This is a genomic window from Enterococcus sp. AMC1251 (genome assembly GCF_058216535.1).
This window is the reverse complement of sequence record NZ_CM177098.1, coordinates 2,536,133-2,593,803: the sequence shown is the minus strand read 5'-3', so window position 1 is coordinate 2,593,803 and position 57,671 is coordinate 2,536,133. Positions and strand designations below refer to the sequence as shown.

The 57,671-nt window shown below is 33.8% G+C and carries 56 protein-coding genes, 3 pseudogenes and 1 other annotated feature (2 of these 60 running past the window's edge); of the genes and pseudogenes, 51 read left to right on the top strand and 8 right to left on the bottom strand.

Annotated elements, in window-relative coordinates; translation table 11 throughout:
• The 3 genes from AC4BBR_RS12245 to aspS all read left to right on the top strand — a co-directional run.
• Window positions 1-103, top strand: the 3' portion of a protein-coding gene (locus AC4BBR_RS12245) for a PTS sugar transporter subunit IIC (protein ID WP_490459806.1). The gene continues 1,202 nt to the left of window position 1, outside the view; only the last 103 of its 1,305 coding nucleotides appear in the window; the start codon falls outside the window, past its left edge; it ends in the stop codon at window positions 101-103.
• Window positions 104-169: 66 nt separating this feature from the next.
• Window positions 170-376: a binding site (T-box leader), on the top strand.
• Window positions 377-635: 259 nt separating this feature from the next.
• On the top strand, window positions 636-1,934 hold the full coding sequence (gene hisS, locus AC4BBR_RS12240) for a histidine--tRNA ligase (protein ID WP_490459805.1): 1,299 nt from the start codon (window positions 636-638) through the stop codon (window positions 1,932-1,934).
• Window positions 1,935-1,967: 33 nt separating this feature from the next.
• Window positions 1,968-3,737 (top strand): aspartate--tRNA ligase, encoded by a 1,770-nt coding sequence (aspS, locus tag AC4BBR_RS12235; protein WP_490459804.1) that lies wholly within the window; start codon window positions 1,968-1,970, stop codon window positions 3,735-3,737.
• 292 nt (window positions 3,738-4,029) lie between these two features.
• Here the strand turns inward: aspS and AC4BBR_RS12230 are convergent.
• Window positions 4,030-4,493, bottom strand: a pseudogene (locus tag AC4BBR_RS12230) (transposase); the annotation flags it as partial.
• A 378-nt stretch (window positions 4,494-4,871) separates the two neighbouring features.
• Between AC4BBR_RS12230 and AC4BBR_RS12225 the strand changes: the two are divergent.
• From AC4BBR_RS12225 to AC4BBR_RS12160, 14 genes are all read left to right on the top strand, one after another.
• On the top strand, window positions 4,872-5,657 hold the full coding sequence (locus AC4BBR_RS12225; RefSeq protein WP_490459803.1) for an ankyrin repeat domain-containing protein: 786 nt from the start codon (window positions 4,872-4,874) through the stop codon (window positions 5,655-5,657).
• Between the two features lie 219 nt (window positions 5,658-5,876).
• Window positions 5,877-6,752 carry a YitT family protein gene (locus tag AC4BBR_RS12220; RefSeq protein ID WP_490459802.1) on the top strand — a complete coding sequence of 292 codons (876 nt, stop codon included), beginning with the start codon at window positions 5,877-5,879 and terminating at the stop codon, window positions 6,750-6,752.
• Between the two features lie 286 nt (window positions 6,753-7,038).
• On the top strand, window positions 7,039-8,076 hold the full coding sequence (locus AC4BBR_RS12215; RefSeq protein WP_490459801.1) for a sugar-binding transcriptional regulator: 1,038 nt from the start codon (window positions 7,039-7,041) through the stop codon (window positions 8,074-8,076).
• Between the two features lie 39 nt (window positions 8,077-8,115).
• The gene (gap, locus tag AC4BBR_RS12210) at window positions 8,116-9,117 is read left to right on the top strand and encodes a type I glyceraldehyde-3-phosphate dehydrogenase (RefSeq protein WP_069646063.1); all 1,002 of its coding nucleotides are present in this window, start codon (window positions 8,116-8,118) and stop codon (window positions 9,115-9,117) included.
• A 137-nt stretch (window positions 9,118-9,254) separates the two neighbouring features.
• Window positions 9,255-10,445: a phosphoglycerate kinase gene (locus AC4BBR_RS12205; protein WP_490459800.1), complete on the top strand. Its 1,191-nt coding sequence runs from the start codon at window positions 9,255-9,257 to the stop codon at window positions 10,443-10,445.
• Between the two features lie 162 nt (window positions 10,446-10,607).
• On the top strand, window positions 10,608-11,363 hold the full coding sequence (tpiA, locus tag AC4BBR_RS12200; RefSeq protein WP_490459799.1) for a triose-phosphate isomerase: 756 nt from the start codon (window positions 10,608-10,610) through the stop codon (window positions 11,361-11,363).
• A 158-nt stretch (window positions 11,364-11,521) separates the two neighbouring features.
• Entirely contained in the window at window positions 11,522-12,820 is a 1,299-nt protein-coding gene (gene eno, locus AC4BBR_RS12195) for a phosphopyruvate hydratase (protein WP_490459798.1), read from the top strand.
• Window positions 12,821-13,462: 642 nt separating this feature from the next.
• Complete coding sequence (locus AC4BBR_RS12190) at window positions 13,463-14,848, top strand: aldehyde dehydrogenase family protein (RefSeq protein WP_490459797.1); 1,386 nt, start codon at window positions 13,463-13,465, stop codon at window positions 14,846-14,848.
• A gap of 218 nt (window positions 14,849-15,066) precedes the next feature.
• On the top strand, window positions 15,067-15,774 hold the full coding sequence (locus AC4BBR_RS12185; protein WP_490459796.1) for a DUF975 family protein: 708 nt from the start codon (window positions 15,067-15,069) through the stop codon (window positions 15,772-15,774).
• 155 nt (window positions 15,775-15,929) lie between these two features.
• A complete protein-coding gene (locus AC4BBR_RS12180; protein WP_490459128.1) occupies window positions 15,930-16,889 on the top strand; it encodes an IS30 family transposase in 960 nt (319 codons plus the stop codon).
• 141 nt (window positions 16,890-17,030) lie between these two features.
• The gene (locus tag AC4BBR_RS12175) at window positions 17,031-17,987 is read left to right on the top strand and encodes a DUF4822 domain-containing protein (RefSeq protein ID WP_490459795.1); all 957 of its coding nucleotides are present in this window, start codon (window positions 17,031-17,033) and stop codon (window positions 17,985-17,987) included.
• Window positions 17,988-18,068: 81 nt separating this feature from the next.
• Window positions 18,069-19,532: a sensor histidine kinase gene (locus tag AC4BBR_RS12170; RefSeq protein WP_490459794.1), complete on the top strand. Its 1,464-nt coding sequence runs from the start codon at window positions 18,069-18,071 to the stop codon at window positions 19,530-19,532.
• A gap of 13 nt (window positions 19,533-19,545) precedes the next feature.
• Complete coding sequence (locus AC4BBR_RS12165; RefSeq protein WP_490459793.1) at window positions 19,546-20,247, top strand: response regulator transcription factor; 702 nt, start codon at window positions 19,546-19,548, stop codon at window positions 20,245-20,247.
• A 22-nt stretch (window positions 20,248-20,269) separates the two neighbouring features.
• Window positions 20,270-21,319: a hypothetical protein gene (locus tag AC4BBR_RS12160; RefSeq protein ID WP_490459792.1), complete on the top strand. Its 1,050-nt coding sequence runs from the start codon at window positions 20,270-20,272 to the stop codon at window positions 21,317-21,319.
• Between the two features lie 417 nt (window positions 21,320-21,736).
• On the opposite strand, the gene AC4BBR_RS12155 is transcribed toward AC4BBR_RS12160, so the two are convergent.
• Entirely contained in the window at window positions 21,737-21,970 is a 234-nt protein-coding gene (locus AC4BBR_RS12155; protein ID WP_490459791.1) for a hypothetical protein, read from the bottom strand.
• A gap of 612 nt (window positions 21,971-22,582) precedes the next feature.
• On the opposite strand from AC4BBR_RS12155, the gene AC4BBR_RS12150 reads away from it, so the two are divergent.
• The 10 genes from AC4BBR_RS12150 to AC4BBR_RS12105 all read left to right on the top strand — a co-directional run bounded on the left by AC4BBR_RS12150 (window position 22,583) and on the right by AC4BBR_RS12105 (window position 31,716).
• Window positions 22,583-22,819, top strand: a complete 237-nt coding sequence (locus AC4BBR_RS12150) for a hypothetical protein (RefSeq protein ID WP_490459790.1) — start codon at window positions 22,583-22,585, stop codon at window positions 22,817-22,819.
• 684 nt (window positions 22,820-23,503) lie between these two features.
• Window positions 23,504-24,703, top strand: coding sequence for an MFS transporter (locus tag AC4BBR_RS12145; RefSeq protein ID WP_490459789.1), 1,200 nt, complete (start codon window positions 23,504-23,506; stop codon window positions 24,701-24,703).
• Window positions 24,704-25,019: 316 nt separating this feature from the next.
• The gene (locus tag AC4BBR_RS12140) at window positions 25,020-25,346 is read left to right on the top strand and encodes a DUF2200 domain-containing protein (RefSeq protein WP_490462120.1); all 327 of its coding nucleotides are present in this window, start codon (window positions 25,020-25,022) and stop codon (window positions 25,344-25,346) included.
• Window positions 25,347-25,770: 424 nt separating this feature from the next.
• Window positions 25,771-26,010 (top strand): helix-turn-helix transcriptional regulator, encoded by a 240-nt coding sequence (locus tag AC4BBR_RS12135; RefSeq protein ID WP_490459788.1) that lies wholly within the window; start codon window positions 25,771-25,773, stop codon window positions 26,008-26,010.
• A gap of 1,291 nt (window positions 26,011-27,301) precedes the next feature.
• Window positions 27,302-27,592, top strand: coding sequence for a TIGR04197 family type VII secretion effector (locus tag AC4BBR_RS12130; RefSeq protein ID WP_490459787.1), 291 nt, complete (start codon window positions 27,302-27,304; stop codon window positions 27,590-27,592).
• Entirely contained in the window at window positions 27,589-27,975 is a 387-nt protein-coding gene (locus tag AC4BBR_RS12125; protein WP_490459786.1) for a hypothetical protein, read from the top strand. Before AC4BBR_RS12130 ends, AC4BBR_RS12125 begins: the two co-directional genes overlap by 4 nt.
• Entirely contained in the window at window positions 27,965-29,257 is a 1,293-nt protein-coding gene (locus tag AC4BBR_RS12120; protein WP_490459785.1) for a T7SS effector LXG polymorphic toxin, read from the top strand. The genes AC4BBR_RS12125 and AC4BBR_RS12120 overlap by 11 nt, the downstream gene beginning before the upstream one ends.
• Window positions 29,258-29,272: 15 nt before the next feature.
• On the top strand, window positions 29,273-29,671 hold the full coding sequence (locus AC4BBR_RS12115) for a hypothetical protein (protein ID WP_490459784.1): 399 nt from the start codon (window positions 29,273-29,275) through the stop codon (window positions 29,669-29,671).
• A gap of 450 nt (window positions 29,672-30,121) precedes the next feature.
• On the top strand, window positions 30,122-31,315 hold the full coding sequence (locus tag AC4BBR_RS12110) for a hypothetical protein (RefSeq protein WP_490459783.1): 1,194 nt from the start codon (window positions 30,122-30,124) through the stop codon (window positions 31,313-31,315).
• 23 nt (window positions 31,316-31,338) lie between these two features.
• Window positions 31,339-31,716 carry a hypothetical protein gene (locus tag AC4BBR_RS12105; protein ID WP_490459782.1) on the top strand — a complete coding sequence of 126 codons (378 nt, stop codon included), beginning with the start codon at window positions 31,339-31,341 and terminating at the stop codon, window positions 31,714-31,716.
• Between the two features lie 72 nt (window positions 31,717-31,788).
• On the opposite strand, the pseudogene AC4BBR_RS12100 reads toward AC4BBR_RS12105, so the two are convergent.
• Window positions 31,789-32,175, bottom strand: a pseudogene (locus AC4BBR_RS12100) (transposase); the annotation flags it as partial.
• Window positions 32,176-32,577: 402 nt separating this feature from the next.
• On the opposite strand from AC4BBR_RS12100, the gene AC4BBR_RS12095 reads away from it, so the two are divergent.
• The 10 genes and pseudogenes from AC4BBR_RS12095 to AC4BBR_RS12050 all read left to right on the top strand — a co-directional run bounded on the left by AC4BBR_RS12095 (window position 32,578) and on the right by AC4BBR_RS12050 (window position 42,493).
• The gene (locus tag AC4BBR_RS12095) at window positions 32,578-32,868 is read left to right on the top strand and encodes a hypothetical protein (RefSeq protein ID WP_490459781.1); all 291 of its coding nucleotides are present in this window, start codon (window positions 32,578-32,580) and stop codon (window positions 32,866-32,868) included.
• Window positions 32,869-33,143: 275 nt separating this feature from the next.
• The gene (locus tag AC4BBR_RS12090; protein ID WP_490459780.1) at window positions 33,144-33,521 is read left to right on the top strand and encodes a hypothetical protein; all 378 of its coding nucleotides are present in this window, start codon (window positions 33,144-33,146) and stop codon (window positions 33,519-33,521) included.
• A gap of 153 nt (window positions 33,522-33,674) precedes the next feature.
• Window positions 33,675-34,088 (top strand): hypothetical protein, encoded by a 414-nt coding sequence (locus AC4BBR_RS12085; RefSeq protein ID WP_490459779.1) that lies wholly within the window; start codon window positions 33,675-33,677, stop codon window positions 34,086-34,088.
• 469 nt (window positions 34,089-34,557) lie between these two features.
• Window positions 34,558-36,072 (top strand): HEAT repeat domain-containing protein, encoded by a 1,515-nt coding sequence (locus tag AC4BBR_RS12080; RefSeq protein WP_490459778.1) that lies wholly within the window; start codon window positions 34,558-34,560, stop codon window positions 36,070-36,072.
• 11 nt (window positions 36,073-36,083) lie between these two features.
• A complete protein-coding gene (locus AC4BBR_RS12075) occupies window positions 36,084-36,437 on the top strand; it encodes a hypothetical protein (RefSeq protein WP_490459777.1) in 354 nt (117 codons plus the stop codon).
• A 172-nt stretch (window positions 36,438-36,609) separates the two neighbouring features.
• Window positions 36,610-38,343 (top strand): DNA/RNA helicase domain-containing protein, encoded by a 1,734-nt coding sequence (locus AC4BBR_RS12070; protein ID WP_490459776.1) that lies wholly within the window; start codon window positions 36,610-36,612, stop codon window positions 38,341-38,343.
• Entirely contained in the window at window positions 38,331-38,660 is a 330-nt protein-coding gene (locus AC4BBR_RS12065) for a nucleotide pyrophosphohydrolase (protein ID WP_490459775.1), read from the top strand. Before AC4BBR_RS12070 ends, AC4BBR_RS12065 begins: the two co-directional genes overlap by 13 nt.
• Before the next feature lie 37 nt (window positions 38,661-38,697).
• Window positions 38,698-40,083, top strand: coding sequence for an AAA family ATPase (locus AC4BBR_RS12060; protein WP_490459774.1), 1,386 nt, complete (start codon window positions 38,698-38,700; stop codon window positions 40,081-40,083).
• Window positions 40,083-40,970: a DUF4435 domain-containing protein gene (locus AC4BBR_RS12055; RefSeq protein WP_490459773.1), complete on the top strand. Its 888-nt coding sequence runs from the start codon at window positions 40,083-40,085 to the stop codon at window positions 40,968-40,970. Before AC4BBR_RS12060 ends, AC4BBR_RS12055 begins: the two co-directional genes overlap by 1 nt.
• Before the next feature lie 280 nt (window positions 40,971-41,250).
• Window positions 41,251-42,493: pseudogene (locus AC4BBR_RS12050) on the top strand (IS256 family transposase).
• A 223-nt stretch (window positions 42,494-42,716) separates the two neighbouring features.
• Here the strand turns inward: AC4BBR_RS12050 and AC4BBR_RS12045 are convergent.
• Complete coding sequence (locus tag AC4BBR_RS12045; RefSeq protein ID WP_490459772.1) at window positions 42,717-43,010, bottom strand: hypothetical protein; 294 nt, start codon at window positions 43,008-43,010, stop codon at window positions 42,717-42,719.
• A gap of 1,421 nt (window positions 43,011-44,431) precedes the next feature.
• Between AC4BBR_RS12045 and AC4BBR_RS12040 the strand changes: the two genes are divergently transcribed.
• From AC4BBR_RS12040 to AC4BBR_RS12015, 6 genes are all read left to right on the top strand, one after another.
• Entirely contained in the window at window positions 44,432-44,563 is a 132-nt protein-coding gene (locus tag AC4BBR_RS12040; RefSeq protein ID WP_083241837.1) for a putative holin-like toxin, read from the top strand.
• A 283-nt stretch (window positions 44,564-44,846) separates the two neighbouring features.
• On the top strand, window positions 44,847-45,200 hold the full coding sequence (locus tag AC4BBR_RS12035) for an MmcQ/YjbR family DNA-binding protein (RefSeq protein WP_490459771.1): 354 nt from the start codon (window positions 44,847-44,849) through the stop codon (window positions 45,198-45,200).
• A gap of 169 nt (window positions 45,201-45,369) precedes the next feature.
• Window positions 45,370-45,792, top strand: coding sequence for an SRPBCC family protein (locus AC4BBR_RS12030; RefSeq protein ID WP_490459770.1), 423 nt, complete (start codon window positions 45,370-45,372; stop codon window positions 45,790-45,792).
• A gap of 174 nt (window positions 45,793-45,966) precedes the next feature.
• On the top strand, window positions 45,967-46,449 hold the full coding sequence (locus AC4BBR_RS12025) for a hypothetical protein (protein ID WP_490459769.1): 483 nt from the start codon (window positions 45,967-45,969) through the stop codon (window positions 46,447-46,449).
• Window positions 46,450-46,490: 41 nt separating this feature from the next.
• A complete protein-coding gene (locus tag AC4BBR_RS12020; RefSeq protein ID WP_490459768.1) occupies window positions 46,491-46,910 on the top strand; it encodes a hypothetical protein in 420 nt (139 codons plus the stop codon).
• Window positions 46,911-46,975: 65 nt separating this feature from the next.
• Window positions 46,976-47,491 (top strand): GNAT family N-acetyltransferase, encoded by a 516-nt coding sequence (locus AC4BBR_RS12015; RefSeq protein ID WP_490459767.1) that lies wholly within the window; start codon window positions 46,976-46,978, stop codon window positions 47,489-47,491.
• Between the two features lie 176 nt (window positions 47,492-47,667).
• On the opposite strand, the gene AC4BBR_RS12010 is transcribed toward AC4BBR_RS12015, so the two are convergent.
• Genes AC4BBR_RS12010 through AC4BBR_RS12000 form a run of 3 tightly spaced genes read right to left on the bottom strand, consistent with a single transcriptional unit; the run spans window position 47,668 to window position 51,117 of the window.
• On the bottom strand, window positions 47,668-49,005 hold the full coding sequence (locus AC4BBR_RS12010) for a hypothetical protein (protein ID WP_490459766.1): 1,338 nt from the start codon (window positions 49,003-49,005) through the stop codon (window positions 47,668-47,670).
• 50 nt (window positions 49,006-49,055) lie between these two features.
• Window positions 49,056-50,366: a GHKL domain-containing protein gene (locus AC4BBR_RS12005; RefSeq protein WP_490459765.1), complete on the bottom strand. Its 1,311-nt coding sequence runs from the start codon at window positions 50,364-50,366 to the stop codon at window positions 49,056-49,058.
• The gene (locus AC4BBR_RS12000; RefSeq protein ID WP_490459764.1) at window positions 50,359-51,117 is read right to left on the bottom strand and encodes a LytR/AlgR family response regulator transcription factor; all 759 of its coding nucleotides are present in this window, start codon (window positions 51,115-51,117) and stop codon (window positions 50,359-50,361) included. The genes AC4BBR_RS12005 and AC4BBR_RS12000 overlap by 8 nt, the downstream gene beginning before the upstream one ends.
• Before the next feature lie 192 nt (window positions 51,118-51,309).
• Here AC4BBR_RS12000 and AC4BBR_RS11995 point away from each other — a divergent pair, with 192 nt between their 5' ends.
• The 5 genes from AC4BBR_RS11995 to AC4BBR_RS11975 all read left to right on the top strand — a co-directional run bounded on the left by AC4BBR_RS11995 (window position 51,310) and on the right by AC4BBR_RS11975 (window position 54,731).
• Window positions 51,310-51,999 (top strand): winged helix-turn-helix domain-containing protein, encoded by a 690-nt coding sequence (locus AC4BBR_RS11995; protein WP_490459763.1) that lies wholly within the window; start codon window positions 51,310-51,312, stop codon window positions 51,997-51,999.
• A 53-nt stretch (window positions 52,000-52,052) separates the two neighbouring features.
• Complete coding sequence (locus AC4BBR_RS11990; protein ID WP_490459762.1) at window positions 52,053-52,703, top strand: hypothetical protein; 651 nt, start codon at window positions 52,053-52,055, stop codon at window positions 52,701-52,703.
• Window positions 52,704-52,737: 34 nt separating this feature from the next.
• Entirely contained in the window at window positions 52,738-53,811 is a 1,074-nt protein-coding gene (locus AC4BBR_RS11985; protein WP_490459761.1) for a WxLIP family cell surface protein, read from the top strand.
• A 63-nt stretch (window positions 53,812-53,874) separates the two neighbouring features.
• Window positions 53,875-54,132 (top strand): hypothetical protein, encoded by a 258-nt coding sequence (locus tag AC4BBR_RS11980; RefSeq protein ID WP_490459760.1) that lies wholly within the window; start codon window positions 53,875-53,877, stop codon window positions 54,130-54,132.
• 311 nt (window positions 54,133-54,443) lie between these two features.
• A complete protein-coding gene (locus AC4BBR_RS11975; protein ID WP_490459759.1) occupies window positions 54,444-54,731 on the top strand; it encodes a hypothetical protein in 288 nt (95 codons plus the stop codon).
• Here the strand turns inward: AC4BBR_RS11975 and AC4BBR_RS11970 are convergent.
• Window positions 54,723-55,682, bottom strand: a complete 960-nt coding sequence (locus AC4BBR_RS11970; protein ID WP_490459128.1) for an IS30 family transposase — start codon at window positions 55,680-55,682, stop codon at window positions 54,723-54,725. The genes AC4BBR_RS11975 and AC4BBR_RS11970 overlap by 9 nt on opposite strands.
• Window positions 55,683-55,748: 66 nt before the next feature.
• Here AC4BBR_RS11970 and AC4BBR_RS11965 point away from each other — a divergent pair, with 66 nt between their 5' ends.
• From AC4BBR_RS11965 to AC4BBR_RS11955, 3 genes are all read left to right on the top strand, one after another.
• Window positions 55,749-56,237, top strand: coding sequence for a WxL domain-containing protein (locus AC4BBR_RS11965; RefSeq protein ID WP_490459758.1), 489 nt, complete (start codon window positions 55,749-55,751; stop codon window positions 56,235-56,237).
• 167 nt (window positions 56,238-56,404) lie between these two features.
• Complete coding sequence (locus AC4BBR_RS11960) at window positions 56,405-57,469, top strand: WxLIP family cell surface protein (RefSeq protein ID WP_490459757.1); 1,065 nt, start codon at window positions 56,405-56,407, stop codon at window positions 57,467-57,469.
• Window positions 57,470-57,637: 168 nt separating this feature from the next.
• Window positions 57,638-57,671: the 5' portion of a lectin-like domain-containing protein gene (locus AC4BBR_RS11955; RefSeq protein ID WP_490459756.1), read on the top strand. It continues 2,513 nt past the right edge of the window; 34 of the gene's 2,547 nt are visible here — the first part of the coding sequence; the start codon lies at window positions 57,638-57,640; its stop codon lies beyond the right edge, outside the window.

Sequence of the window (57,671 nt, the reverse complement as noted above, 5' to 3'; positions counted from 1 at the left end):
AGCAGGAGATTTTCGAGCTGCAATTTTACAGGTTGTAATTATTTTTGTAGGAACATTGATTTATATGCCTTTCGTTCTTTTTTCAAATAAAGTAAAAGAGTAACTTAGCAAGATCTACAGAAATTTTCCTTGACTTTACTGGAAATCTTTAGTAATTTATATGTAATATTGAAAGTCAATGAAAGAACGAGTAGATTTCAAACTGATCGTATAAGAGAAAGTTGCCAAGGCTGAAAGCAACTTCATTAGAGAAATCGAAAGACATTCTGGAGATGAACGGAGAAAAGCCGTTCCGTTGCGAGCGTTAATCGTTAGAGGAAAGAGCAATCTTTCAGACTTAGGTGGTACCGCGCGTGTCTATTCACTCGCCCTTGTAATTACACAAGGGCGATTTTTTGTTGTGAATCACTGCGACTGGCTACGCCAGGGTAGATGATGAACAATACTTGGCGACCAAAGGGAGAGAAGTTACAGTACTAGGAATCACCAAACGGCATAGTCCGAACAAAAAGCAATGGTCAATAAATAAAAAGTACGACTTAATCTCACAAACAGCTACGGAGCTGTTCTAATCTCAATCAATCTTTACCAATGATCCCTTACAAATACCTAACAATAAATAGGAGATGAAAACAATGAGTTATCAAAGACCAAAAGGAACGAATGACTTGTTACCAGGAACTTCTGAAAAGTGGCAATTTATTGAAGAAACAGCTCGTTTGATTTTTCGCGATTATCAATATGAAGAAATCCGCACGCCGATTTTTGAACATTATGAAGTAATTTCCCGCAGTGTAGGAGATACAACAGATATTGTTTCAAAAGAAATGTATGACTTTTATGACAAAGGAAATCGTCATGTTACCTTGCGTCCAGAAGGAACAGCGCCAATCGTTCGTTCTTTTGTTGAAAATAAACTGTTTGGACCTGAATTTGCGAAACCGTATAAAACCTATTATATGGGACCGATGTTCCGTTATGAACGTCCTCAAGCAGGTCGTTTAAGACAATTCCACCAAATTGGAGCAGAAGCATTTGGTAGCGTGAATCCTGCCGTGGATGTTGAAAGTATGGCGATGGCCTTAGACTTTTTCAAACAATTAGGAATCACTCAAATTCGACTAGTCATCAACTCTTTAGGCGATAAAGCAACCAGAGCCGCTTATCGTCAAGCATTGATCGATTATTTAGAACCAAAAATGGATGAATTAAGCGAAGATTCAAAACGTCGTTTACATGAAAATCCTTTACGTGTATTAGATAGTAAAGATAAAAAAGACCAAGCAATCGTCGCGGAAGCACCATCGATTTTGAATTATCTAAGCGAGTCGTCAAAAGAACACTTTGAAACAGTTAAAACAATGTTGAATGAATTGAATATTCCGTTTGAAGTAGACAGTAATATGGTTCGCGGATTAGACTATTATACAAATACAATTTTTGAAGTGATGAGTGAAGCACCAGGTATGGGTGCGCAATCAACGATTTGTGCTGGCGGACGTTATGATGGATTAGTTGAAGAATTAGGAGGTCCAGCGACACCAGGGTTTGGTTTTGCGATAGGGATTGAACGTGTTTTGATCACGATGAAAGCAGAAGGAATAGCCGTTCCAGTAATCAATGAAATCGATGCTTATGTTGTCGGAATCGGTGAACAAACAAATATCGAAACGCTAAAACTAGTGCAAGCCATTCGTAACTTTGGTTTTTCTGCAGATCGTGATTTTATGGATCGTAAAGCAAAAGCACAATTTAAAACAGCTGCTAAATTAAATGCTAAGCTTGCGCTGACTTTAGGTGAAACTGAATTAACAGAAGGCGTTGTAAATGTAAAATCAATGGCCAACCGTAATGAAAAAGTATTTCCACTAACCGATATTTATGAAAGATTTGATGAAGTCTATGATGAAATGATGACAGTGATGTTTGATTAATAACTAGTAAAAAATGAAGAGGAGCAAAGAACAATGACAAAAAGAACAGTATACTGCGGGAAAGTTTCAGCAGATTTAGTAGGACAGGTAATTACATTAAAAGGTTGGGTACAAAAGCGCCGTGATTTAGGCGGAGTTATCTTCATTGATTTACGTGACCGCGAAGGAATCGCGCAAGTTGTTTTCAATCCGGCTCATTCAAAAGATGCATGGGAAATTGCGGATAAATGCCGTAGCGAATACGTAATTGAAATCACAGGAGAATTAACGTACCGTGACAAGGAAGCAATCAATCCTAAAATGAAAACCGGTGAATTTGAAGTGATGGCAACAGATATCACGATTTTAAATACAGCAAAAACACCACCATTTTTGATTGAAGATGAAAACAATGTCGGAGATGAAATCCGTATGAAATACCGTTATTTAGACTTACGTCGTCCACAAATGACAGCTAACTTAAAATTACGTCACGAAGTAACAAAATCAATTCGTCATTATTTAGATGATACTGATTTTATCGATATCGAAACACCTTATTTTGGGAAATCAACACCGGAAGGCGCGCGTGATTATTTAGTTCCTTCACGTGTACATGCAGGACATTTCTATGCATTACCGCAATCACCGCAAATTTTTAAACAGTTATTGATGAATGCTGGATTTGATCGTTACTATCAAATCGTTCGTTGTTTCCGTGACGAAGATTTACGTGGGGATCGTCAGCCTGAGTTTACTCAAGTCGATATTGAAACAACTTTCTTATCACCGGAAGAAATTCAAACAATGACTGAAGAGATGCTAGCGAAAGTGATGCGTGAAACAAAAGGGATCGAAGTTACATTACCATTCCCACGTATTAGCTACGATGAAGCAATGGCACGTTACGGAAGTGACAAACCAGATACTCGTTTCGATATGGAATTGATTGATATCGCTGATGTGGTAAAAGATGTTGATTTCAAAGTTTTCCAAATGGCGCTTGAAAATGGCGGACATGTTAAAGCACTAAATGCTAAAGGGGCAGCAGATAAATATTCAAGAAAAGATATGGATAACTTAGGTACTTACGTAAGCCAATTTGGCGCCAAAGGACTTGCTTGGTTAAAAGTGGAAGAAGACGGGCTAAAAGGACCAATCGCAAAATTCTTAACGGACGTTTCTGAAGAGTTGATTAAAGCAACAAATGCTGAGGTCGGTGATATTTTGATGTTTGGTGCGGACAAACCAGAAATAGTTGCAGCTGCATTAGGCGCAGTTCGTTCTCGTTTAGGAAAAGAATTAGGGTTGATCGATGAGTCTAAATTTAACTTCTTGTGGGTTATTGACTGGCCGTTGTTTGAATATGATGAAGAAGCGGGTCGTTACGTTTCTGCCCACCATCCATTCACACAACCAAAAGAATCTGATATTGAATTACTTTCAACAAATCCAGCGAAAGTTTACGCTGAAGCGTATGATATCGTCTTAAATGGTTATGAATTAGGTGGGGGTTCATTACGTATCCATAAACGTGAGTTACAAGAAAAAATGTTTGAAACATTAGGTTTCACCAAAGAATCAGCGCAAGAACAATTTGGTTTCTTATTAGACGCGTTAGACTATGGATTCCCTCCACACGGCGGCATCGCTTTAGGGTTAGATCGTTTAGTAATGTTATTGGCGGGAGAAAATAATATTCGTGAAGTAATTGCCTTCCCTAAAAACGGGAAAGCAGCGGATCCAATGACGAGTGCACCAAGTGTGGTTTCACCATTACAATTATTTGAATTGAACATTGATGTAACAGCGATTGATGAATAATAAGTGATTAGAAAAGAGGCCGAGATAAAAGCGTTTAGCTCCGAGAAATAAGAGGGAGCTGCTTTTTTCTCGCCGTTTATTCGGATTTAGAGCGTGAAACAAAACTGATCTTTCGTTTTGTCCCACGCTCTTCTTCCTACGATTAGTCAAGTAGAAAATAAAGAAATAATGAAAGATTATTTAAATGTTTGTAAACGAAGGAAGTATTTTAGAATAAAGACACACTAAATAACCCTGATGAGTCTATATTTTTTTCAATCAGGGTATTATAATCAACTCATAAGCCATTGCCTTATTGGCCCTTAGAGACCGTGTACGCATAGTCGTACTTTGTCTCGTTCTCAACCATAGAATAGAGGCACTTTAGTAGTTTGTTCATACAGGCTACGGTCGCAACCTTATCCTTCTTGGGTAGAGGTTGCGTTTTTAATTTGTAATAGTAATCTACAATATGATTTGAAGCGGCAGCTTGTTGGCGAATCATATTTTTCACGGTGAAATAAAGGATTTTCCGAGCTTTGGGGTTTCCACGTTTATTGATATGGTCTTGGGCAAGGTATTCCCTGATTGATACCTACGGGTATCAATTCCCACAAAAGCATTCACTTTCTTATGATTTTCAAATCGGCGAATATCTCCAATTTCACCAATGAGTAAAGCGGCAGACACTTCCCCAATGCCTGGAACACTTTGGTAAAGATCAAACTCCGATAATGGTTTGGTTTGTTCAATAAGCTGCTTAGACAAGGTTTCCTTATTTTAAAATGACAGTGAAGGAGACCGTTTTTTTTGTAGGGACTCGACGTCCATGAGCGTGTGGTCGATCTTCCTTTCACCCCTTACTATAACCCTAAAAATAGGAAAATAGAGGGTAAACTTATCCGTCGATGAGCTTACTCTCTAATCTTAGTATGTTTATTTTGAGTGTTTCGATTTTATTTAGCTCACCACTATAACGAGTGAATATAACTAGGTTAATTATCAGTAACTAAATATTTGTTTGTGGTATCGATAGAGTATTTAGTGGCGTGTGGTCACAATAAGAAACAATTTTCTATATTACTAATGGAGTTTATAATTTGTTTATATTTATACTTTATACTGAACATAGAACGCAGCTAAAGGAGGATGAAAATGACGAAAAAGGCATTTCTTTTAAAAATTTTTTTTCTACTTTCGCTTTTCCTTATTTTTTCGGTCTGCCAAATGAGACAACCTGAGTTAAAACAAATTGTGAAGGAGCCTACGATTATGACTACTGAAAAAAATACGACGAATCAAACAGAAGAAACACAGGAGCAAACATCCAAGTCTAAAAGTCAATCATTTCCAAAAGGTACGTTGCTTCAAGCTGTAAATGAGAATAACGCGGCGAAAGTTCAAGAAATACTTCAGGATAAAAATTATCCAATTGATGAAGTGAATCAGCAAGGTGAAACTGCCCTTTTGATTGCTACTCACCAAAACTTTATTGAAATAGCAAAACTATTAATCGATACAGGTGCAGATATCAATCAACAAGATCAAATTTCTGACAGTCCTTATCTTTACGCTGGAGCGCAAGGGAAAATAGAAATTCTTGGCTATATGCTCGAAAAACAAGAACCAGATCAGCAGAAATTTAACCGGTTTGGTGGTAATGCCTTGATCCCAGCTGCTGAGAAAGGACATCTTGAGAACGTTAAATTACTATTGAGAGACGGGCGAGCTAACATCAATCATCAAAATAATTATGGTTACACTGCGTTGATTGAGACAGTTGCATTAAGAGATGGTTCGTTGGTTTATCAGCAAATACTTAACGCCTTATTAGATGCTGGGGCAGATAAGACATTAAAAGATACTACTGGTCGAACCGCTGAAGATTATGCTAGAAGCTTAGGTTATCCTGAAATGTTAAATATGCTTACTTCCGATTAGTAAAGGTAGAGCAATCAGTCGTTTTAAGGTCAGCATTATTGTGTAAAAAAGATCAGTTTGCAAGTGTTCTCATTGTTTTCCTGATATAGTCCCCGTTATGAAATGAAAATGAAGAAATTTAGAACCTTTTGTGCCAATTTGAAGTTTGAGCTTTTTTTCTTATCTCAAAGCACGTATAATAAGATGCAAACGAATCAAGTAAAGTGAGGCTTCTTTTACATGAAAAAATTCTTTGAAAGTTTACCTGTTCATGATTACACGACAAAACTTTCAGTATCTATTGTTTATGCGATCTTAGCATCTGTTGCAATGAACCTTTTTTATCAACCGGGAAACATCTACTCTAGTGGGATTACTGGGTTGGCACAAATTTTAACGACTCTGTCGACAAAAATTGTTGGTTTTAATATCCCAGTTTCAATCACGCTTTATGTATTGAATATCCCTTTATTTTTTGTGGCTTGGCGTAAAATTGGAAAGAAGTTCACCATCTTTACTTTTTTGACAGTGACACTAACTTCGATATTTATGCAAATTGTCCCACAAACGAGTCTTTCTGATGATCCAATCATTTGTGCGATTTTTGGTGGAGCTGTGATGGGTTCAGGCATTGGATTTGCTTTGAAAAATGGTTTGTCTTCTGGCGGTTTAGATATTTTCAGCATTACGATTCGTAAAAAAACAGGACGATCTGTTGGTTCGATTTCGATGTATTTTAATGGATTGATTATTTTTGTTGCTGGATATTTGTTCGGTTGGCAATATATGTTTTATAGCGCATTGTCAATTTTTGTCAGTGGGAAAGTGACAGATGCTGTTTATACAAAGCAAAAAAAAATGCAAGTAATGATTATTACGAAAAATCCTGATGCAGTTATTGATGGGATTCAACAGAAGATGAGACGAGGAATTACGATTATTCATGAAGCAGAAGGAGCTTACCGACATGATAAACAAACCTTATTGTTGACAGTTGTCACTCGATTCGAACTACCTTCATTAGAAGCCGCAATGAAAGAATCTGATCCATCAGCTTTTGTAAGTATTTCAGATAATGTAAAAATTCTCGGACGTTTTTATGAAGAAGATTTATAGAAAATAAATATAATAATGAAAGCCTAATTTCTTTTTATCAAAAAATTAGGTTTTTTACTAATAGAAGAAAAAGTCAATGTCTTGCATGAATTGTAAAAAAGTAATCTCTTTTTCTTGAAAAAAGAACTGAAAACTGTTAAACTAAATTTATAAGATTGAGGGGCGCTTTTAAGACTGTTAATAGAATTTAACAATGCAAAAGAAGAACGTCAATCCTATTTTTTTAAAGTTCATAGGTCGTTTTAAGTCTCACTTGGACGTTTTTAGACCAACGAAGGAGCGCATCATGCTAGATGAATTAAAAATGATTGAAGCAGTTGCTCCAGATTTGCTCGATGTAATGCAGGAACGGTTTCATATTCTTCGTAATATTTACTGGATGCAGCCTATTGGACGTAGAAGTTTATCGGATAGTATGGGAATTACAGAACGTGTCTTGAGAACTGAGACGGATTTTCTGAAAAACTTACAATTGATAGAGACTTCTAAAAGCGGAATGACATTAACTGAAAAAGGCTTAGACGTTTATCAAGGGTTAGAGTCAGTAATGAATCAATTACTCGGTATGCATCAAGTCGAAAAAGAAATCAGTCAATATTTTGGGATTAAGCGTTGTATCGTTGTAGCTGGCAATAGTGATAATCAGGAGAAAGTACTTTATGAGTTCGGCGATATTTTGACCGATTCACTGGATTTACTCTTACCTGAGGGTGATAATATTGTTGCAGTTATGGGCGGCACGACAATGGCGTTGACCGCAGAACATATGGGGACACTAGAAACGGAAAAACGACATAATTTGTTTGTTCCAGCTAGAGGCGGAATCGGTGAAGCAATGACGGCTCAAGCCAATTCAGTAAGTGCTGTAATGGCAAGTAAAACTGGCGGTCACCACAGAGCATTATATGTGCCAGAGCAATTAAGCTTAGAAACGTATAACTCACTGCTGCAAGAACCTTCGATTCAAGAAGTACTGACACTAATCGAACAAAGTACTTGTGTGGTTCACAGTATTGGACGCGCTTTGCATATGGCAGCACGTCGTAAAATGTCTGATGATGAAATGGTCATGTTAAAGCAAAACAACGCTGTTGCAGAATCTTTTGGATATTTCTTTGATGAAGAGGGGAAAATTGTTCATAAAATCCCTCGCATTGGACTTCAGTTAAAAGATGTACAAAAAATTCCGAATGTCGTAGCAATTGCTGGCGGTAAGACAAAAGCCAAAGCAATTCGCGCTTACATGAAAAATGCACCAAAACAAACGTGGCTCATCACGGATGAAGCTGCTGCAAATGAGATTTTAAAAGGGGTAACCCTTTAAAATAAAAAATTTTTGATTTTCATAAGGAGGAAATCTTTAATGACAGTTAAAGTAGGTATTAATGGATTTGGACGTATCGGACGCTTAGCATTCCGTCGTATCCAAGATGTAGCAGGAATCGAAGTAGTAGCAATCAATGATTTAACAGATGCTAAAATGTTGGCTCACTTGTTAAAATATGACACGACTCAAGGACGTTTCAACGGAACTGTTGAAGTTCATGATGGATCTTTCAACGTAAATGGTAAAGAAGTTAAAGTTCTTGCTAACCGCAACCCGGAAGAATTACCTTGGGGCGACTTAGGCGTAGATATCGTTCTTGAATGTACTGGATTCTTCACTTCAAAAGAAAAAGCTGAATTACACTTAAAAGCTGGTGCTAAACGCGTTGTTATCTCTGCTCCAGGCGGAAATGACGTACCAACAATCGTTTATAACACTAACCACGATATCTTAACAGGTAAAGAAACAGTTATCTCAGGTGCTTCATGTACGACTAACTGTTTAGCTCCTATGGCTAAAGCTTTACAAGATAATTTTGGTGTGGTTGAAGGTCTTATGACGACAATCCACGCTTACACAGGTGACCAAATGACTCTTGATGGACCACATCCTGGTGGAGACTTCCGTCGTGCACGTGCTGCAGCAGAAAACATCGTACCTAACACAACTGGTGCTGCTAAAGCAATCGGTCTAGTTATTCCTGAATTAAACGGTAAATTAGACGGAGCCGCTCAACGTGTTCCTGTAGCAACTGGGTCATTAACTGAATTAGTAACAGTTCTTGACAAAAAAGTAACTGTTGAAGAAGTAAACGAAGTGATGGCTAAAGCTGCTAACGAATCATACGGATACAACACAGACGAAATCGTTTCTTCTGATATCGTAGGGATGACTTTCGGTTCATTATTCGATGCTACTCAAACAAAAGTAATGACTGTTGGCGATCAACAATTGGTGAAAACTGTTGCTTGGTATGACAACGAAATGTCTTATACTGCACAATTAGTTCGTACTTTAGAGTACTTCGCTAACTTATAAGAGTAACTCTTATCATTAGTGAAATTTGAACAACTGTGAAATAATAAGCGGGGAAGCAACGCGCTTCCCTGCTTTTTTTATAAGTTTAAGAAAAATCATTCTTTTCAAAATTAAAAAATAGATAGGAGTAACTTTTAATGGCTAAAAAGACTATCAAAGATGTAGACTTAAAAGACAAAAAAGTTCTTGTACGTGTTGACTTTAATGTGCCTTTGAAAGATGGCGTGATTACGAACGATAATCGTATCGTAGCAGCACTTCCAACAATCAAGTACGTGATCGACAATGGCGGAAAAGCAATTTTATTCTCTCACCTAGGTCGTGTTAAAACAGAAGAAGACAAATCCGGAAAATCACTAAAACCAGTAGCAGAACGCTTAGGCGAATTATTGGGTAAACCAGTAACATTCGTTCCAGAAACACGGGGTATTGAATTAGAAACAGCTGTTAATAACATGAAAGACGGCGACGTTTTAGTCTTTGAAAACACTCGTTTTGAAGATATCGACGGTAAAAAAGAAAGCGGAAATGATGCTGAATTAGGTAAATACTGGGCTTCTTTAGGCGATGTATTTGTTAATGACGCATTTGGTACGGCTCACCGTGCTCACGCTTCTAACGTAGGAATTGCGTCAACTGGTATTCCGACCGTTGCTGGATTCTTAATGGAAAAAGAAATCAAATTCGTTGGTGAAGCAGTAACAGCACCAAAACGTCCATTTGTTGCTATCCTAGGTGGCGCAAAAGTTTCTGATAAAATCGGTGTGATCGAAAACTTGATCTCTAAAGCAGATAAAATCCTTATCGGCGGCGGAATGACATATACATTCTACAAAGCTAAAGGAATGAACATTGGTAACTCTTTAGTAGAAGAAGATAAAGTTGAATTAGCAAAAGAATTAATCGAAAAAGCAGGCGACAAATTAATCTTGCCAATCGATTCAATTACAGCAGCAGAATTCTCAAATGATGTACCAACAGAAGAACATACTGGTGATGTTCCGGATGGACAAATGGGTCTGGACATTGGACCTGAAACAATTGCTTTATTTGCACAAGCATTAGAAGGTGCTAAAACAGTAGTTTGGAACGGACCAATGGGCGTATTTGAAATGAGTAACTTCGCTAATGGTACAATCGGTGTTTGTGAATCAATCGCAAACCTAGAAGGTGCAACAACAATCATCGGTGGAGGAGACTCTGCTGCAGCTGCAATCCAATTAGGCTTTGCTGATAAATTCACTCACATCTCAACTGGTGGAGGCGCGAGCTTAGAATTGTTAGAAGGTAAAGAATTACCAGGATTAGCAGCAATTAACGATAAATAAAGAGGTTGTAAAAAAGGCGTTTAGACTTGAGTAATTGGACTGAGCCTGAGGAGCTTCAAATGTTGAAGTTCCTCAGGTGAAGGAAATTACCGAAAATTTGCCCTTTGAACACCATTTAATCAAGCCATACCATACCATAATAAGAAAAGGATGTGCTTTTCCATGCGTAAACCAATTATCGCTGGTAACTGGAAAATGAACAAAACTGCTTCAGAAGCGAAAGCTTTTGCGGAAGCAGTAAAAACAAAAATTCCTGCAAATAGTTCAGTAGATTCTGTTATCGGTTCTCCAGCTTTATTCTTACAAGAATTAGTAGAAGCGGCTAAAGGGACTGAATTAAAAATCTCTGCACAAAACTGTTACTGGGAAAACTCAGGTGCATTCACTGGTGAAACGTCTCCAGCAGCACTTGCTGATCTAGGTGTTGACTATGTAATCATTGGTCACTCTGAACGTCGTGAGTATTTCCACGAAACAGACGAAGACATCAACAAAAAAGCGAAAGCAATCTTCGCAAACAACATGACACCAATCTTCTGTTGTGGTGAATCCTTAGAAACATATGAAGCAGGCAAAACTGCTGAATGGATCGAAGGCCAAATCACAAATGGTTTAGTTGGTTTATCCAATGAGCAAGTATCTTCAATGGTTATTGCTTATGAGCCAATCTGGGCAATCGGAACTGGTAAATCTGCTGATGCAAACATCGCGGATGAAATCTGTGGCGTTGTTCGTGCAACAGTTGAAAAATTATACGGTAAAGAAGTATCAGATGCTGTACGTATCCAATACGGCGGTTCTGTAAAGCCTGAAAATATTGCTGAATATATGGCAAAAGAAAACGTTGATGGTGCTTTAGTCGGTGGAGCAAGCTTAGAAGCAGATTCATTCTTAGCATTGTTAGATGCCGTTAAATAATCACGTCTTATAACAATATACGCAATTAATCGAAGTTTCATTGAATAATCGATGAATTATGCAAAAAATGTTTGCATAGCGCGCGTTTATTCACTACAATCATAATTAAGGGAATCGAATCCCCTTAGTATAAAACAAACTCAAAGGAGAGACAAAACATGTCAATTATTACTGATGTTTACGCACGCGAAGTCTTAGACTCACGCGGTAACCCAACAATCGAAGTAGAAGTATACACTGAAAGCGGTGCTTTTGGTCGTGGAATGGTTCCATCTGGAGCTTCAACTGGTGAATACGAAGCGGTTGAATTACGTGATGGCGACAAATCTCGTTACTTAGGTAAAGGGGTTGTTAAAGCAGTTGACAACGTGAATAACATCATCGCTGAAGCAATCATTGGCTACGATGTACGTGACCAAATGGCTATCGACAAAGCAATGATCGATTTAGATGGAACTCCTAACAAAGGTAAATTAGGCGCAAACGCTATTCTTGGTGTTTCAATCGCTGTAGCTCGTGCTGCTGCTGATTACCTAGAAGTACCTTTATACCACTACTTAGGCGGATTCAATACTAAAGTATTGCCAACTCCAATGATGAACATCATCAATGGTGGATCACATGCTGATAACAGTATCGACTTCCAAGAATTCATGATCATGCCTGTAGGCGCTCCTACATTCAAAGAAGCTTTACGTTATGGTGCTGAAGTATTCCACGCATTAGCTGGAATCTTAAAAGCGCGCGGTTTAGCTACTTCTGTAGGTGACGAAGGTGGTTTCGCTCCTAACCTTGGTTCTAACGAAGAAGGTTTTGAAGTAATCATCGAAGCGATTGAAAAAGCTGGATATGTACCTGGTAAAGATATCGTTTTAGCTATGGATGCTGCAGCTTCTGAATTCTACGATAAAGAAAAAGGTGTTTACGTTTTAGCTGATTCAGGCGAAGGCGAAAAAACTACTGAAGAGATGATCGCATTCTACGAAGCATTATGTGCAAAATACCCAATCATTTCAATCGAAGATGGACTAGACGAAAACGACTGGGACGGATTCAAAAAAATGACTGTTTCTTTAGGAGACAAAGTTCAATTAGTTGGTGACGATTTATTTGTTACAAACACAACTAAATTAGCTGAAGGGATTGAAAAAGGCATCGCGAACTCAATCCTTATCAAAGTGAACCAAATCGGTACTTTAACTGAAACATTTGAAGCAATCGAAATGGCGAAAGAAGCGGGTTATACTGCCGTTGTATCTCACCGTTCAGGTGAAACAGAAGATTCAACAATCTCTGATATCGCTGTAGCAACAAACGCTGGTCAAATCAAAACTGGTTCTCTTTCACGTACAGACCGTATTGCCAAATACAACCAATTATTACGTATTGAAGACCAATTAGGCGAAGTTGCTGAATACAAAGGCTTGAAATCTTTCTACAACTTAAAAAGCAAATAATTTTCGTTGATTATAAAGCAAAAAGGGACAATTAATTGATCGTCTGATTTTTTCTCCTTATACTCATACGTAAAACCTCCTCTTGAAAAAATAAGAGGAGGTTTTTTACATATTTAACAAACTAATTCTTTAGTTATACTTAATTGATTCTAAAAGATAATGCTAAAAAGATAGTACATGCTTTAGTTGTTTCGTAGATTACAGAAAACTATAATTATGGAAACGATGACATATGATGATGACCTGTTGTATTTTAATTCAACGAAACTAGCGTTTGAGTATGTAGAAGATAACAGAGCATTTCCATATCAAAAGAATGATAAAATGCTTCATTCCATTTTTAAAGTGAAGGAAGAAGAAATTATCGTTTATCCTTGTTATGAAGTTGAAACAATTCCGTTAAAACTTGAAACTAGGAAAAAAGTTAAGCTACGTTCAAATGAGACCAAGACCACCAGATACAGATTTTCCATTTACAAAACATCAAAATATTCATTCATTCTTCTACAACCAAGGAAGGTTTAGAAGTAGTAGCACGACCATGGATTTTAGAAAGGGCAGTTGATTAATAATGAACTATGTTTCCATTATTCAAAAGAAAAAATCGGTGCTATACTAAAAAGAAAACAAGGAGGATGCGACATGAATCAAACAGATCTCCAAACAATTTTAAAAAAGCAACACAATTTTTTCAACACAAACCAAACGAAATCAATCCCTTTCAGAAAAGAACAATTGAAACAATTATTAATAAACATAGAAAAACACGAAGAAGATTTCTATTGGGCATTTGAAAAAGATCTAAAAAAAACTAAAGTAGAAGTTTATGCAACGGAACTGGGATTAGTGATCTCAGCAATCAAAGATATACTTAAAAATCTTGATAAATGGACGAAGACTGTAAGTAAACCCAGAGCGATTTCATCATTACTAAATAAAAATACAGTCAGTTTAGAACCTTATGGAACAGTTTATATTATCGGGCCTTTTAATTATCCATTACAGTTAACTTTAGTTCCCTTGATTGGGGCACTGGCATCTGGCAATTGTGCAATAGTAAAACCATCATCAAAAACTCCGAATGTAGCTGCTGTAATCGGTACCATTATTGGTGAAACATTTGATGAAGAATATGTCAAAGTTCTCTCGCCTAATTCGATTGATAATGCTTCTGTTTTGAAAGAGCGTATGGATTTCATTTTCTTTACAGGAAGCACCAAGGTTGGGAAAATTGTTATGGAAGCAGCTTCTAAACACCTGACACCAGTAGTTTTAGAGCTTGGTGGTAAAAGTCCAGCAATTGTGACAAAACAGGCTGATGTAGAGTTGGCTGCTGAACGAATTGTTTGGAGTAAGTTACTTAATACAGGGCAAACGTGTATTGCGACGGATTACGTGTTGGTAGATGAAAATGTCAGAAGTGAATTGATTACAGCTTTAAAAGAAAAAATTATCGAATTTTATGGTGTAAATATTGAAGCTAATCCTGACTATGGTCGGATTGTTCAAGGACCAGCAATTGACAAATTTGTTCAATTAATCGATGAAAATAAACAGTATTTGATTTATGGCGGTGAGTATGATCAAAAAACAAGATTTGTCGCACCTACGTTATTTGATATTAAATTGAATCGAGAGAACCGTTTGATGCAAGAAGAATTATTTGGACCACTTTTACCAATCTGCACCTATCAACATTTAGAAGAAGCAATCGCATTTGTTAAAGACGGTGAAAAACCATTAGCTTTATATCTATTTTCCGATGATCGTGAGGTTCAAAAAAAAGTTTTACATGAAATTTCTTTTGGTGGTGGCGGCATCAATCAAACAATCCTTCATGTAGCTAATGATGATTTACCATTCGGTGGAGTGGGCGCTTCAGGTATGGGCAATTATCATGGGAAATACAGCATTGAGACGTTTTCTCATAAAAAGGCAATCGTATATGGAAGAAAAGATTCTATGGGAAAATTAATTTATCCTCCGTATGATCATAAAAAATTCGATTGGTTAAAGCGTTTGTTATAGAACAACCTACTAGGTGATTGAAGATAAGTTTAAAAATTCACATGATACTGACTTAAATCTATTGTTTTTTTCATTATGTTTCTTTGATAAAGTGTCAATGATTGAATGCAATATCTCACTCATCTATTTTTAATAAAAAAACTTTTCGAACACATATATTTTTTTAAAAAGAATTTGTTTGTTATACTAAATATATGAAATTGAAAGGAGCGAATATTATGAAAACGAGAGCTGAATTGAAAAATGAAGCAAAAGCAGTGCTACGAGGACGTTGGAAAGATAGTATATTAATGAGTTTAGTACCAACATTGGTTGCAATTGCAATTGGACTTCTTTTATTTTTTCTACTAATATTGCCTACTATTGTATTTGTTCAAAATAATTCAGATTTATTAACGAGTACTTCAAGTTACGATGGAAACTCTAGTGGAGGTAGTGGAGGATTTGTAGGTGGGATTATAGGAGCTTTGTTCAGTGCAGGAATCTCTTGGACTTTTCTTGATTTGTTAAGAGGAAAAAGACAAGGTATTCGTCCATTTTCAGATGCATTTCGCGGTTTTGCAGGACCTGTAGTTTTAGGAGTTATCTGTATTTATTTATTAATGGCTATATTTATTTTCTTATGGTTACTACTATTAGTTATCCCAGGAATTATTAAAGGATATTCTTATTCTCAAGCTTATTTTATTTATTACGATCGCTACGAAGAAACAGGTATGCGTCCAGGTTTTCTAGAATGTATTACACGAAGCAAACGCTTGATGAAGGGATACAAAGGTCAGCTATTCATATTAGATCTGAGTTTTATTGGTTGGCATATTTTAGCAATTTTAACACTTGGGATTGGTTATTTATGGTTAACACCTTATATTACGGCAACTAAGGCAGCTTTTTATGAAGATTTACCAAAAACAGTAACAATTTAAAGGGAATAGAAGTTGGGCCATAACTCTTAGAGTTATGGCTCAACTTTTTTATATTTATCTAACGCCGATAGTAAAATTAAGCTAGACAACTAAATAAGTCATTTGTGCTACACTCAAAATAGTTCCGACCAAAGAATTATAAGGAGTGAAGACAAATGACCTATACTCATCTTACATCAAATGAACTCGTGATGATAGAAGCTTATTTCAATATGAGCCAACCTGTTACGATGGTTTCTAAGACTTTAACTCGTTCTAGACAGACAATCTACAATGTTTACAACTTCCTGAAACAAGGAAAATCTATCTGTGACTATTACCAACAATATAAAGAAAATAAAACACGTTGTGGTCGACAACCCATTAGTTTGCCTACAAAACAGCATGATTACATTCAATCTATGGTGGCTCAAGGGTGGACACCTGATGTGATTATTGGTCGAGCTGAGTTTCCTATTTCATGCTCTGTTAGAACACTTTATCGTCAGTTTAAAGCGAATCAATTTGATTGCTCAAAACTACCAATGAAAGGGAAACGAAAGCCCAACGGGCATAAAGAACGTCGTGGAAAGCAAGCATTTAAACGCAATATTTCAGAACGATCCACTGACTACCCTAATTTCCAACAGGAATTTGGGCATTTAGAAGGTGACACAATTGTTGGCGTTCATCATAAAAGTGCCATCATCACTCTAGTTGAACGCCTTTCAAAAGTGATTATTACATTAAAACCAAATGGTCGGAAAGCATTGGATATTGAAAAAGCGACAACTGATTGGCTACAAAAGATTCCCAGAAACTTGTTCAAATCCATTACCTTTGATTGTGGAAAAGAATTTTCAAATTGGAAAAACATGAGTAATGTCAATGATATTTCTATCTATTTTGCAGACCCTGGAACCCCCTCACAACGCGGATTAAATGAGCATTCGAATGGGTTATTACGTAAAGATGGGCTGCCTAAAACAATGGATTTTAATCAAGTTGACCAAGCTTTTGTTGCGGCTGTCACCTCTAAAAGAAATCACATACCAAGGAAATCTTTAAATTATCGAACACCATTAGAAGTATTTTTGAGTTACATAAATGAAAGACATTTGTCTAGCTTAATTTGACAAATCAAAGAATTAAAAAAGATGTGAGAAAAAAATTGTTTATAATTTGTTTATTTTCTTGTTAGAACTTGTTTATAACACCTCTATATACTAAAGATATGGAACAAGAAATTATATTTAAATATGGGAGGTAAAAAAATTATGAACAATAAAAAAATCATTGTAGGCGTTTCAAGCTTAGTTTTACTATTAGCAGGTTGCAGTGTAGGGGCAAAAGAATTAAAGGAATCAAAAGCAAGTGCTCCACAACAAACAGAACAATCAAAGAAAGGTAAGAATAATAACAAAGGAGAAAAACTGACAACGATTTTAAGTAAAAAAAATTGGCAAGGAACGAAAGTGTATGATGAAAATAACAATGATTTAACAAAAGAAAATGTGAACTTTATTGGGCTAGCAAAATACGATGGAGATACAGGTCGTTATGAATTTTTCGACGGACAAACTAAAGAGAGTCGAGACGATCGTGGGACGTTTTTCATCACAAATGACGGTAGCCAAAGAATTTTGATGTCAGAAACACTGCACTATCAAGCAGTTGTCAAACTTACGGAATTAACGGATAAAAAATTTACCTATATGAGAAAAGGAAAAGATCAAGCAGGAAATGAAGTAGATGTGTTTGTAGAGCATATCCCTTATAATGAAGATGAGTTAAGTTTTACAGAGCAAGAAAAACCATTGGATACAATGACTGGAAAAATCGATATGAATAAAAATGGTACTGAAATTTTAGGTGAGACATTATGGAAGGGGACAAAAGTCGTTGATGAAAAAGGGAATGATGTAACTGAGAGTAATGAAAACTTTATTAGCTTAGCTAAATTTGATGCTGAGACAAACAAATATGAATTTTTCGATTTAGATTCAGGCGTTAGTCGAGGTGATTTCGGTTATTTTGATGTATTAAATCATAATAAAATCAGAGCACACGTTTCAATTGGCGAAAATAAATACGGTGCTGTACTTGAGCTTACTGAGCTAAATAATAAAAAATTCACCTATAAACGAATAGGAAAAGATCAAGCTGACAATGATATTACTGTATTTGTTGAACATGAACCATATAAGGGAAAGTATGATCCAAGGTTTAGTTAAAAAAATTTCCTACTAACCATACGGCTGTTTGATTTGAGAACATCAATCACTTTATCGTACATAAAAACAAAGGAGAAAATCATGACAATAAAAAAACGATTCCTTATTTCATATATTGGCGGTATTGTGATTGCCTGCTTATCACTAGTTTCAATTATCTGTATTGTTTTTTATGTAACGACGGGAAAAATTCCCAGTCCAGCAGCACTTTATAAAATATTTACGCAACAGCGTTCACTGAGTCCAGAAGAAGAACTTGCATACATAAACCTTCGAGGAGTAGCTAAATCTGATCCAGATCAGCTTTTAAAACCAAGGGGTGAGTTACAAGAAATGATTCAAAAATTTGAAGCTGAATCATTAGGTGTCGTTGTGCGTAAACAAGAAGCAATGGCTTACTATTCACAAGAATTGGTTGAAAAATCGTTAATTGTTCACTTTCCTAAATTCGATGCGAATAATATTGAAACAAGAGGAACGATCGATAACGCTGGCCGTTTATATCGCTACATGAAATTTGATTTTTATTTTAGCAATCAAGCATCTGGAAGTCTTTTAGTGCTAAAAAAAGAGAATAATTTTTTGGAATTTATGACTAAATGGGGTGTTTGGATCATAATTACGATTGTGTTTGTTGCGATTGCTGGCTTGTTATTTTTAAATTACCTATTAAGAAAAACAATCATTCGTCCATTAGAAAATCTTGGTGCAGGAATGTCTGAAATCAGAAATGGTCATTTTGAAGTTTTAATGATGGATTCATCAAAAGAAACAGCCTTGGAAGTAAAGCAACTGACGGACGATTTTGAAAAGATGAGAGAAGCCTTAATCCATTCAATGGAAGAACAGGAAAAGCTTGAAAATAATCGAAAAGAATTAGTAGCGAGTATTTCCCATGACTTAAAAACACCGATCACATCCATTATCGGGTATGTGGAAGGATTATTGGATGGCGTTGCAGATACACCAGTAAAACAAGCAAAATATTTGCAGACTATCCGTACAAAAGCCAACTCATTAAATGAACTAATCGAAGAATTATTTTTGTATTCAAAATTGGATGCTGCGGTGATCCCTTTTCATTTTGAAAGAATCAATATTAAGGAATTCTTAAAACATATTATTGAAGAATTTCAATTACAAGATGTTCGAGTTTCTATACAATTATCTTATCATAAAGAAACAGAGAGTTACGTATTCGCTGATCGAATGCAATTAAATCGGGTATTTATCAATTTAATTGAAAATAGCTTAAAATTTAAAGCAAATGATCGCCCGCTTTCAATCCAGATTGATGTTTTTGAAACGGCACAAAAAATAGCAATTCAATTGTCAGACAACGGACAAGGCATTTCTAAGGAACAGCTTCCTTATGTTTTTGATCACTTTTATCGAGGAGAAGAAGCCAGACCAACGAATACTGGTGGTAGTGGACTAGGTCTTGCTATCGTTAAACAAATCATAGATAAACATGAAGGCGTAGTTGAGATTGAAAGTGAATTGCATGAAGGGACAACGGTGACGATTCTATTAGAACAGGCCTAGGGAGGACAATGGTATGTTAAATAAAGTAGCACGTGTTTTATTGATTGAAGATGATGCAAGTATTGCTGAATTACAAAAGGACTACTTAGAAATTAATCACATGGTAGCTGAAATTGCACGTGATGGACTCGCAGGTCTAAATCGGGCTTTAAATGAAGCGTTTGATTTGATTGTGATCGATGTCATGCTCCCGTCAATGGATGGCTTTGAGATTTGTCGTCGAATCAGAGAAAAGAAAAATATTCCATTGATGATTGTTTCGGCTAAAAAAGAAGATATTGATAAAGTCCGAGGGCTGGGGCTTGGAGCAGATGATTACATGACAAAACCTTTTAGCCCAAGTGAACTTGTTGCCCGTGTACAGGCACATATCAAACGTTATCAGCTGTTAACAAAAACAAATCAAGTCAATGATACAATAGAAATTGATCAAATTACGATAGATAAAAATGCTCGCAGAGTCTTTGTTTTAGGTGAAGAACTTATTTTTACCACGAAAGAATTCGATTTATTACTCTTTTTTATGGAACATCCTAATCGAGTTTGGATGAAAGAACAATTATTTCGTCAAGTTTGGGCTATGGATGATCTTGACAGTGATATTTACACCGTCGTCGTACATATCGGACGAATCAGAGAGAAATTAAAAAAAGGTAAATTATCAGAAGTTCCCATAGAAACTATTTGGGGCAGTGGTTATCGTTTTAATGTCTAGTAAATCAATAAGGAGGAAATCCATGAAAAAAAACCAAGTACTAGCTGTGCTCTTCTTGTTTGCTGTGCTCGTTTTATCCTCTTGTAAATCTGATCAAAGAAAAGAGACCGAAAAAACGAGTGAATCATCAAAAAAAGCGCTATTCATTCCATCATCATCTGAAGAGATTGTATCAAGTGAAGAGGAGATAGAAAAAACTGTGAATGAATTGGCCTTTGAAAATACAACTTACAATTATGATGTTGTGACTGGTGCGACGCAAACAACTTTTGGTTCTAATCCAAAACCTCTTTATCCCTATGAGGAAAAATTAAAAAAAATGTTTTGGTCAAATCAGCCGCCTTTAGGCTTGATGGTAGGAAACTATTATACGAATGAAGGATATTTCGATGTTGGAAACAAGGGCATCGTAGAGATAGTCACCGATGATATGAGTAAAATCATCAATGTTGAGTTTAATGAATATGGCGCCGAAAATTATTACGAATCAAAATACTCAGGTGCCAATAAAAGGCTTTCTGACTATGCATTTTTTCAAGCCCAAAATCCTAGGACAGATACGACTTTAGTAACAGTCGTTAATGGCATTACATTTGTAGAAAAGCAAATGCGAGAAGAAAATAGAGTCGAAGGAAACTTTGAAACGGTTAAAGGCTCTTCAACAACCGCTAGAGAAGGACTAATGGCGATAGCTGCTGGACTAAAAGATGAAATCAGACAGCCATCTAAAACTAAGTATATTGGTTATGCTGAAGAATTTGGCAATGGATTGATTGGTAGACTACAGTTGACTGTGACAGATGGCAAAATTGAAAGTGCCCGTTATGACGAATATTTTGCAGACCAACCAGAAAAAATTACTGTAGAGCAATTAAAACAATATTATCGTCAGTCAAAATATTATTCGCTGACCTACAATGAAGACACCAATAATGATTTTGTCATATTTTCGGATGACTTAACTAAGGAAATCATTGATAAGCAAACATTGACAATTGATAACAGTGAACTTACGAAACACCCATCATTTTCTTCCTATCAAAAATTAGCGAAATATATCAATCTTTCATGAATTAAAACGAGCAAACTAAAACTACGATTGGTAGAAAAGTAATGAAATGAAGTAGGGAAAAAAGTAGCAGTTAACAACACGCTAACTTTTTTCCTATTTTTATTTTGAAGAGGACACTACACTAAAAATTTTCCCGTAATAGAGGTAGGTGCATTGTTTGCTTTTGCGGGAAAGCCTTCGAAAATAACATTGCCACTTTTTTTCCTAAACCTGGAGCAAATTCTATCATCCAGTCGGCGAGCTGAATTAGCTCGATATTGTGCTCAATCATTAAAAGGGTATTTTTATTTTTTATTAATGCAGCAAATACTGAATATCTTATGTACTTAGTCCAGTTGGCGGCTCTTCTAAGACGATTAGTTTATTTTTGAACTCAAGATTGCTAGCTAATTTTAAACGTTGCACTTCTCCTCTTGATCATGTTTCTAGTGTCAGCACTAATGTGAGATAGCCCAGATCGATCGTATCCAACCAATATAATTGTTTTGCAATGGTTTGATGATCTTTAAAAAAATAGTAATTTTCTTCAACGGAAAGAGCAAGTAGATCAACGGTATTCTTATGATTATAGAAATAGTTTAAAACGTTCTTTTGATATTTTTGTCCTTGACAAGCCTCACAAGTACTGCGAATTGGATCAAGCAAAGTCAATTTAGTCTCAATAAACCCTTTACCTGTGCAATTTAAACAAGCATCTTGACCATTTATTAAGAAAACAATCTATCGTCACAACACCTAAAGAACTAGTGAAATTATTACAGAAAAAAATGATCTAGGAAGCATTTATCAAAAAAATATAAATAGTTAAAAAAGAAGAATATTACAGAATAACATATAAAAAATGGATAGTATATACGCTCTAAGTGATATAATAGATCTATAAGGGGGATTCATATGAAAAATTTATAGGCATGTTAGTATCAAAAAGATTGCCAACTTATCTTAATTTTTTGACTTTATATATAATTGAAACGTTCGAGCGTACACCACCAACTATAATGTCTTTGTTTTTTGCTTACATTTTCTTTTATTATTGAGTTAACTTATGCTCAAAATCTTGAAGATAAAAAAGCGAAGAAAAAGAGGCAGAGCGTTAGTGAATTTTTTTCATAATGTGAACTGGTTTGTTGTGAGTTTTGTGGCTGTTCTATGTATTGTTATTTATTTTGTTTTGATTATTTTAGTTAATACCTACTAATATTTTAAGATTAGTTCATATAAGTTCGATATATGCTAAATAGATTAAGAAAGAAGATATTTTTCATGGATCAAACATTAAGTTTTATAGTTTCTTTGATTTTACTCGTATATCCTGTTTTGTCGATTCCTTCAATTATCAAATCAAAACGAGAAAAGGGTGCCTATTTTCCTGAATCACGCTTTTTTATTAAAAAGCGTATTGGATATGGAATCGGTATAAATATGCATAATATTTTTGGCTTTTTCACATTACTTAGTATTGGGTTACTATTTTTATTTTTTGGTTTATGGGCATTTTAATTTCGTTAAGCTGAGTTTTACTTTGATCTTTTTAAGGTAGTTATTCTTTTTTCGACCTTATGATATTTCCTGTAGAAAATAAAGGAAATTCGATAGATAATTCAAATATTTTTGTTATTGAATTCTCCTATTTTTAATTTTATTTTCTACTAATGATTAATCTGCTTTTTTCTAGTATTATCCTTTTTTTTCTTTTAATAATAGATTATACTAGAGAAATAGTATTCATTTTAATGTAAGAAAGACTGTGAGTAAAGAGTTCAGATATTTAGGGTATAGTGTTATCTAATAATGCAGATTGGTTTTTTAGGAAAAGAAAAAAACAAGAACAAAGAGTTTAACTCCGGGAGACGAGTGAGTCCTAAAAATCATAACGCGTGAAGTTGTACAATAAATGGGGAATTACCAAAAATTGTCAAACGTCCAAGTGATTTCAGCTTATTTTTGAATCCATCAGCACTTAGGCATTGATGGATTCGAAGTGCAAGAATTTATTCTACAAAGTTTTATGTATAGAAATTAAAGAGATTAAAATGATGTGTAGCAGCTGCTTTTTCTCACCGTTCATTCGTTTTTAGAGGATGATACAAAACTATTTTTTCGTTTTATTCTAGCCTTTTTTCTATTTTCTTATTAAGGTTGGACGAGCAAAAGCCTGCTACGTTTTTAAAGTAAGGAGGATTTATGAAAAGAAAAGAGCCAAAGAAAACGGTGTTGTTACTAATTGCACTATTTTTCGGTTATACTATGGCCTACATTGATAAGCTTTTAGTCGGGTATTCGCTAATCCCGATTTCAATTGAATTTGGCTTTGAACCAACAGCTAAAGGAATGATCATGAGTGCTTTTTTCTTAGGTTATGCGATTATGCTGATTCCAATGGGGCTGATTATTAACAAAGTCGGCTCACGAGTTGTTTTGATTGGTTCAATACTAGGAATTGGTCTATTTTCATTTTTATTTGGTTTTGGAACATCATTAATTATGTTTATAATATTACGTTTTTTAACTGGATTGCTAGCTCATTCTGGCTATGCTTCATCAGCTAGTAAAGAAATCACGTTGAATGTTCCAGTGGAAAAACGAACATTTGCCCTAGGTATTTTGCTATCTTCTTCTGGAATAGCGGGATTTATTGGTCCACTGGCACTTTCACCAATTATTACAACTGTGGGATGGCAAGCTGCTTACTTTACGTTAACTGCGTTAACGATTATTGTTGCGATTTTTCTGATTTTTGCTATACCTAGAGATAAAAAAATAGAAAAAGAAGCTGACAATATAGGAATAAAAACGGAAAAAATTTCTATTTTAGTGGTTTGGTCGGATGTCCGAGTATGGATTTTGTTTTTAAGTTCATTTTTTATCAATTGTTCATTATATGGACTTTCAAGTTGGGTACCGAGTTTTTTGACTGGTGAAAAAGGTCTGGACTTAAATAGTGCTGCGATGATTAGCAGTGTAGGCGGTTTATTCATGTTAATTGGTTCAATTGGTGGTAGCTATGTTGTAGGTAGATTTTTCCAACATAAGGAAAAAGTAATTGTTGCGGTTACTGCTATTTTAGGTGGACTTTTGGCATTCAGTTCTTATTATATCGACAATTTGTTTTTATTATCGATTTCTATGGGATTAGCCAACTTCTTTTTTATCATTTCATTTGTGACGATGATGAGTATTCCATTACGGATTTTTGAAGGGCCAAAGTTTGCGCCAAGTTACGGAACACTTGCTACAGGAGGGATTCTTGGTGGTTTTGTTTCACCTACGCTTATTGGAATATTAGTTGGCATGTCAAATGGGCAGTATATATCTTCATTTATTTTCTTTTTAGTTGTTGGACTATTAGCAGCCTTCACGATTATGTTTATTAAACAAAAATAAGGGATCTAGTTACATAGATTAGCCTCTTGGATTGGAAATGCGGAACTATGGATGAGTCAAAAAAACTCATGCATAGTTTCTTCCTATTTTTTTCGATATTTTATTATTAAAAAGTATTAGAGTTTTGTAGAAAGTTTACTAAAGAAGGGATCGGTACTAATGTCATTACTAATATAGCTGAAAAACAAAGGGAAAAAGGGAACAGAAACATAAAAATTTAACAATGATCTAAATGAAGTTATACTAATATAAAACAGAAAAAATACTTAATAGAGGAGGAGAAAAAGTGGAAGCGAAAAAACCCAAAATATTCACGATGTCTTTTGCCAGTGTTTATCCGCTATATATTCAAAAAGCAGAAAAAAAAGGACGAACAAAAACAGAGGTTGACGAAATAATTGTTTGGTTAACAGGCTATGATGAGGCTTTATTACAAAAACAAGTAGATACAAAGGTTGATTTTGAGACGTTCTTTGAAGAAGCACCCAAATTAAATCCCAATGTTTCGTTGATCAAAGGTATGATTTGCGGGTATCGTGTGGAAGAGATAGAAGATGAGTTAATGCAGAAAATTCGTTATCTGGATAAGTTAATTGACGAATTAGCTAAAGGAAAAGCGATGGAAAAGATATTGAGAAAATAATTATTAAGAATAGAAAAGTAGTCCGATCATTTTTTTTGCTAGAAAGTAGTTAGCATATAAATTTGATAGGGCTTTTTTTATTATAAATGATAATAACCACCCCTTTTTATCCAATTACTAGTATAAAACTAAAAAAGATAATCAAATAATTATGAAAAGTGTTGATATAGAGCGACGTAACATTGAAATTGCTTTTTAAATCAGTCTTAATATGTGATATTTAAGAGAACACATACTAAAGGGACAAACTTGAAGGAATCCATTTTTTTACGATTCTCGAGGAAAGAGCATCTTTGGTGAAGAAGATGTTTTAGCAAGTCAATGAACAAAAATCAAACGAAACAAGGTAGTTCGACATTTTTTTATGTAAAATCATAAGAAAATCTCATACATAAAAAATGTTTTGAAGGTAGGATGACGATTTATGGAGATAGGAAAATTATTGAAAGTTCGAAGAGAACAAAAAAATTTAACACAACAGGATGTTGCTGCTAAATTTCATGTGACGAGACAAACTGTTTCGCGGTGGGAAAATGAAAAATCGTATCCTAATATTGACACATTGGTGGAACTAAGCTTCTTTTTTGATTTTTCACTAGATGAAATTTTAAAAGGGAAAGATTTGATAGTTCGTGAAGAAGATAAAAAAATAGATGAAATTTGAATAGTTAAGAAGGTACGTTTGCCCATGCCCTATTGGAGATACAACTATTATAATAAGTATAAGCCGCTTAGACGGCTTTTTTTAGTCTATTCAATAGATTACTAAAATAGTGATTTTTCGCTCTTTTATAGCACAGTTTATTTTATGATTTTTTATAAAACTAAAAGTTAGGAAGGTTTATTTAGATGACAAAAATCAGTATAGACTAAGGTGTTGTAAATGATCTGACGAATCACTTTACTAGTAGTTTATCAGATAGTTCTTTTTCATCAAAAAAAGCATTCTCTTTCGCTCAAGGTTCTAACACTTCTGGAATAAAAAGCAGCTTATCCGTTTTATTTGTAAGCATCAGCAATTTTGAAAGCTATGCTTTTAGTAAAGGGAAAAAACTAACGTTGATTCATATACTATTTTTTTATGTAGTCAGTTCCTCTTATGACTAAAATATGGATTTGAAATCTCCTAATTTAAGAACTAACCTTACATTTACAAACTCATTTGTCTAATCAAAAAGAAGGAGTATCTTCTGTTAAAATAGCAGTAATGAATATAATTATAATTTATAAATGAAAATAAGTGGGGAAATAAAATGAACCAAACGTTGTTGGTATTGTAAATGGAACAATCGGAAATTAAAAGCATTGCTACTTGAAAATCAGGAAGAAGCAAAAGAATATATACTGGCAGAGGTAATGGAAGAGACTTATGTAAAGAAGAAGTACTAGCTTCAGAAATTTTATCTGAACCACCTGTTATTATGAGTAGAGATGCTAACGTACCAAAAGCGATAAGATATTTAGACGAAATTCCTATGAACAAAGGCTCAGGTAGTTTTTCAGAAAGTGGATGGAGATATAGTGGATATCGTTTCATGTTTAGGAACATAAAAACCAATCCTTAGTATTATGCAGTTGCTGTTTCTGGAGATTCTGTTTACTTTCATAACATTTATAGAGGGAAAGAGGCAGTTTACCTTGGACATATTTATTATTTTCCTTCGCCCCCTCCTAATGGCGGAGTAAGTTGGATTACTTATTTTTCAACATATAATCCTGTTTAAGTTAATCGTTGTTAATTAATGAGTTAAGTTTTATGTAAAATTAGGGTATAGTCAAAAGTGATCTTGTGCAGCTACAGAAAGATCACTTTTTTTATTGTAAATTATATGTGTAAATGATCATTAAAAAAATGTTGGCTAATAAATACAATTAAATAAACTATTAGATTTAAATAACTATCTTATTATGATAAAATGTAATTGAAATGAATTTATCAAAGGAGGAGTGATCCAATGACCATTAATAGTAATTCCAGTATTGCCAGAGGTATTTCAGCTTCATTTAGTCAGTCAGCAAGTGCTTTAAATAGTATCAGTGTTGCTGTGTCTGCGTCTAGTACAAATGTTTCAGGCAACGCCCCAGCTGTACAATCGCTCAATAACTACCAACAGGGATTAGCAGCATTGTCTACCAGTGTTGTTTCAGCGGGTGATAATATTCATTCCGTTGCGAAAGAGTTTGAACGAATCGATCAGAATATTGCACAATTGACAAAATTTAACCTTCCAGGAGGCTTGTCATGAGTGAGATTCAGGAACAACAGGAGTTTGATCAAAAAAATTATCAGTTTAGAATTCGTTTGGAAAAACTTCAAGAAGATCAGTTAGTCATTAGAAAAGAGCAACGCTACATAGAAGAGCAACAAGAAGCATTTTTCCAACTACAACGACAAGAACAGGCGGCTTATGATTTTGTCTTAGGAAATTGCGAAGCACAAGAGCGAGCATTTTTTGAAGAAAGGGGAGATGAGAGCCTTCATCTCGCAAAAAAAGCCCAACGAGAATTTGATGAACAACTCCTTCAGCTAAAAAAAGACGAACGCAACTTGTTTGATCAGGAAGAAAAACTCAAAGCAGAGCAACAAGCGTTCTGGAAGAAGTCGGAGGAAAAAAAACATGGGACTTAAATTTTATGTGGGTGAAGCACAGACACGATCATCACAAGCGAGTCAATTGACCAATCAAGCGAATCAGGCAATCACATCGTTACAAGCGAGTATCCAACTGTTTTTATCCGCACCACTTTCAAGTAAGGCCTATGATTCAGCTAAAAATTATTTCATGGTCGCTTATACACCGCTATGCCAGTCTGCTATAATGACAGGTGAAGCGCTGGAAAGTGCGCATAAAAAGTTTCTTAGTGAATATCAAGGAACTGTTAGTGGGATTGATACGGATGAAGATCTGATCCTAGAAGAAATCAATCAGTTCGAGCAGTTGAAGCAGCGCTTAGATCACCAAATGAGTACCGCTAAAACACCACGACCAGATTTAGAACGTAGATATATCAATGCCTGTGAAAGTATTGAGAAACGTCGAGAGAAGTTAGAAAAATTTCATGCGTACGATGCTCAATCAGCAAGTTTTTTTTCAGATTATGAAGCGAGCCAGCAAGAATTTAATACAGGTTTAGCGCAGGTAGCCAATTCTAAAGCATGGAATCCAGCAACAGGTACTTTTGACTTGGAGCGTTTAGACATGACATGGGCAAAACCTATTCATACCCGATGGAAGCAACGAGAAAAAATGAAACAACAAGTGAAAGATGCCCAAGTAAAACAAGCAATTGGCAAATTAGATGGGTATGAAATCGTTAAAAATGAATTAGGTCATTGGTATCTAATGAAAAATGGCAAAATTGTCTCACCAGATAAATACCCAGAACTCTATGCACAATTGCAAATATGTAAGGATTCTTTAAATGAAGACCAGTACAGAACCCAACAAATAAAAATAATGAGAAATGAAATGCCCCTTGCTCCTGGATTTGGCGGTGTGTTAGTAAATCTAGGAAAGGCTGGAAAAATAGCGGATGCTATTCGAAAAGGGACTGGAGTAGTAAAAGTCGGACAATCTATTGTAGATAAAATAAATAACGCGCCTTCTATAAATTGGACGACTGAAAAAAAAGTGAATGAAGTAATAAAAGATGCTAAAGATACTACAAGAAAAAAAGGTAATGCTAAAAATTATGAAAAAGAAGGCGGGATGAATGATGCAGTAGATGACTTTAATTCATTCAATCCTAAAAATGTGAAAAAAATAGATACACAATACGGTGAGGGTTTACAAGGTGTTTTAGATGATGGTACAACTATATCAGTTAGACCAGGGAGTGAGACAGGTGGTTCTACACTTGAAATAAAAGTGCCAGGAACTAAAATTAAAAAAATTAGATATAATGAATAAGAAGGAGGTCACTCAATGGAGCAATGGATAGAATATAACTCTGAAAACATGTTGCATGATGATTATGAAGTTTATGAAATAACGAGAAATGAGCATGGTACAGTAATAAAATTAACAGGTCATAATCAAGATTTAAATATACTTTTTGGGTTTGTTGATTCTTTGAGGTTTACTGACGAAGGAAGAAGAATTGCAACGTATCATGATGTTGAAATCTTACAAAAATATAGAAAAAATTTTATAGGGAATCCAATATATAAAGTAGAGAATTCTTCTTATGTAGATTGGTTGGATGTTGAAAGTGCAGGATTTTTAGGTGATGTTGAGCACTATGTAATAGTGACGAGAAATGACATAATCGATATTGTCTCTGGCATTCCACCACACATGGAATACCAGACCAAAAATCATTAATATATTCATTTAATAAGAAGTTGTTATTTCAAAAGCTAAAATATAATATGTGTTACTAGAAGTATTGTACAAAGATGTGATGAATTTAATGAAATTGCTTAAAGAAAGTAAAATTTTTATGATTCCAAAGATAGCGAGATGCTGTCTTTCTCTGTATAGTATGTATGGTACTCCTCCACTGCTGATAAGAGTAGTGTTGAATAACAAAGATGGTGATAACATCTAATGATATTCGGTGAGTGGCGATGAATATTTTATTCTTTTTAATGGCTATGTGACGATAGATGCAGAGCTATGAAATGCGATCGTCATTCATGGCTAAAGAAGAAAAGTAGAATATAAAGAGTAGCTAGCTGAACCTTTGATATATAAGGCTTCAGCTTTTTCTTTTATTTTAGTGGATATCTTCTGAGCGATAATTTAAAGGTATTTGCGTCACTAAAAGCAAGTATGCGAACATTTTTATCTGCTCCCTTATCTAGTAAGGCATACGATTCAGCTAAAAATTATTTCATGATCGCTTATACTCCGCTATGCCAGTCTGCTATAATGACAGGTGAAGCGTTGGAAAGTGCGCATAAAAAGTTTCTTAGTGAATACCAAGGAACAGTTAGCGGAATCGATACGGATGAAGATCTCATCCTAGAAGAAATCAATCAGTTCGAGCAGTTAAAGCAGCGTTTAGATCACCAAATGAGTACCGCTAAAACACCACGACCAGATTTAGAACGGAGATATATCAATGCCTGTGAGAGTATTGATAAACGTCGAGAGAAGTTAGAAAAATTTCATGCGTACGATGCTCAATCAGCAAGTTTCTTTTCAGATTATGAAGCGAGCCAGCAAGAATTTAATACAGGTTTAGCGCAGGTAGCCAATTCTAAAGCATGGAATCCAGCAACAGGTACTTTTGACTTGGAGCGTTTAGACATGACATGGGCAAAACCTATTCATACCCGATGGAAGCAACGAGAAAAAATGAAACAACAAGTGAAAGATGCCCAAGTAAAACAAGCAATTGGCAAATTAGATGGGTATGAAATCGTTAAAAATGAATTAGGTCATTGGTATCTAATGAAAAATGGCAAAATTGTCTCACCAGATAAATACCCAGAACTCTATGCACAATTGCAAATATGTAAGGATTCTTTAAATGAAGACCAGTACAGAACCCAACAAATAAAAATAATGAGAAATGAAATGCCCCTTGCCCCTGGATTTGGCGGTGTATTAGGAAATCTAGGAAAAGCTGGAAAAATAGCGGATGCTATTCGAAAAGGGACTGGAGCAGTAAAAGTCGGACAATCTATTGTGGATAAAATAAATAATGCACCTAGCATTTCATTGAGTGGTTCTAATACTGATGAAGTAGAAATTGAAATACCTAAAAATGTGGAAAGAAAAATTGGAAAACTTTCTCCAGAACAGAAAAAAGCGTTAGATAATGCATTAGATAAGCTATCAAAAGGAGATAAAACTGGGCTACATGACCACGCTCTTTCCGGAAACCGAAAAGGTGAACGTGCTTTTGATATTAAAGGTAAAGGAACAGGTAATAATAGAGGTGGAATCCGTGGGACTTATGAAACTGACGGAAAAGGGAAAATTAGGTTGAAGGATGTAATCAAAGGGCATAAATATTAAATAATTAGAAGGAGTTTATTGTTATGGAAACTAGAATGAAGCATGTATTATTAGAAGTGTATTATGAAGATGGGTTAGATCTAGAAAAAATGTTAATAGAAGGCTTTACCTTTGATGAATTAAAAGAAAAAGATATAAAATTCACTTATGCAGATTATGAATTATGTTTTGCTGGTGAAGCAGGAATTGTCCAAAATTTAGAAGATTTTATTGGTTTTGGTGGAGAAATGGACATAGATTCAGATTTAAATAAAAGCGATTATCAAACTCATAGTGATCGATTAAAAAGTGAATGGGAGAAAATTTCTAGAAAAAAAATTGAAGAAGCCTATCGGGACTATATGTCATTTAAAAGAAAATATGTAGAGGCAAATGGAATTATTGAAGATACGGAAGACTAATAAATATAATGAGTTATCACAAGTGATCGCTCATTGTCAAATCGGACTGATGAGAAAAAATAGTAGAGTTGGTTATTGAAAGGATTTAAAGCCATAAGAGACACGCTTGAGTGTTTTTATATGTGTATTCATTGCTTCTAGTTTCCCGTTAGAATAGGGATAAATCATGGCATTACGAATGCCTTCTTCATAAGTTAATAAATTTGTGATGCTCGTACGAAATGTTTCATCTAATTCTTCTGGAAGAGTTCGCAATTGCTCAAAGAATTCTTGGTGATTTTTCGTTCGGAAAGCTTCTGCCAATTCGTGAAAGACTTGATAAGTAAAACGAAGTCTAGGCGAAAAATCAAGAAGTCGCTCAATCATCATTGCTTCGGTTAGATAAGGAAACTTTGGTGCCCGAAAACTACGCCATGTTTTGTAGGTTGAATGGTTGATTGTCGTTCGATTAATAAAGAGAGAATCTTCCCAGAAACATGCTTGGCGATAAAGCAATGTGGGGCAACAAAATAAGCGTTTGCCGTCCAATGACGAGAACAATTTCGACAAGAATAACGTTGCTTCGCTAGTTCCATGACTAAGGACAATTCGTGAAACGAAACAGCTAAAATTGTTAGGTTTTCATCTATGATTCTCAGCATTTTTTTTGATATCATGAAGCATAGCCTATCGTTCCTCTCCGTTAGATTTGGTGTCGCAGCTTAATTCTATCAGAGAACGATATGTTTTTTTATCTAAAAATGAACATGGGACTGAGAAAAGTATTTCTACTTTCATCTGAAAGATGCTCAAGTAAAACAAGCAATTGGCAAATTAGATGGGTATGAAATCGTTAAAAATGAATTAGGTCATTGGTATCTAATGAAAAATGGCAAAATTGTCTCACCAGATAAATACCCAGAACTATATGAGCAATTAGAAAAATGTAAAGATTACTTAAATAAAGATCAGTACAAAGTTGAAGAATTAAAAGTGATGAAAAATGAAATGCCCCTTGCTCCTGGATTTGGCGGTGTATTAGGAAATCTAGGAAAGGCTGGAAAAATAGCGGATGCTATTAAAAAAGGGACTGGAGTAGTAAAAGTCGGGCAATCTATTGTGGATAAAATAAACAATGCACCTTCTATTAATGCGGTAGATGAGGCTTTGTAATTAGATAAGAGTCGTGAAAAAGGGACACCTGCTAAGAAACATAAAGTCTTTGATTCGGAGAAAAGAAATCTGGATAAAGAAGGTGATCCAAACTCATCTGCTGACCTATTAAATGATGATGGTTCAGTAAAACAAAGGAGATACTATGGGCCAGATGGTCTGCCCATTGAAGATATAGACTACAATCACCCTGACGACGGAACACATGAATTTCCTCATAGACACAAGTGGGATTGGACTAAAAAAATACCTAGACAAAAAGGAGAATGGTAAAAATGAATATGGTACATGACTATGAAATAAAAAGCTATTTTGTAAATTTTGAAAATAAGGATATAGTCATCAACATTTCTGATGATGAGAAAGAAAAAAAGGTCATATTCCGTAATTTTTTATGTTACAAATTTTATGATGAAATGCCTTACAGTATTATTTTAGACTTAGAAGAAAGGGCTTTAGATAAATTTTTTATTGAAAATAAAGAATTATTAATTCAAGGGAAAAAAAATGTATGGCCAATGCGGTATAATTCATTGGAAGAGCTGGAGGAAGAAATAAGAAAAGAGCATATGACCTATCAGGTTTTATACTCTTCTTATGGTATGAATGGTTGGGTTTTAGCTGAGCGAGTAGAAATTATCGATGTTAACTAGGTTCAACAACAAAATAGAATCTAAATGGTAAAAGCTGGAAGTTTTACTTTACTAAGATTTCTGATTTTTCATATAAATCAGGTGGAGAACGATTGAGAGACTTTATTCAGGTGAAAAAGCAGAACTAAAAAATAATTTGAAGAAGTGAAGAGAATGGAAAAATGGATAGATAGATTTTCAGGATTGATACCGCACTGTGGACATGACTATTTGGTAAGTATTAAAAGTGGAGATATGGATGGTTTGATTCTAAAATTAGAATACGGAAAAGACGAAAAGGAAAAGGTTGTAATTGATTTTTTCGCTACTAAAGCCATGCGAGTTGCTGATGAAGGGATGTATCTCAGAGAAGTTTTCTGTGATGAGGAAATTGAGAAGTTTAAGGGGCAAGGATTTGAAAGTGTTATTTATGAGATGCAAGGTGGAGATTTTGGAAATCTTATAAAAAAAACCAGTGGAGGAGTATATGAGTACTTAAATATGAAACACTATATAATAATCACTCTCAATTTTGTTATTGAAGTTATAAGTGTTATGGATACTGAAATTACAATTTTGAATAAATAATAAAGAATATTATTATGAATTGGAGCATTTCTTACACCAATGAGAATTTTATTGAATAGTAAAACAATAAAATTCATCTGGAACACACGAGTTTCCACATAGACATCCGAATCAATTTACTAAGTAGTTTATCAGATAGTTCTTTTTCATCAAAAAAAGCATTCTCTTTCGCTCAAGGTTCTAACACTTCTGGAATAAAAAGCAGCTTATCCGTTTTATTTGTAAGCATCAACAATTTTGAAAGCTATGCTTCTAGTAAAGGGAAAAAACTAACGTTGATTCATATACTATTTTTTTATGTAGTCAGTTCCTCTTATGACTAAAATATGGATTTGAAATCTCCTAATTTAAGAACTAACCTTACATTTATAACCTCATTTGTCTAATCAAAAAGAAGGAGTATCTTATGTTAAAATAGCAGTAATGAATATAATTATAATTTATAAATGAAAATAAGTGGGGAAATAAAATGAACCAAACGTTGTTGGTATTGCAAATGGAACAATCGGAAATTAAAAGCATTACAGCAGCAATCAAGTATTGCTATAAAAAGATCATATTCAATCAAGAAAACAGATTAACCTATACAAAGTATCTTGAACAGATTTTAGAAGAGCAAACACCGAAAGAATTTTTCAACACATTTCAACAATTAAGAGCTTTTTCATATGGTTCCAACACGTGGGGTTGGTTGGACATCAATGAATCGATCGTTAAACGCTTTCCAGAAGCTAACTCGACGATTCTTTGGTGTTGGTTAGTTTGTCATCCCAATGGCTATGTTAGAGAATACGCTTTGCGAAAAATGATTGTAGAAGCGTCAGAAAATAGACTGCTATTTTTACTTGTCACATTAAATGATCATGTTGAAATATTGCGAAAAGTGGCAAGCCAAGAGCTAGAGAAAAACTTTAGCCAAACGAGTGAGGAGTCTCTTATTTTCTCCTTTCCACTAATCAAACATCTAAAAAAATTAGAACATAAAGAAAATCAATTTATTTATGAACGATTGACGACTTTTTTATTGGATTCTCCTAAGTTGTTGTTCAAAGCGCAAGACAATAAAGAGTTTAGCATTGCAAGATATGCCTTTGAATTGAGTTTTTTGTTTGTTGGCGAACAGAGAAAACGAGTCTTAAGAAATGGTTTGAAAAGTGCAGATCGAGTCATTTTAATTTGGACATTCAAAGAAATACTAAAAGAAGAGCAATGGGAAAAAGTGTATCTGTCTCAGCTATTCAGTCATCCGCAAATGATTATTCGAAAACTTGTATGTGAGTGGTGTTATAACAATCGAGTTAAAGAGGAACGGATGATTCCCAAATTATTGGATCAAACAGCTGCAATTAAATATTTAGCACTTGATTATGTGAAAAATCAATTTCCAGAAATTGATTGTAGAGAATATTACCTACAGCATTTAAACGATAACTTAATCAATGCGATTCATGGATTATCAATCTTGCAAGATAAAAGAGACTATGAACGAATGTTGCCACTGATGGATTCAAGTAAAAAGAAAATCAGAATATCCGTGTTGAATTGGGCAAATTGTTTACCTTTAGAAGAGCGCTTGCCAATATATATTGAATGTTTATCAGATCCTTCTAGAGATGTAAGAAATAGAGCTATAGAACAGTTGAGTGCAAATTATTCATTGAGTATCAAAAAGCAATTGATTCCTCTATTTAAAGAGAAAAAAGAAACACATTTTCAATTAAGTATTATCAAAATTCTTGGCGAAGATAGTCGTAAGGATTCCTTTTATGAGTTGGTTTCATTGTATATAGATGCAGCAGAACAAGTAGTGAAAGATAAGATTGAACAACAACTTGTTGGCTGGTTGCGTAGCTGGAATCGGCGGTTCTTTTTTAGATTTAGTTTGAAGGATAAGGTGGAGCTGGCTTATTTGATAAATAAAAATTATGGGCAATATTCGGTGGGCGTTTTGGATGTGTTGTGGAAAGTTTTGGGAGAAAAGTAGTGGAGGTATTGATGGATCGATTAATTGAAGAACGAGTTTTCAAAGAAGTTGAAGGATATAAATATGATTCATTTATTTATCTACTTCACGAGGAGAACATTATTGATTTAGATGCGTTCAAACATTTAGTTACTTTATGTGAACAATTATTAGATTTTTATAAGGTGAATGGAAAAACAAAGCATTATGTGGATATTATTCGAATGATCCTAGATCGATTTGAATATATTCTTATAAGTTGGAGTTATCATCTTAGTGAGAATGATTTATTTTGTATCAAGAATTTTCAAGAGTTGGAAGAAAATGAGAGTATTATGTGGATTAATGATGAGTTAAGAAGAATCACGAGGTTATTGATTTTTTAGAATGATAATGCAAAAAAGCATTTTATAATTGTTAGAATTAATGTCTAATAATTATGGATGCTTTTTATTACGAAAAATTTGTCCATTTATATCTATAAAATATAACTTTTTTGTATAAAAGGTTCCTTATTTTGAAAATAATTGTTACAATGTGTTTAGGGGAGTGTCGTTTATGAATTATGAAGATGATAGTATACAAATACAGCTCAAAGAATATGATTTTTGTGAAAAAGGGGTTGAAAACTTAAAAGATCCTTTTGAAACCAATTATCCTATTTTGTATATCTTATATAATACGGATAAAAAGAAGTTACCAGAAGCGTATGTCGGACAAAGTAGGCGCTTTGATAAACGGATGTCAGAACATCTAAAAAACAATAACAAAGCGATGATGAAGAAAATCGTCATGATTGGACATGACACATTGAACGTATCTGCGGCGTTGAATATTGAAACGAATTTAATCAGTTGTTTTATCGCTGATGAAAAATACAAAGTTGAAAATAGAAGCCAAATCAAAGGTAGCGAATCTCATAACTATTATGATAAAAGATACTATGATGAAGTGTTGTTTCCGAAAATTTGGACTCGTCTTAGAGATGAAAAAATTGTTGAACACAGTGCTGATTTTTTAAGAAATAAGGACACCTTCAAATTATCACCATTTCGTGGATTATCACCTGAACAACAAGACTTAAAAGAAAAGGTAATTGAGTTCTGTAAAAGAAGCTTAGCTGATACAGAAAATGAACATCATGTCTTTTTTATTGCAGGAGAAGCTGGTACAGGTAAAAGTGTTGTTTTGAGTTCCATATTTAAAACGATTCAAGATTTAGCTGAAAAGAAAGAAGATAATGAGTTTTCTAATTTTAATCAGGATAATAATTATCTTCTAGTAAACCATAATGAGATGTTGAAAACATATAAGAGTATCGCCGAAAGTTTGCCCAACTTAAAAAAGAAAAACTTTATGAAACCAACTAGTTTTATCAATGATATTGACAAGGGAAAACGAAAACAAGCAGACATCGTACTAGTAGATGAATCTCATTTACTACTTTCTACGAAAGACAAGTACAATAGTTTTGAATATGAGAACCAACTGGAAGAGGTTATCAAAAGAAGTAAAGTCACGATTGTTGTATTTGATGAAAAACAAGTTCTAAAGCTAAAAAGTCATTGGAATGTTGATAGTCTTGTTGAAATAAAAGATAAGTACCTAATTCATGAAGAATATCATTTAACGACTCAATTTAGAATGAAAGCTGCTCCTGAAATCGTTCATTGGGTAGATTCATTTGTAGATCGAAAAATTTTGCCATTTCCTAAAGTGACAAAACGAGAAAAGACTAAAGTAGAAAAAAGATTTGGAGATGAGGATTTTGATTTCCGTTTTTTCTCTAGTGCTGAAGATATGCGAATGGAAATAAAAGCAAGAAATCAAAAATCAGGATTAAGTAGAATAGTTTCAACTTTTGACTATATTCATAAAAAGGATGGTGGAGAGTATCTCGTTGAAGAAGGAGATTTTTCTGCTCCATGGAACCGTACAGATTACAAAAAAAGTTGGGCAGAAGAAGAAGAAACAATCAATGAGGTTGGATCGATTTATACAATACAAGGTTTTGATTTAAACTATGTAGGTGTGATTTTAGGTCCTTCAATTGGTTATGATGCTGAAAAGAATGAGTTAAAAATCGATATTGAAAAATACAAAGATTCAGAAGCATTTAAAAGTCGTGAAGGAATCGAAAATATCGATAAAGTGAAAGAACAAATCATTTTGAATTCGATCAATGTTTTGTTAAAACGAGGAATCAATGGTTTATATATTTACGCAAGTGATGATAAACGGAGAGAGAAGTTAATGACAATTCAAAAGGAGAAATCAAAATGGACGAATTAATCAAGAAAATCAATCAATTTAGAGATGATCGCGATTGGCGACAATTTCATAATCCAAAAGATTTAGCAATTTCGATTTCTTTGGAAGCTTCGGAACTACTGGAGAATTTTCAGTGGAAAACAAGTGAAGAAGCGAAAGAGAAGAATCAAGAGAATATTGAACAGGAATTGGCGGATGTGCTGATTTATAGTTTGATGTTGGCATCTGATTTGGAGTTGGATGTTGAGGGGATTATTGAGAAGAAGTTGGAGTTGAATAATCGGAAGTATCCGGTTGAGAAGAGTAAGGGGAATAAAGAGAAGTACAAGCAGTTGTAATTATTAAAATAAAAATTTGAGATAAGGAGATAAATGAATGATTGAAGAAATAAAAATTTATTCATTGTTTGAAGTTTATGATGTTGAATTGAATTTTGAAGATAGGAATTACAGTGTATTTATTGGTGAAAATGGGATTGGAAAAACAAATATTTTAAATATTATTCATTGTGTTTTAACAGGTAATTCTGAGAAAATGTTGGATACAGAATTTGAAAAAATAGATGTTAAATTTGAAAAACAAAAATATACTTTTACTAAAAATGATATTCTTACTACTTTAAATATTGAGGAGGGATTTAGACGGTTAAGCCTTAGTTTTAGAAATCATTTATCTGGTGAAGATTTCAATATTTTAAAAAGTTATCTTGATAAAAATGAAACTATCCAATTTATTGAAAAGTTGGATTTATTAAGAGCTGATGAAGAGATTCCAGAAAGAATATTTAGAAGATTTTGGGAGATTTTATCGGATGAAACAGAGGAACAATATGAATATAAAGTTATTTATAATGATTGGATAATTTACTTAAAAGTACTGAATAAAAATAGAAAGAAAGTTATTTATTTTCCGACATATAGAAGAATAGAAGAAGATTTAAGAAAGATAATACCAGAGAGGTATGAAGAAGATCGAAATTATCCACTAGGTAGAAAGATATCAAAATTGGCTGAATCTAATAGCGTACAGATGTTAAATTCTGGTATGGAGGATGTGAAAGGAAAGTTTAGAAAACTTGAAGAAAAAATAAAAGCATTTACTGTAGATTCATTTAATCAAGTCACAGGGGATATGTTGACATATTTGTTTACTTCGAATAATGAAGTTGAAGAAAAAATATTTGATGATGATCAAATAGACCATATTCAGATATTACTGAATCGAATAAGTGATGATAACCTAAATAGTGAGATTAAAAGAAGTATATTAGAAAATGTTACTCAGGGAGAAGTATTAAATGAGGGATTGCAATATTTTATAAATAGATTAATACTTCATACAAAAGAGCAAGAATTAATAGAAAATAAAATTAAACGTTTTGTTAAGTTGTGCAATAAATATCTTGTTAAAATAAGTATTGTATATGATGAAATAAAAATTAAATTGTTTGTTGAGCAAAATAAAAATAAGAAAATAATAAGCTTGGATAAACTTTCATCTGGGGAAAAACAGATAATTTCAATGTTTACTTTGATTTTTCTGGATGAAGAATCAGAAGAGTTCATTTTATTAATTGATGAACCAGAGTTATCGTTATCATTATTTTGGCAAGAAACATTACTTCCAGATATACTTACTTCAGAAAATTGTAATTATTTGATTGCTGTGACACATTCACCATTCATATATAATAATTTAGATAAGAATGGCGTACAAAATTTAGAAAAAAGCTACATTCAAATTACCAAAGGAGATTTATAATGAGTGGGGAAGAGATAGATCAAATTTCTCTTTTAGGTGAACAACATAAAATGAGATTACGTTTTAAAGAAACAGGTAGTATATATGTAGTTGTTGAAGGACAAGATTCCGAGTATTTTTACTGTAAATTTAAACCACATTTACCTCCAAATGCTAATATTCACTTCATTGAATCAAAAGGTAAAAAAAATGTTCTTAAGAATTACGATATTATTTCAAATTTAGAATTCTATAATGATTATAAAATTCTATTTATAGTAGATAGAGACTTTGATGATATGAATTTATCAAGTGATATATATGTTACAGAAACATACTCAATAGAGAATTTTTATGTAAATAAACAAGTTATAGAAGACATACTTAAGCATGCTTGGCATATCGAGGATGAACCATTAAAAAAAATTATTTCACTTTATATTGATTTACAAAATAAATTTCATGAAAATGTATTGGAATTTAACAGCCTCATTAGATTACAGAAGGAAAAATCAAAGTTGACAGGTGAAGAAATTAAATTACGATTAAACGACATTGATTTAAAAAAAATAGTAAATATTTCAATCAATGGTGTTAATAAACTTTTAGAGCACCATGAAATCTTTAAATTGTTTAATAAAGCTGTTGAATATACAAATGATGAACTAGAAGAAGTAAAAGGAATGTTTGATCAGAAGAGGTATAGTTACGATTTTAGAGGGAAATATGAATACTCGTTTTTATTAAAATTTTTGGAAGTTGTTCAAGAAGAATTAGGCAAAGGTAAACTTTTTAATTGTAAAAAAGGAATAGCTTTTTCACCTAGTTATTGTACACTTTCAGACTTTGCCCAGTACGCAGAGTTCCCTGTATCAATGAAAGAATACTTTATTAACAGAATTGCATAGAATTTATTTTTTGTTAAGACTTTTTATGAAGAGATTGAATTTTGATAAAAAGAAAAGCATTTTCTAATTGATGGCATACAACTAGTATATATACTGATTTATTATCAAGTTGGTGTTGAAACGGCCAAGACGTATAAAGTTTTCAAAATAGATAGTGGCTATTTTGATGAGAGTGTAAAATAAACTGTGTAAGTAGCTAATTCTAGATAAGCTACTTATACAGTTTTTCTTTTCGTGTAAAGAAAATTCAGATAAAATAAAAATGAAAGGATGCGAGAATATGGCAAGACAGAAAAGAGATCCTAAAACCGTCGAACTAGCGAAAACTATTCTAGAAAACTACAATCCTGAAAATGTCGATGACATGCAAGAAGCGCTAAAAGATATTTTTGGTCCCTTATTTGAACAAATGCTTCAAGGCGAAATGACCCATCATTTAGGCTACGATATTCACTCAAAACAGGAGAAAGAAACGAACAATCGAAGAAATGGATTTGGCTCTAAGAAAGTAAAAACAAGCTTTGGAGAAGTCCCTATTGATGTACCTAGAGACAGAGAAGCCACGTTTGAACCAGAACTTATTAAGAAACGTGAACGGGATGTTTCAGCTATCGAATCAAAGGTTTTGTCCATGTATGCCAGAGGTATGTCCCAAAGAGATATCGCTCATACCATTGATGATATTTATGGGTTTTCCATTTCTCACGAAATGATTTCTACAATCACCGATTCTGTTCTTCCAGAACTGGAGGAATGGCAAAATCGTCCTCTAGCGAAGTGCTATGCCTTTGTTTTTGTGGATTGTATGTATGTGACGTTAAGAGAAAATTATGAAGTGAAAGAATACGCTGTCTATACAATTCTTGGGTATGATTTAAAAGGGAAAAAAGACATTTTAGGGTTGTGGCTGAATGAAACTGAGAGTAAAAACCGCTGGATGCAGATTTTTGATGAATTGAAATCTCGTGGTGTACAGGATATTTTCTTTATGTCTATGGATGGTGTTTCTGGTCTTGAAAATGGCACAAAATCTATTTTTCCAAAGGTGATCGTTCAGCGTTGTATCGTCCATTTAGTGCGCAATGCGCTTCGGTATGTTCCTTATAAAGACTACAAGGAATTTTCTAGGGAAATGAAAAATTTTATGGTGCTCCTTCGTTAAAAGCTTGTCAGAGTGCTTTTGATGCCTTTCAAAAACGTTGGTCTCACTACTCTGGTGCTGTGTTTGGAAACGTAATTTTTCTCATGTGGAACAACTTTATGATTATGGTAGCGCAGTGCGTAAAATTATGTACACAACAAATGCCGTTGAAAGTATTCATTCCAGCTTTAGAAAAGTAACTAAAAAAGGTGCATTTCCAAATGAAACCGCTCTTTTAAAACTTCTTTATCTACGAGTAACAGAATTGGAAAAGAAATGGACAGCTGGGTTTATACCCAATTGGCCGATGGTCTTAAATCAATTAATGGCGAATGAACAGTTTTCTGAGCGCATCAACACTTATAGCTTATATATTTCCTAGTCACTGTTGCATCAAAAAAGAACATCAAATTTTCCTTTTCGGTAAGGTTTCTTTCTTAAGCTCTTTTAACCAAAGGTTATTTAGGAATTGTTTAATGTTCTTTTTCGTTCTTAGATTTGTCAGTTACACACTTTAGTTGACAAACCCATTTTGATTTTGAATAATCGGATATTATAAACTAGGAACACTCAACGCAGTGAACCTAGTTTATTTTATTTCAACATCACGTTCTCAAACTATCACCCGAAACTGTCCTCTCCCCATCCAACTTCCTCACCTTCTCCTCCTCAATCTCCATCAACCTCAAAAACTCCTCAAAAAAAGCATGAAACAAATGCCCACAAGCATAATACTCCTTCACAACCTGTTTCTTATTAATCGGCCCTTTCCGAAACTGAAAAAAATGATCCAACACAGCAAGCGGCTCCTCCCAAGACTGCAACCGATCCAACGTATGCTGCAAATCCGTAATATCCTGATAAGGAATCACCTTCAAATTCTGACCTTCTTTTTTCATAACCCATTTCCTCCCTTTTTAAAAGTACTCTTAAAACCAGTAACACGAAGCGCTGAACAACATCATTCAACGCCCCATATACATAACTCATCTATCTGCGCATTGATTGGGGCAACGATTAAACAAACCAGTGATAAAAACGACTTATGGATGATTTTCTAAGCCCTGCGGATGTTCCAATCACTTTCTTCTCAAAGCAAAACAAAAAACGCTATTGTAGTAATCAGTGAGAAAAAGCTGCTTTGAATCACAAAGAACGTAGTGATTTGATGATGAAAAGTACAAGGACTGTAAAACAGTCGTTGCTCTCTTTGTATCTAATCAAATGTTCAATGTGTCTTATAACTTTTTATCATCCTAACTTAACTACCAATATCGTCATCAATCCTCTAGATAAAGCCCAAACCCTCCATAAAATACAAAATCCCAACCAAAAGTTTCCAGACAGACTAGAAAATCCCAGTAAAATTAGGTACAATAAAAGAGCTAGTGCTTTTGTGCTAGCAATTGGCAACTTGTATAGATAGTGTTCGCTGTCTATGCAAGGCTTCATCACCTGATTGCTGTCAGATGGTGAAGTGCCTTTTTTTGTTTTGCACCACTATGTTCCACTTCGATCTCATCAATTTCTAAGAGCTAAAGCTCTAAGAATTGAAGGACCACGACTGACCAAAGGGCAGAGTGGATGATGCAAAGTACAAGGTGAACGTTGTCTCCTTGCCTCATATCTATCATTGATCATTTACTTTACTTTGAATGAAACCTCCTTTCACCAGATTTGTAGAATAGAAAAAAACGATATCAGGTAACCTCACCCAATATCGTTTACAATAGTCCCGAAGAATCATCTACTACTTTTTCAAAGTAACCCAAAGAGAATCCAAGAAACCTATAGAAAAATAGGCGGACTTTAGGTACAATGAAAGAAGCTAGTACATGTTGCTAGCACTATTGGCAACTTGTTTGGGCAGTGTTCGCTGTCTTTACAAGGCTTCAAATGCTTGGTTGCTGCCAGGCTTTGAAGTGCCAATTTATTTTATATTCAGATTTGAACAGTTCATGTTGATATGAACTGTTTTTTCTATTCTACCTCTTAAGTATATACGAAAAGAATACGAACACGCAACATAATTTTTCTTACAAATACCATTAAATAACACAAAAAATTGCTCCCTTATATATAAGGAAAAATAACAAAAAATTTTTTTCGAAAGGCTATTTTTATTCTCAAATGACAGCTATATAAAAATAAAATCGTTCGTTTAAAAAGTTCAATTAGTATGATATACTTTTTGTTGTAGAGAAGTTATGACGGTGGCGACTTCTGAAAGGTGGTGGTGCTTATGAAAGTGAGTAGGGAAGAAGCAACGCTCCTAAAGTCGCCTTGTACTGTTCAACATCAGTTCACAAGACCATTCACTGTGTTTCTCAGCAAAAGAGAAAGCCTTTTGTCAGCATTGGACACAATTAAACTGATCCTAAGCTTTGGTATGTTTACCATCGCTTTAATTCGTTTAGTTGTAGAATTGCTTAAAAACGACAAAAAGAAATAACCAGTCATTAACTTTAGCAGGTTAACTGGTTATTTCTTTAACTAAAAAATCCGCTACCGTCTTAAACGGCTCTACATAGGAGAGGTATGTTAGCGCATATCTCTCTTATCACTTATAATTATAGCATACAACAAATTTTTTTGCCATATCCATAGAAATGCTTTCAAAAAGATCAAACAACAGAATTCTTTTGCATGTGAAGCTAAAATGTAAAAGTAAAAAATCAGAAAGCAGCCATTTTTATAATAAGAAGGCTCAGTTTGATGAAAGGAAAATCAAAGACATGATGAAACGTGAAGAGATCATTGAGTATATAGTTGAAACGTACACGATCTATCCAGAATATATTTTTGAAAAATTCCCTAACTATTGTGTCTTTCGACATAAACGGAAGAAAAAATGGTTTGGGCTTATCATGACGATTCCTAGAAATAAACTTTATGGAGAAGAAGAGATAAAAATAGATGTCATTAATTTAAAAATAAATCCAGAATTAAATGAGATAGTAAGAAATAAAAACGGATACTACCAAGCGTATCATATGAATAAAAAGCATTGGATCACAATAGATCTTTCTGCTGTAGAGAATCTTGATCAAATCGCTGGATTAATCGATGATAGCTTCAGACTAACTTGAGGGTCAAAAACGACTATTCTTGATTTTATTTAAAGTAATACTATAAAATTTTGCAGTTTATTAACTAGTAATACATATAACACTATACTGATTCCGCTTACATGCTATACTATAGATACAACAATTTACTAAATAATGTCTGCAAGAAAAAGCAAAAGGAGGATTTACAATGAAACACATCAAAAAAGAATTCTTACTTAATTGCACGCCCGAAAAAGCTTGGCAACTTGTTGTTGACCGTAGCAAATATGAAGTATGGGCTGCTGCTTTTCAAGAAGGATCGACCTATTCAGGTGAGATGAAATGGAACGAAACGATTTCATTTGTGGATGGGACAGGAAATGGTCTGGTTTCTAAAGTCGTCGTTTTTGAACCAGAGAAAGAGATCAAGTTTGCATTCTTAGGAGAAGTTACGGATGGTAAATATGTGGAAGTGCCTGAATTTGCCGAAATGCTTGAGCATTACCTATTTGAACCTGTAGGCAATCAAACGAAAATGCTTGTAGACGTTGCAATGGATGATGAGTATTACGAGATGATGAATGATTTATGGGATAAAGCAGGAACGGAACTGATAAGATTAAGCAATTAGTGTATGAGAAGAGTGAAACAGACAGTTAAAACGATAAAAAAGAAAAAAGTAGGACCGTAATCGGGGAAAACTGATTATCGTCTTACTTTTTTCAATTTAGAGTACACAAAGAGCACTCAAACCTGTAAAATTAAAGTAAGGGGTTAGGTTTTACAAAGAAAGGATGAAATCAACATGAAAAAGAAGAGTTATCTAGTCAGCGTTGCATTGCTTTTACTAATCGGTTTTATAACGTTTACGGTCTATAACAAAACAAAAGTACAAACTCAAAATAGCGAAGAAACGAAACTTAAAAATCAAGCACTAGACAAAGAAGCGATTAAACGATCCATGAAAAAAATAAGTAAAAGAAAGGTAGAATCATTTTCAATTGATCTAAAAAATGCAGGGGCAGAAAAAATATACGACACATTTAACGGAGCAAATGCAGATGAAATTATCACTCTTTTAGAAATGGATCATGATGAGTCAGATAGAATTTTGGTGTCTACAGATGGAACGATCGTAACAGGACAAGTAGGTATAGATGAAAATGGTACAGAAGTTGATTCTAACACAGATAAAAATAGTATAACGGTTAAGGAGCTTAAAGACTTAGTTCTATTAAACAAGCAAAAGATCGATGAATTAGCGGCTCAAAATAGTTCGCTAGAATAGCGCTGAAATTTAGAAAATCAATTCATTGAAAAGGAAAAACGATGAAAAAAATCAGACCACAAAATCCAATCTATCTTATTCTCAGCTTATTTGCGCCTTTGCGATTCGTGAATACATATTATATTTTGAATAAGGACACGCTTATAATCAGTCGCTATTATGCGAGGGAAAATGCTAAAGAATTTGATAGGAGAATTGACAAATTAGAGTTGAAAAAATTGATGAAATTTGGGTTACCAAAAGATTTAAATTCAACGAGATTAGAACCTACTATTCGCGTTCATAAAGGCACATACAAATCACAAGAGATCCAATTTCTTTTTAAGGATAAAACAATCATTGCTTGGAATGTTCGTCCATTTACAAAAAAACAAATAAGACAGTTGTCAGAATTGATTTATTTAGGAACGAATGTTAAGGCGTGTGATGGTTTGCAACAGATAATTGGGATCAAGTACTAATTATAAGTAATTTGATAGTATGTTCAACGGGGGTTGTTAAAAAAGTCCAGAAAGAAGGAAAAAGCATGATCGAAATAAAAAAAATCAGCCTAAATGATCGGGCATCGTTGCAAGCCTTAAGTATCAAAACTTTTACAGAGACATTTGCTAAAGAGAATACACCTGAAGATTTAAACAATTATCTTGACCAAGCGTATAATGACGAAAAATTAACGAACGAGCTTCAGAATAAAGATTCAGAGTTCTATTTTGTTTATTCAGAAGATCAACTTGCTGGGTATTTAAAAATCAATATAAATGAGGCTCAAACCGAAACCATTGAGGGAGATGCATTAGAAATTGAACGGATTTATATCGATTCCAATTTTAAGAGATTGGGACTTGGGAAAAGGCTTTATCATAAAGCTATAGAACGAGCGAAAGAGTTGAACAAGACTTCTATTTGGTTAGGTGTTTGGGAGAAAAATTTTTCTGCTATGAAATTCTATCATAAGATGGGATTTACTCAGATAGGCCAGCATTCTTTTTATATGGGGGAAGATGAACAGATTGATTTGATTATGAAAAAAGAGTTGACGTGAGCAGTTGATTATTTGCTAAAACGATGTTGCTTCATTTGTTTTAACAAGGAGAGAGCAAATAAGAAGTTTGTGGGAATCATAATTAAAAATAACCATCAAAAACGGTATAGTCAGTTTCCGTTTTTGATGGTTATTTTTAATTAAATTATTAGATATAGTATTGTACTCTGATGACATCAATATGAGGTGCTGGAAGAGATGCGATTGGAATCAATTTTTCTACTAGATAAACCAGAATCATTTATTGGAAAATCAAATCGGAGTTGAAAATATTGATCATTAGAATGAAATTTAAAAGACGTATTCTTATATTTTCTTAGTATTTTTTTGACTCGACGCAACTCAGATTTTTTCACATGTTGTTTCTTATCATTTAGGTTTTTGAAGAAATTTTCCGTACTACTACTATCTGTTGTATTGTTATTTAATGTGATGTGGATTTGATTCTGCTCTTTTTTTATAATCAGAAGAATTTTTTCATGAGCGTTCAAAGCATATGAAAGTGAAGCCGATAAACACTGAATAAAATCAGCAGGTTGTATAGAAATATCTGTTTCATGAATTGGAGTAGAGATTGACAATTTAAGCGCGATTCCTTTACGTTTAGCAAGATCAAGAAATTGAATCAATAGCCCTTGAATCGCAGGAATTTCTATATTAGCCACTTGTTCATAAGGTGAATCTTCTAAAAGTGGTTGTGAATAATTGACTATTGAAGAAATAAAGTCCAACGCTTCTTCCACTTCCCCATTTTGAATATAGCTATTTAGACTCAATAAAATATTCCGATAATCATGTCGGAACTCGTCGGATAAGGTAATTTTTTCCATTTCTTGATTATATTGTCGGGAAAGAATATTCTTTTCTAATGTTTGTTGATAGTACTGGCTGTAAATGTAGGCAGTCAAATGAACAGCCAGACTTAACACTAATAATACAACTGTGATATAAAAAAAGGATTCTGTAAAATGACCATTGACAATGATTCTTCTAGCAATCCCCAAAATAATTAAAAAAATGATCCCAATAAGAGATTGGATTTTGTATTTTTTATGGATTCGAGAAATAGAATCGAAAATTGAAAATCGTGTATCAAAATAATTAAAACTCTGAATAAAAAGAAATAATAACATTTGCTGTAAGAGTATAGATACAGTTGTATACTGTTGAAACTGTTGTGAACTGATAGTGTGGGTTTCAAATAATAATTTTAAAAAATCATAGCTAAATAACCAAGAGAGAATTAAAAATGAATTATTTAAAAATAAAAATAAAGTCATTAAAATCCAACTATTTAAATGACAGAGTACAAAAATAGGCTGAAGGATAAAATAAGTTAGTAGAAACAGATCACTATTTCCTATCTGAAAAATAGTTGACATGAATTCAACGATTAGAATCAAGGTAAGGATAGCGCTTTGTTTTTTACTAGTGTACTTTTTATAACCTAAAAACCAGGTCAATTGTAAAAAGCCAAGAGTGAAAAAAATATAATAATACATTTGTGTTTCCATGTACACGATTCACCTCAATTCATCCACAGTATAAACGTTCTCAAGAATATTTATGCTGTAGGATGTTTTAGTTTGGGTATAGAAAATACGATAATAAAAAAATTCTCTTTCTTTGAAATTCTATAGGTTGCTTTTTTATAAGAAGCAACGATTTTGGAAAAAATATGTAATCCTTTTCCTTGATGGTTCTCTTTGGTAGAAAAATTATTCTGGAAAAAATCTTGTAAGGCAATTTCTGGGTTTTCAACGTAAGTATTTTTAACTGTAATCGTTATATAGTCAGGGTCTCCTTCAATTTCAATAGAAATCGACTTTTCTTGGCTAACGAGAGTTGCATCGTAAGCATTATCCAAAAGAATCGAAAAGCAACGAATAAAATCAACAAGATTCATTGCACTAGAACTGAGATCCTGAGTGACTTGAAGCGATAAATCAATCGAAGCAGTATCACATTTTTTTAAAAAATTAGCTAGAAGCCCTTGAATAGATGGCGTATTGACGAGAGCAATTTTTCTATAAAGATTAGGCGTAAGAAATGAATCTGAATAATCAATAATATCGTTAAGTTGTTGAGAAGCATGATCTAAATCATTGACCTCTAAATCAGCTGTTAGATTTACTAGCAGCTCTTTATACGTGTGTCTAAATTTTGTCGCTAATTCGATCTTTTGTTTTTCTCCCGCATACATTTCAGCTAAGAGCATAGAGTACTGTTTTTCTTTGTAGTATTTGGTAAGTAAAAAAATATTCCAAGAGAAGAACACCGTAAAACCGACAACGATAAACGTACTATAAAAGTAAGCAATAGAATACCCTTTGAAAACGCCAGATTGTTGTAATCCGATTGAAAGAAACAAGCAAAAAAGAATAGTAATTGATAGCGCACGATGTTTTTTAGGAAGAAGGACTAAAGCATTCAGAACAGCTGATTTTTTTAAGATGTATCGAGTAATAATGAACAATAGAGCTAATAAAAGTTGCTGAGCGATGACAAGGAAGAAAAGATAAGTCATATAAGTATCTGGAGAAACAATTCTTTTGAGTAGAAGTATATTCCATAAGTCAATCATTGGCAGCCAAGAAGTCAAGATGATGGCATCTTCAAAAACTAACAATAGGGAAGAAATTAACCAATCATTTAACTTTCTCGTCACGAAAATAAATTGAGCAAGGAAGAAAAGCAGTAAGAGCGATGTAAAGTATGTATTATTGAGCCAAATACTGATGACTCCCTGAATGACTAATAAGGACGTTAAACCAAGCGATTCTTTAATGGATAAAAACTGTTTATAGGCAATCAACCAAATGGCTAGAATATAATTAAGCGATAGTAAACAGACAAAATAAACATTATCAATCATCGCTATATACCTGCAATGCTTTTTTTACCTTGTCAATGCTTTTGGCACCAATTGAGAGTAATTGCTGCCCATCAAATAAAATCTGCTCATTTTTTCTATCAATCGAAATAATATTTTCAAGGTTAATGATATAAGATTGCAAAGAAGTCATCATATAATCCTGCTGTAACTGCTTCTTGACTTTTCCGATTTTCGCTTCAATGATTGTTTCCTCATTTAGTGTTTTGATTAAGACTCGTCCATTAAAGCCTTTCAACGATTGAATATAACAGATATCACGAGCATTGAAAAACAAGGTTTCAGAACCACTAGAAAATTGAACTTTGTCTTGTTTGAAACGCCAAAAGTTTTTAGAAGTTAATTGACTTTTTTTTATCATTTCTGTAATTATTTCTTTTGTTTCTGAAGGATCTTTAAAATTTTTAATAAGATAACCTAAAGGGAAAATATTATTATTTAATACACTGATGGCTTTATCTTCTAAACTAGTCAAAAAAATGATAGAACATTTGGTATTATACTTGCGAATTTCCAAAGCTAAATCAATTCCTGTATAGGTAGTCTTTAAATCAATATCTAAGAAAAAAACATCATTGTCATTAATTTTTAATTTAGAAATTTCTTCCATAAACGTTAAATGATTAGAAAGTGTTGACAATTTTAAATCAAAAAAATTATGTTTACATTCATTTAAATAATGAATAATTTGTTTTCTTTGCTGATTATCATCTTCAATAACGTATATAATCATTTATTTCTCCTTAATTTTTTTATTTATGAATGATAGTAACACTAATTTTTTTAAAAATAAAGATAAAAAATTTATGTAGTTAGTAATTTAAAGCGTTTACATGGCATTTTGTTCTATTCTGAAAAAGAATAAACTATATCCAGTGAGATAAAAAATAAATTTTTTTAATAAAATTAAATTGGGAGGACTACGATGGTTCATTTAGGTTTTATTACATTAAACGGTGAAAAAGAAAATTGGTATCACCAATTACAATCCTATTCTGATATTGAAACGAGTCGAGAAGATGAGCTAACTAAAAATAGTGAATGTGATGCTTATTTTATTGTTGGAGGAGATTCACAGCTTGCTGATATATGCAATGCGTATATGAACATTGTACAACATAATTTTTGTCCAGTCTGGATATACAAAGAAAATTGTACTGCTAATGACAGACTACTGCTATATAACATAGGTGTAATTAGTGTTTTCAATGAAGATATGCAACAAGATGAAATTATAAAAGCGATACATAATGGATTAGCATTGATACAGAAAAACATAGAGGATAAGACTAAAGAAACAATCAAAAGAAAGAATGAAAAAGCGTTTAAACTGGTCAGTGAAAATCTTTGCGTTCTCCTTGGGGATAAACCGCCAATTTATTTGACGAAAAAAGAGTATAAAACTCTTTCGCTTCTATATTCAGCATCTCCAAAAGCGGTGTCTTATAAGGAACTATATGAACAAATATGGGATTTACCTTACGATGAAAAAAATTATCGAATAGCGAATATCATTTTTCATTTGAGAATGAAATTAGAAAAAGATGTGGGGGCTCCAAAGATTGTAAAAACAGTCAGATCCAATGGTTATTTATTTAATGCTAACTTTAAATGACCTGAAAAACAAGGCGATGAACGATTATTTAGATGAAATGGAAGGTAAGCAGTGTGACTAAATCAAGGAATAACTATTTTCAAAAGTATAAAAGGTATTATCTGGCTGGAATAGTACTTATCATTAGCTGGCTCATTTATTTAGTATCATTTTGGAATTTTTACCATGAAATGTATTTTTGGGTGGATAAGGATGTACGTTATGTCGTTCAACTGATTTTTATTTCAAGTTTCTATTTAACAGAAATTATGATAGTTACCACCGGTTACTTTTTATTATTATTGGCCAGTCTATTCTTACTATTTTTCTTCTTTTTCAAAAATATAAAAGAAGTTAGTTTTGGGAAAAGCACGTTAGTGGCAATGATTTGTTTTGGAGTCGTTCCGTTATGCTGTTCTATTTCATTACTGTTGACCATTTGTTGGCCGTATTTCTTGGCAACGTTGATTGCGTCCGTTGTAATCGTCTATATTACGTATGCTATTACTAAGTATTTATATGAAGATAATCAAGAACGGTATGCCGATAAAGAATGTATAAAAGAAGCGGGACCCTTTTATCAACGAGAAGAAGCTGAAGCATATTCAAACGAGTTTATTGCGTATTGGATGCCATATTTCAAAAAGCAATCATTCACATTGGTAAGTGAAATCAAACATCAAGATGAAGGATATCTAGTTGAAATCTATACGTCAGAGGATTAAAACGAATTCAATTCATTTAGTTAGGAGAATTTTTTTGAAAAAGAGAATTTATCATGCACTCATCATAGTCAGTTGTATCTTTGTGAGTTTAGTCTCAACGAGAGAAGCTTTTGCAGAAGACGAGAACAATTTAGGTTACGTGGTGACACCACTCCAACCGACTACTCAAATTGATGTAGGAAAAAGTTATTTTTATATAAAAACAGTTCCAGGCGAAACACAAACGGTACAAATGCGTATTGCGAGTACAAAAAAGGAAGAGGTTCATCTAAAAATTTATGGTGTTAACGCGATGACTTCAAATAGTGGAACGATTGATTATACGGAAGATTTGACCAATAAAGATGAATCGTTGAAAGAACCTCTATCCAGTTTAATAAAAGTTGAGACACCAGAAATTACCTTGGGTAACTTTGAAGAAAAAACGATTAAAGTTCAAGTAGAAGCACCAAAGGAACACTATGAAGGAGTAAAAATGGGTGCGCTTGTCGTTGAGCTAGTACCAGATAAAAAGAAACAAAAAGGAATCTCGACAAAATACAATTACAAAATTGGCTTAATTACAGCGGAAAACGGTGACGAATTTACCAATGGAAAAACGTTAAAACTAAATGAAGTGAAAGCGTCCATCCTACATGGGAAAAAAATGGTGCTAGCGAGTATACAAAATCCAGAGCCTAAAGTCATCGATAACTTGAATATTGTTGCAACAATGACGGAAAAAGAGTCAGGAAAAGTTATTAAAGAAAAAACAGTTCAAAATTACAAATTAGCGCCTAATAGTCACTTTAATTTTGAATTGGATTGGGGAATCAATGATTTACCCTCAGGAACGTATACCTTAGAGATGGATGCAAAAAATTATGATGAAGAGTGGCATTTGTCAAAAGATTTTAAAATTACAAATGAAGAAGCCAAAGAAATCAATGCATCCAGTGTTTTTAAAATCAAAACCCCAACTTGGCTAAAGGTAGTCAGTATTGTGATGGCGATGATTAGTTTAGCGATAATGGGTACGCTTTTCTATAGAAGAAAAAAATGGGAGAAGGCGTGGAAACGATTGAGAATTGCTAAGAAAAGAAAGAAGAAAGGAAAAAATAAGAAGTAAAGGGATGAGGAAGATGAAAAAGGTTTTACAGGTTTTTATTTTAGTAGCTATTCTTTCTTTCCGATGCACACGGCGTTAGCCGTTGGAAATGAGGAATCAAATGGTCTAGTTATACAAATCGAACCAGCGGATAAACTAACGGATAAAGAAATAGTAGGAAAACCAACCCCTAAGTTTCCGAATACAAATAGTTCCAAAAATGGTTCGTTGCCTCATTTAGGTCAAATGATTACCTCGTTTATCCTCTTATTGTCGGGAATCGCCTGTTTGATCGTATTTTGCGGCGTAATCAGTTTCAAAAAAATTTATTATAGTGTATAGGAGCGGAGCAGAAAATGATTGATTATTTATGGATGTATATACTAGGAGCAATTTCCTTTGTTACGCTCGTGTATTTCTTAATGTCTTTTTCAAGAGATATTTTTTTAGTGAGAAGATTAAAGATAGGTAAATCAAGTTTAGTCCTTAATTTTAGCCTATTACTTCTGACGTTAGTCAGTTTAATCTTAATCATCTATTTGTTCGTCTTGTTAAAAGAACAAATAAAATTACTAGGCTAACAACAAGCAATGAACGATTTACAACAATAACTGTTACTAATCTGTCTATAATTAAGGAAAGGTGATAAAAAAATGAAAAAAGGGTTATTAGCAACACTATTCGTATCAGCGGGGGTTCTTTCTTTAGGACTAGTTCCAACAACGACACATGCAGCAGAAGTTGTCAAACCAGATACAACAGATTTACAAATTACGATTGATCCAGATGGTGGAAGCAAACCAGGGGAAAATCCTTTACAAGACAGCTTAGCTGTTGCCTATATTCCAGGCAGTATGGATTTTGGTACTAATGCGAATACTGGTAAGGGTGCCGGTGCTGTTCAAGTATTTAAAGATAAAGGATTTGATTTGTCAAATTAAGCTAGACAAATGTCTTTCATTTATGTAACTCAAAAATACTTCTAATGGTGTTCGATAATTTAAAGATTTCCTTGGTATGTGATTTCTTTTAGAGGTGACAGCCGCAACAAAAGCTTGGTCAACTTGATTAAAATCCATTGTTTTAGGCAGCCCATCTTTACGTAATAACCCATTCGAATGCTCATTTAATCCGCGTTGTGAGGGGGTTCCAGGGTCTGCAAAATAGATAGAAATATCATTGACATTACTCATGTTTTTCCAATTTGAAAATTCTTTTCCACAATCAAAGGTAATGGATTTGAACAAGTTTCTGGGAATCTTTTGTAGCCAATCAGTTGTCGCTTTTTCAATATCCAATGCTTTCCGACCATTTGGTTTTAATGTAATAATCACTTTTGAAAGGCGTTCAACTAGAGTGATGATGGCACTTTTATGATGAACGCCAACAATTGTGTCACCTTCTAAATGCCCAAATTCCTGTTGGAAATTAGGGTAGTCAGTGGATCGTTCTGAAATATTGCGTTTAAATGCTTGCTTTCCACGACGTTCTTTATGCCCGTTGGGCTTTCGTTTCCCTTTCATTGGTAGTTTTGAGCAATCAAATTGATTCGCTTTAAACTGACGATAAAGTGTTCTAACAGAGCATGAAATAGGAAACTCAGCTCGACCAATAATCACATCAGGTGTCCACCCTTGAGCCACCATAGATTGAATGTAATCATGCTGTTTTGTAGGCAAACTAATGGGTTGTCGACCACAACGTGTTTTATTTTCTTTATATTGTTGGTAATAGTCACAGATAGATTTTCCTTGTTTCAGGAAGTTGTAAACATTGTAGATTGTCTGTCTAGAACGAGTTAAAGTCTTAGAAACCATCGTAACAGGTTGGCTCATATTGAAATAAGCTTCTATCATCACGAGTTCATTTGATGTAAGATGAGTATAGGTCATTTGTCTTCACTCCTTATAATTCTTTGGTCGGAACTATTTTGAGTGTAGCACAAATGACTTATTTAGTTGTCTAGCTTAATTTTACTATCGGCGGGAACTAAAAAATCGTATTTAATTGTGAGTGATGATAGAACTGTAGCTGAAGGAACTAAATTGGCAAAATGGAGAACCGTTGCACAACTTAGCAACTTTACAGTTGACGGTAGCGTAGAAGAAGCAGATAAATTGGCCAATGCACAACTAGAATTTAATACTGGTGCTGTACAAGATTATGCTCTTGTAAAAGATGAAGAAGGAAATATCACTTCTGCTCCAGATCCGTCAATCAACGGTGTTTTAACTGCACATACAGGGACTGATATCACTGCTGTACCTGCAAAAGCAATTGCTGGTGGGAGCGCTGTTCCTGTATTAACAAAAGCGCAAGAAAATGATACTAAAGGTGCGTATGCTACTGAAATTACAGACAGACAATTACGAGTAGCGTTACCTCAAAGTCAAGCAGGTAAAACATTCACTGCACAACTTACATGGAGTTTAGAAGATACATTTTAATCAATTCAAAAAATAAACAATAAAATAATGTGAAGAGATTATAGATGGGTTAGTTAACAGTTATTGTTGTAAATCGTTCATATTCAAAGATAGAGGATCTATGACTGCTAATTAGGGATTATAGAGACTCTATCTTTTAGCGTTAGTTCACATAAAGGAGATAATACATGAAGCAACGACTTATTTATTTAGTACTACCGCTTTTTTTTCTATTGCTTCATCCAATGATAAGTTATGGGGAAGAAGGAAATGTTAATACCTTAAAAGATTTTTCCTATGAAGTTATTTTTCCAAAAAATCAACGAAATAAAGAAGTAGGATACTATGATCTACTTGTACAGCCAGGACAAAACGAAACAATTCAATTGAAATTAAATAATTTATCCTCTCGTAAGATGACTCTATCTCTCAAATTTAATAGTGCTAAAACTAATGGGAGTGGAGTAATTGAATATGGACCGAATAATTTTCTAAAAGATTCTTCGTTAGTTTATGATTTTCCAGAGCTTGTGGCTGGGCCAGAGCAAGTAGAACTGGAGCCACAGAGTAGTAAAGAAGTGGCATTGACCATTCGACCTCCGATTGAGCCATTTGAAGGCTACATAGTAGGCGGAATTCAAGTCAAGCCTCTTGATACGACCGTAGAAAAGAAGGAAAAAGGAACAGACATCGTCATTAATGAGTTTGCCTTTTTAATCGGGGTACTGCTCAGCGAGAGCGAGGTCAATAAGATAAAGCCAGAGCTAGAATTTCATTCTATTTCTGTCGATGCGAGTGAAAAAAAAGCCCAACTTATTTTAAATTTTTCAAATAGTCGTCCTGTTTTTGCGGAAGGAATGACGGTGAAAGTGAGTGTGACGAAAAAGTCAGATAAGCGGGTCATTTTTGAGCTAAATAAGAACCATATGAGGATGGCACCGAACACTCAAATCAATATTCAAATTCCACTCAAATATAAATTGGAAACACCAGGAGCTTATACGATGAAAACAGACGTTACGCTTAAGGGCGGGCAATCTTGGTCATGGGAACAGGACTTTGATATAAGAGAGAAGGACGTTCCTAAGTTAAATAACCAACTGACGGAATTAAGCACAGCATCAAATCCGATTCTTTTTATTAGCTTAGTAATTGTTCTAGTCCTAATTGCTGGACTCATTTTTTTACTGGTAGTTAGTAGGTACATTAAAAAAACGAAAAAAAGAAAAGTGATCGCTACTAAACCTAAATAGATTAGAAGTTCGTTTTATGGCATTTGATACGAATATAGGTATAGGAAGCATAAATTGAAGTTAGTTAAAAAGTTTTAAGATGAATAAAAAAGTTCAAATAATTCAATAAACGAAGGGCAGAGAAATAGGTAAAAAAAGATAGAATTTTAGAAATGGGTGTGAAAAAGTATGAGGAAAATATTTATAAAATCAGCTTTATTCA

Coding starts and splice junctions, on each gene's coding strand:
- AC4BBR_RS12120 (WP_490459785.1), top strand. CDS start 27,965: ATGGGACTTAAATTTTATGTGGGTGAAGCACAGACACGATCATCACAA.
- AC4BBR_RS12185 (WP_490459796.1), top strand. CDS start 15,067: ATGAAAACGAGAGCTGAATTGAAAAATGAAGCAAAAGCAGTGCTACGA.
- AC4BBR_RS11975 (WP_490459759.1), top strand. CDS start 54,444: ATGAAAAAAGGGTTATTAGCAACACTATTCGTATCAGCGGGGGTTCTT.
- AC4BBR_RS12150 (WP_490459790.1), top strand. CDS start 22,583: ATGGATCAAACATTAAGTTTTATAGTTTCTTTGATTTTACTCGTATAT.
- AC4BBR_RS11970 (WP_490459128.1), bottom strand. CDS start 55,682: ATGACCTATACTCATCTTACATCAAATGAACTCGTGATGATAGAAGCT.
- AC4BBR_RS12075 (WP_490459777.1), top strand. CDS start 36,084: ATGGATCGATTAATTGAAGAACGAGTTTTCAAAGAAGTTGAAGGATAT.
- AC4BBR_RS12055 (WP_490459773.1), top strand. CDS start 40,083: ATGAGTGGGGAAGAGATAGATCAAATTTCTCTTTTAGGTGAACAACAT.
- AC4BBR_RS11960 (WP_490459757.1), top strand. CDS start 56,405: ATGAAGCAACGACTTATTTATTTAGTACTACCGCTTTTTTTTCTATTG.
- AC4BBR_RS12180 (WP_490459128.1), top strand. CDS start 15,930: ATGACCTATACTCATCTTACATCAAATGAACTCGTGATGATAGAAGCT.
- AC4BBR_RS12060 (WP_490459774.1), top strand. CDS start 38,698: ATGATTGAAGAAATAAAAATTTATTCATTGTTTGAAGTTTATGATGTT.
- AC4BBR_RS12070 (WP_490459776.1), top strand. CDS start 36,610: ATGAATTATGAAGATGATAGTATACAAATACAGCTCAAAGAATATGAT.
- AC4BBR_RS12080 (WP_490459778.1), top strand. CDS start 34,558: ATGAACCAAACGTTGTTGGTATTGCAAATGGAACAATCGGAAATTAAA.
- AC4BBR_RS12045 (WP_490459772.1), bottom strand. CDS start 43,010: ATGAAAAAAGAAGGTCAGAATTTGAAGGTGATTCCTTATCAGGATATT.
- AC4BBR_RS12090 (WP_490459780.1), top strand. CDS start 33,144: ATGAATATGGTACATGACTATGAAATAAAAAGCTATTTTGTAAATTTT.
- AC4BBR_RS12135 (WP_490459788.1), top strand. CDS start 25,771: ATGGAGATAGGAAAATTATTGAAAGTTCGAAGAGAACAAAAAAATTTA.
- AC4BBR_RS12145 (WP_490459789.1), top strand. CDS start 23,504: ATGAAAAGAAAAGAGCCAAAGAAAACGGTGTTGTTACTAATTGCACTA.
- AC4BBR_RS12225 (WP_490459803.1), top strand. CDS start 4,872: ATGACGAAAAAGGCATTTCTTTTAAAAATTTTTTTTCTACTTTCGCTT.
- gap (WP_069646063.1), top strand. CDS start 8,116: ATGACAGTTAAAGTAGGTATTAATGGATTTGGACGTATCGGACGCTTA.
- AC4BBR_RS12130 (WP_490459787.1), top strand. CDS start 27,302: ATGACCATTAATAGTAATTCCAGTATTGCCAGAGGTATTTCAGCTTCA.
- AC4BBR_RS12020 (WP_490459768.1), top strand. CDS start 46,491: ATGAAAAAAATCAGACCACAAAATCCAATCTATCTTATTCTCAGCTTA.
- AC4BBR_RS12085 (WP_490459779.1), top strand. CDS start 33,675: ATGGAAAAATGGATAGATAGATTTTCAGGATTGATACCGCACTGTGGA.
- AC4BBR_RS12160 (WP_490459792.1), top strand. CDS start 20,270: ATGAAAAAAAACCAAGTACTAGCTGTGCTCTTCTTGTTTGCTGTGCTC.
- AC4BBR_RS12220 (WP_490459802.1), top strand. CDS start 5,877: ATGAAAAAATTCTTTGAAAGTTTACCTGTTCATGATTACACGACAAAA.
- AC4BBR_RS12170 (WP_490459794.1), top strand. CDS start 18,069: ATGACAATAAAAAAACGATTCCTTATTTCATATATTGGCGGTATTGTG.
- AC4BBR_RS12000 (WP_490459764.1), bottom strand. CDS start 51,117: ATGATTATATACGTTATTGAAGATGATAATCAGCAAAGAAAACAAATT.
- AC4BBR_RS11980 (WP_490459760.1), top strand. CDS start 53,875: ATGCACACGGCGTTAGCCGTTGGAAATGAGGAATCAAATGGTCTAGTT.
- AC4BBR_RS12035 (WP_490459771.1), top strand. CDS start 44,847: ATGATGAAACGTGAAGAGATCATTGAGTATATAGTTGAAACGTACACG.
- tpiA (WP_490459799.1), top strand. CDS start 10,608: ATGCGTAAACCAATTATCGCTGGTAACTGGAAAATGAACAAAACTGCT.
- AC4BBR_RS12125 (WP_490459786.1), top strand. CDS start 27,589: ATGAGTGAGATTCAGGAACAACAGGAGTTTGATCAAAAAAATTATCAG.
- AC4BBR_RS12175 (WP_490459795.1), top strand. CDS start 17,031: ATGAACAATAAAAAAATCATTGTAGGCGTTTCAAGCTTAGTTTTACTA.
- AC4BBR_RS12110 (WP_490459783.1), top strand. CDS start 30,122: ATGCGAACATTTTTATCTGCTCCCTTATCTAGTAAGGCATACGATTCA.
- AC4BBR_RS12215 (WP_490459801.1), top strand. CDS start 7,039: ATGCTAGATGAATTAAAAATGATTGAAGCAGTTGCTCCAGATTTGCTC.
- AC4BBR_RS11995 (WP_490459763.1), top strand. CDS start 51,310: ATGGTTCATTTAGGTTTTATTACATTAAACGGTGAAAAAGAAAATTGG.
- AC4BBR_RS12005 (WP_490459765.1), bottom strand. CDS start 50,366: ATGATTGATAATGTTTATTTTGTCTGTTTACTATCGCTTAATTATATT.
- aspS (WP_490459804.1), top strand. CDS start 1,968: ATGACAAAAAGAACAGTATACTGCGGGAAAGTTTCAGCAGATTTAGTA.
- eno (WP_490459798.1), top strand. CDS start 11,522: ATGTCAATTATTACTGATGTTTACGCACGCGAAGTCTTAGACTCACGC.
- AC4BBR_RS12095 (WP_490459781.1), top strand. CDS start 32,578: ATGAAAAATGGCAAAATTGTCTCACCAGATAAATACCCAGAACTATAT.
- AC4BBR_RS12115 (WP_490459784.1), top strand. CDS start 29,273: ATGGAGCAATGGATAGAATATAACTCTGAAAACATGTTGCATGATGAT.
- AC4BBR_RS12140 (WP_490462120.1), top strand. CDS start 25,020: ATGTCTTTTGCCAGTGTTTATCCGCTATATATTCAAAAAGCAGAAAAA.
- AC4BBR_RS12025 (WP_490459769.1), top strand. CDS start 45,967: ATGAAAAAGAAGAGTTATCTAGTCAGCGTTGCATTGCTTTTACTAATC.
- AC4BBR_RS12030 (WP_490459770.1), top strand. CDS start 45,370: ATGAAACACATCAAAAAAGAATTCTTACTTAATTGCACGCCCGAAAAA.
- AC4BBR_RS12165 (WP_490459793.1), top strand. CDS start 19,546: ATGTTAAATAAAGTAGCACGTGTTTTATTGATTGAAGATGATGCAAGT.
- AC4BBR_RS12205 (WP_490459800.1), top strand. CDS start 9,255: ATGGCTAAAAAGACTATCAAAGATGTAGACTTAAAAGACAAAAAAGTT.
- AC4BBR_RS12010 (WP_490459766.1), bottom strand. CDS start 49,005: ATGGAAACACAAATGTATTATTATATTTTTTTCACTCTTGGCTTTTTA.
- AC4BBR_RS12015 (WP_490459767.1), top strand. CDS start 46,976: ATGATCGAAATAAAAAAAATCAGCCTAAATGATCGGGCATCGTTGCAA.
- AC4BBR_RS12105 (WP_490459782.1), top strand. CDS start 31,339: ATGGAAACTAGAATGAAGCATGTATTATTAGAAGTGTATTATGAAGAT.
- hisS (WP_490459805.1), top strand. CDS start 636: ATGAGTTATCAAAGACCAAAAGGAACGAATGACTTGTTACCAGGAACT.
- AC4BBR_RS12065 (WP_490459775.1), top strand. CDS start 38,331: ATGGACGAATTAATCAAGAAAATCAATCAATTTAGAGATGATCGCGAT.
- AC4BBR_RS12190 (WP_490459797.1), top strand. CDS start 13,463: ATGAATCAAACAGATCTCCAAACAATTTTAAAAAAGCAACACAATTTT.